Raw genomic sequence first — 57,671 nt, 5'->3', positions numbered from 1 at the left:
GCATAAGCAGTTTCGCCGTAAATGTCGTCGTCTTGATTTTCATTCTGTACTTCATGCTGATAGGCGGAAGAAAAATGGAAAACTATCTATACACCTTATTCCCCTTCAGTGATCAAAACAAGGATGAGGTACTCAACGAGATCAATATGATCGTAAAATCAAACGCCATAGGTATCCCTCTTTTGGCGGTTATACAAGGTATCGTAGCAGTGATCGGTTACTTTATCTTTCAGACTCCCGATCCGCTGTTATTTGGGTTTCTCACTTGTATCGCTACGATCATTCCCATTGTAGGGACCGCATTGGTCTGGGTTCCGTTGGCGGCTTATATGGCTTTAAACGGAGATTGGGTACATGCCTTGGGATTGGCTATTTATGCCTTGCTTGTTATTACGAACGTCGATAATCTGATTCGTTTTATCCTACAAAAGAAGTTGGCGGATATACATCCGTTAATCACCGTCTTCGGAGTCGTAATCGGGTTGTCCTTATTCGGATTTATGGGGATCATCTTCGGGCCGTTGTTATTATCCTTATTCCTTCTTTGTATAGATATCTTCAAGAAGAGCTATTTGGATAAATAAAGAGTATCTACAGGACAGGGTATCTTAAAAAGTCATACCTTTACACTACATTTTGAGCAAAACGAATTAATATGTCACGTAGAACAGTAAACAATTGGAAGCCTATCAAGGGGCAACCTCTCACCGAATTAGACAAGAAAATCCTATATATCCAAAATAAAGGACATTTAGTACCCACCCGCAAGCTTATCAAGACTCCAGAGCAGATTGAGGGCATCCGCAGAAGTAGCGTGATCAATACAGGGGTGCTGGATTTAATCCAGAAGGAGATTAAAGAAGGTATGTCTACAGCTGTTATCGATAAATTGGTGTATGATTATACGGTAGGGCATGGAGCGATTCCAGCCCCCTTAAACTATGAGGGGTTCCCTAAAAGTGTATGTACCTCTATCAACGAGGTCGTTTGTCACGGTATTCCCAGTGAGAAGGAGATCCTAAGAGACGGTGACATTATTAATGTGGATGTCTCAACTATTTTAGATGGTTATTATTCGGATGCGTCCCGCATGTTCATGATCGGGAACGTATCTCCGGAAAAGCAGAAATTGGTACAGGTCGCCAAGGAATGTCTGGAGATCGGTATGAAAGCGGCGAAACCGTTCGGATTCGTCGGTGATATAGGCAACGCTATTCAAAAGCATGCGGAGAAAAACGGATTCTCTGTCGTACGGGATTTATGCGGACATGGCGTCGGTCTGGAATTCCATGAGGAACCGGAAGTTTGTCATTTCGGACGGAAAGGAACTGGGATGCTTTTAGTTCCGGGTATGGTCTTTACGATCGAGCCTATGATTAACATGGGTACTTGGAAAGTATTTATCGACGAGGAAGACGGTTGGACGGTCATCACCGAGGATGAACTACCCTCCGCCCAATGGGAACATACCTTCTTGATGACAGAGACAGGATTGGAAATTCTTACCTATTAATATCTAATGCAATTAACGCTTCCGGGCCTTTTCCCGGGCGGCCTTTTCCTTTTCCCGCAAGGCTTCCTTGCGGGCTTTTTCTTTCTCTTTCAATTTTTGCTTGTATAAACGTTCCTTCTCCTTACGTTCTTTTTCTTTCTCTTTCAAGCGTTGCTTATAAGCACGTTCCTTTTCCTTACGAAGGTCCTCACGAGCTTTCAGTTTCGCCTTACGATCCGCTTCCGCTTGTTTCAGCTTGGCTTTACGGTCGGCTTCCAGCTGTTTCTCTCGATCAGCCTTCGCTTTCAACAGGGCACGTTCTTCCTCCGCTTGCTTCTTGAGAAGTTCTTCCTGTTCTTTCGCTTTCTGCTCACGTAATTCCTTATCCGCCTTTTGCTGGGCCTCGAAAGCCTTACGAGCCTCTTCCTTGCGGGCTTCTTCTTCGGCAGCTTCCCGTTTACGGATCTCTTGGATTTCTTTCAAGGTCATGCCTTGATCCTCAACCGCCGGCTGAACAACAGGAACCGTATCCTTACGAAGGGTATCGACAGGCTGGATTTCCGGTTTGTCAAACGCAGGGACCTCAATCGTATCCGGGACGACTGGTATAGGCTGTATCTCGGGCTGTCGGACAGGTTCTTGAACAGGCTGTTGTTCCTCTTCCGGAACTTCGGCTTCTTCTTCCGTGATCATTTCATCTTCAGTCGCCTCCTCCTCCTTAGCGGCTTCCATACGGGCTTTCCAACGACCTGCCAGATCCGGTAATTCCTCACCGAAGCTCTCATCGAAGAAGGTGATATATTCATCCAAGGTCTTGCCACGCATCAAGGTCTCATAATTATCATCAGAGATCGGTAACACGGCAACCGCTTTATTCAAGGCCGTAGCATAGCCATCCTTACCGTATATCATCTTATAATATTGGATAATCTCCTCAAAACTAATGAATCCTTTAATCGCCAGCATACTGATCGGGCCGGCCTGCTCCAAAGCCAAATCAAACTCTTTTACCATGAAGTTCGCGAAGTTATAAGCGGCGACAACGAATAGCAACTGGTTCTGATCTACGCTACCCGTAGGATATACCAAAAGCATCTGATAAGGCGTGTTCCGTTCCGGATTAAATACACGGGCCGAATCCTCGGCAGATAACATACCATCCTCGCCCAAACCGAATCGTAAGTTCCAACTCATACCTTTCACACCGCCCTGCACCAAGGCACGTCCCCGAAGAACACCTTTCAACATCTCCCCGGCCAGTTCCGTGACATCCGCATTCGGATACTTCTCGACCAGCGCTTTCAAGGCATTCTTAAAGCCTTCCGCATCCCCGGCCTGCACATATGATAACGCATCCAAGAACATGAATTTAGGCATCAATGTAGCCAATGGATATTTCTCGCTTACGTACCGGAAACTCTTACGTACATACGCTGTATCGCTCTCCAGATAGCGGTCGTAAGTAGCTTGATAGATCGAGTCTTGTACCACATCCATCATGCGGATATTATACTCGTAATTCGGATCAGCCACAGCTACCGCATAATCGCTTTCCGGGAAGGCGTTCATTAGTTTATTCTTATACTCGGTAGCCAACGCTGTATTTCCGGTTTTCAGGGCCATCAAATATACTTGATAATAGCTCTCCAAACGGTGCTCATTATCCGGGAAACGGCGTTCCAAATTCTCGAACGCCTCGACAGATAAGGGGATATCTTCCAACTTATCTTTATAGATCATCGCCATATTGTAAAGACCGTCTATAATAATAATGTTAGAAGCGTCTATATCCTCTTGCGTGAAAGGTAACTGCTGTAGGTAATACTCACGGGTATGCGGATCATCGGCGGCAACAGCCGGCAGATCACCGCCTATCGAATCGGTCGGCAACGGCTCACCGTCCGGCCCTACCATTTGGGTGGAATCTCCCTCGGCCAGCATCTCCTCATCCAGATTCTCATTAAAGGTAGAGAGTTCCTTCTTACGGCGGCGCCAGTGATCTTCCAACGGACGACGTCCCCATTTACGCTGGAACTGTGTCTTTCCTTGCGCTACAGTCTGAGGGTTATAGAAATAGAAAGACGCTCCACCGGACGCGTTCGGCAAGACAACAGCGTTGGTTTCCGTACCGGGACGGTCGATTCCAGTGCCTTTCGCTTCCTGCTCGGCCAGATAAGCCTCCTTCTCAGCCAAGGCTTTCGCCTCTTCCTCCTCTTTCTTTACCTCCTCAATCTTCTTATCGATAATCGCTAACCGCTCCGCTTCCGGTAATTTAGCCAAGGCTTGCAAACTGTCTTGAAGATGGACCGCTTCTACATGCACGACCAATTCATCCAGAATCGCCGACAATTTAGAAACCCGTTCATAATCCCTGTATTCCTTTTGAATTCCGGCTAAGGCTCCGCTAAAGCAAGGTTGCGCTTTCACGTAATCCCGCATCGTAAAATAGATATCTCCCAGCTTTATCTGGCAGATCGCCTTATCCATTCCATTCAATGTACTCTTATCGATACCGAGTTGATAGTTCTTTATGGCATTCACCGTATCTTCCCGGCTGAGGTATACATTTCCTAAAGCATAGTATACTTGATCCAGATAATCCTTATTCTTCTGGCTTTTCGCCATTTTCTCGAGCATCTTCACCACTTTCAAGTAATTCGTACCCGAGAATACTTCTGTCTGACGGATACGTGAGGCAAATTCCAACTCATACGGAGGATTCGAACGGGCTACCTCACCAAAGGTCTTATAAGCCAAGCCATCTAATTCTTGATCCGCATAGATTTGTCCCAAAAGATACTTCATCCGGGTACGTTGCTTCCGGTTTTTCTCCGCCTTGATAGCGGTCTTCAGATAAGGGATGGCATCCTCGAACTGCCCGTTCTTGATCAAATAATCGGCATACACCGCCGCATATTGCTTCAAGGCGGAAGCAGGAATACCGTTCTTGTTCATCTTATCCAAGATATCCTCGGATTCATAGAACCAACCCATCTCGGAATAACAACGGGCTTGCCACAAACGGGCCTCGGCCACGACCTCCTCGTCCTTCGCGTAATGACGGGCTATATAGGAAAAGGTAGCGGAGGCTTGCAGGAAATCGGCATTGTAAAATTGCGCCTGTCCCATGATCAGCCAACTATTCTTTAAGAAAGGATTATATTCCTCTTGTTCTTGGATAGCACGTAGTTTGGGATTATTCCGCCAGCCCGGTTTCTTGGCCGGTTTCGCTTTTATGGAGTGTAATTTAATAGCTTTATTACTTTTCTCGATCGTCCGGTCGAAAGGGCCGCCCGGCTCGGCTTTGTCTTTAGGCTGGGCGCTAATCGGATACATATAGATCCTGTCGGAATAGTTCTCTTTATATCCGTCCTGTTGGCTTTTCAGTGCCTCGTCAAACGCTTGTTTTCCATTGAAATAAATATTATAACGGGTCGTAAAGGCATGATAAAAACGGCTCGCTTTCGTGTTCTTCTTCGTGCTGCACGACCAAAGCAAGAGTACCGTTAATAACGCCACTATGTAATAAAACCCTTTTTTCATTCTTTAATTAACGCCGTAACAACGGTTTTATTGCTTTCAAGGCCAAAAAGAGGACCACCAAAAACAAGATGATAAACGCACCGGAAGGCACGTTCAGGAAATAAGAAAGAACCAGTCCGGACACGCAACCCAGAAAGCCGATCGCGATACTTCCCCACATGATCTTCTTGAAGTCGGAAGTAAACAGGTTCACCGTTATTTGAGGCAAGGTCAGCAAACTCATCAATAGCATAATCCCTACCAAACGGATCGAAAGAACAATTGTCATGGCGATAAAGCACATCATCGTATACTCGATCCATTTTACCGGCAGGCCTTGCGTGACAGCGAAGTCACGATCGAACGCCACGTAAACAATCTCACGGAGGAAAAGGGAGAATATGAGTATCAACAATACCACCAACCCTAAAATCCATAAGATATCGGCCGTAGAGATCGTTAATATATTGCCAAATAAATAAGCGGATAGATTCGGGGCGTACCCCGGGGTAAGAAAGATGAAAATCACGCCCAAAGCCATACCCAGCGACCATACGCCCGCTATAGCGGAATCCTCCCTTACGTTTTGCGTCTTGCTCGCCCACTCCACGCCAAAGGCAGAGAGGATCGAAAACAACATCGCCATCAAGATCGGGTTTGTTCCCAGATAAAAACCCAAGCCCAAACCTCCGAACGAAGCATGCGTGATCCCTCCGCTGATAAATACCAACCGGCGGGATACGATGTAAGTCCCGACAATCCCACAAGCGATGGCGGTTAGCAAGCTCCCGATCAAGGCGTTCTGAAAAAAGGCATATTGCAATAAATCCATATGATTCGTTTCCTAAATTAATGAGTACGGCGTTCGCCAATGATCAGGAATGCCTCATCCTTCAAGGCATCCGGCAAATTGATCCCTCGCAATTGCAGGCTACGGAGCCAACCGGCCACCTCCACTTCCCGGAGGGTATAAAGCACTTCACTAAACTCCTCAACGGCTTCCTCATCGTAAGCGTCCGCTTCCACTCCTTGGAACCGATCCAGTTCCTCATCGTTATAATATTCGATTTTCTTGCTGACGGCGGCTAATAAACTATCCCGCTCGCAAGTCTCATGTTGTCCGCAGCAAACCTCCGGAATCTCCTGTGCCTCGGGGATCTCCGAGATCTCCCCCCGTTCCAGCATCTTCTGAAGTTTCTTATTCCGGAAATATCCGGCGATAGCGGCTACGACACCCAGGCCTATAAGACTTATGACAATGTACCACATAATTCAATTGAAAATTGAGAATTGAAAACTGAAAATTAAAGGGCTGATTCCCTAATAGAGAAACCAGCGGCCTTAAGATCTTCCCAATAATGGGGATAACTCTTGCTGACCACTTGCGGGTGGGCGATCTCTATCCCCTCGGGACGTACCAAAGCGGCGGGAGCGAATGACAAAGCCATCCGATGATCCTCGTAAGTGGCGATTACCGGATGCGACTCCGGTTCCCTGCGTTCACCGTTCCACTCCAAGATGCTATCATTGCGATCCGTCAACACATAACCTAATTTACGAAGCTCTGTCTTCAATGCCTCGATCCGATCCGTCTCCTTTATCTTCAATGATTGAAGTCCCGTAAAGCGGAAAGGGATATTTAATAACACGCAAGTCACCACAAAGGTTTGAGCCAAATCCGGTTCATTCACGAAGTTATAAACCAACTTCTCACAGATATTTCCAGTATGCTTTAACATGACTCCACGTTTCGTATAAGTAGTGCCCACTCCCAATTGAGCGAATAACTTCGCTCCGGCGGCATCTCCCTGCAAGCTATTCTTGAATAAACCTAACAATTCGATCTCAGCATTTTTCGATAACGCCATGATCTCATACCAATAAGAAGCGGCACTCCAATCGGATTCCACCGTAAAACGAATCGGCTTATACTCTTGGGGGAGCACCTTGATCGTATTCTCCGTCCAAGAGGCTCTCACTCCATATTGCTCCATCAATTGCAAGGTGATATGGATATAGGGCCTAGAGATAATAGCGCCCTCCAAATGCAACGTAACCCCACTTTCTGTTAAGGGGGCGATCATCAAGATAGCGGATATATATTGAGAGCTAACATTTCCCGGTAGCGAGATCTCTCCGCCTTGCAAGGCGCTTCCGAAAATACGCAAAGGAGGATAACCCTCCTTCTCCATGTACTCGATCCGGGCGCCTAAAGCGTTCAGCGCATCCACCAACACCTTGATCGGACGGTTCTTCATGCGTTCGGTTCCCGTAATCGTCCATTCGCCCACCACCTTCGAGAGGAAAGCAGTAAGGAAACGCATCGTCGTACCCGCCGCACCCACATTAAAATCCCGATCGTTCGAGTTCAATGCCTTTACCATCAAATTTGTATCATCGCAATCGGATAAGTTCTCCACATCATATGCGCTATAACTTAGCGCATTCAAGATCAATGCCCTGTTACTGATACTTTTAGAAGCGGGAAGCTTTACGGTAGTCCGGATAGCGGAACCCGGAGCATCTATCTGATAATTCATCGCTTTCGTATATTCAAGATTCAAGAAGCAAAAGTACGAAAATTAGCGTACATATGGAGTATAACTGCGGGAAACTTTCTTCTTTCCTCTCACTACATGACTCCTTACATTAACAACGGACCCCTTTGCCGACATGATACAGAAACCGGCCTTCGGCTTTCTTTATGCTTCTTCTCGAACACCAATCGTGACAAGGCGTTCGTTTAAACCGATCCAACCAGTAGACGGGAGGGGCAATAAAACGCCCTTTTAAGTGAGAATATTCCCGTTTTCAGGCACGAAAGGCGATGAAAGCCTACACGTATAGTCGCGTTGGGCGACGCCAATACTGCCGTTAGGCATTATAAACAGTCACGAATAGGGTTGTCAGTAGTCGTGAATAGGCATCGTAACCCGGTTAGAACCCAGTCGTAACCCTATCGGATAGCCCGAAGAAGTCAATGGATAGGAATTAGGATGAATTATTTTCGCTAGAATGAAAGGCGGTTTTTCGGTATTGTATTATCAATGAACGAATTATTGTTTTTTTCTTGCGTATTTGGCAACGAGTCGTACATAGTCCCGGAAAAATCGGTTCTCCGGGACTTCAGTTTACAAAATGTCAGAATGTCAAATCGCCAAACGGTCTTATCACAAGGCCTTCATCTTCAAGAAATGCTTCCAGAAAAAGAGGATCTGGTAATCAATAGAATTATTCCAGTATTGTGAATCATGATTACCCGGGCGAGTGATAAAGTCGTGGTCGATGCCTTGTTTTAATAACGCCTCGTGGTAGTTTTTATTCACCTCCAAAAAGAAATCGCTGTCACCGCAATCGAAGATCAAAGCGATCTGGTCTTTCCTCAAGGTTGGAACCAAATTGATAACCGTGTACTTCTCCCAGTTTTCCGGATATTTCGCCTTCTCACCTATTTGCACGCTCATCTCCCAGTTTTTCGGGAAAGGGCGGATATCCACGCCACCGCTGGTACTTCCCGCCGCGGAGAAAACATCGCTATGACGAAGGCCATTCCACATAGCGCCATGTCCACCCATGCTCAAGCCGGTAATAGCACGTCCCTTACGATCGACCACGGTCTTATAATGGGAATCCACGTATTTCACCAACTCATCCGAGATGAAAGTCTCATACCGTACATCAGCGTTCAAAGGGCTATCCCAATACCACGTATTCTTACCATCCGGGCATACGAAAAAGATGCCCTTCTCATCAGCGATCTTAGGTAGATCCGGCTTGATACCGACCCATGTACAAGCGTTACCGCCATAGCCATGTAACAAATAAATCACCGGACACACTTTCGTCGCGGCCACATCCGGACTTACCACGACTACCTCTATACTTTTATTCATCGAAGGACTTTTCACTTGCAAAGTATCTACCTTCGCTGCCTGTAAACCGAGCGGAAGCAAACAAACCAACGCTACCGCTACCTTTTTCATCCAATTCATATCAGTGAATATTAATGATTAATTCCCCGTAGCCTTGTTTTCAAGGAACTACGGGGACAAATATACAGATTTTACAGCCAAAAACTTATTTACTTAACGAGAAAGGACGATCCTCTTTCGCGGTTCCTCTCGTCTTCTCCGGTTGATTGCCCATTTGAAGCTCCAGCACGCCCCCATTCACGATATCGCTGTAATGGATATAATTACGTGTATGTCTCTTCCCGTTCAAGGTAGCGTTTTGGATATATACGTTATCCTTACTATTCCCTTTCGCCTCGATCACGAACTTCTTGCCATCCTCCATCGTAATCGTAGCTTTCCGGAATTTCGGGCTACCCAATACATACTCATCCGTCCCCGGGCAAACACTGTAGATTCCCAACGCGCTCAATACGTACCAAGAAGACATACCGCCTTGATCCTCATCACCCGGATAACCATTTTCCGAGCTATTATATAACCGCTCCATCACCTGACGAATCCAATATTGCGTCTTCCAAGGCTGGCCTGCGTAACTATACAAGTAAATCATATGCTGGATCGGTTGATTACCTTGGGCGTACTGTCCCATCTTCGCCAATTCCATCTCCAGCATCTCATGAATTTTCGTTCCGTATGTTCCATATTTCACGATACCGGGTAAAGCGAAAACAGAGTCGATCTTCGCCACGAAACGCTCATCACCTCCTGTCAAATCGATCAACCCTTGGACATCATGGAAAACCGACCAATTGTAATGCCAAGCATTCCCCTCGCAATAAGGACCGCCCCATTCGAAAGCATCGAAATCCGCCCAACTACCATCCAATTTACGACCTCTCATAAAACCGACAGATGGATCGTACACATTCTTGTAATTATAAATCTGGCGGGCAAAGACCTCCTCATAAAACTTATTCCCAGTCATTTTCGCCAACTGATATGCACAAAAGTCATCATAGCAATATTCCAACGTCTGTGCCGTAGATCCCATGGATTCCGGATAAGGTATATATCCCAACTGATAATAATCCTTCCAACGAACCCGTCCGTTGGCACCGCCCCAAGGTCCCTTATTCATCGCCTCATGCGCATACGCTTTCAAGGCTTTCTCCGGATCGAAAGTGCGGATACCCTTCACCCAAGCATCTGTCAATAAAGAGATCGAGTGATTCCCTACCATCCCGCCGGTCTCACTCGGGAACGACCAAGAAGGTAACCATCCACATTGCTCCTGAGCGTCTAGCAAGGCTTGCATATATTGCCCCTGCATCGTAGGGTGCAAGATATTCGTCAGCGGGAACTGGGAACGGAAAGTGTCCCAAAAACCATTATCGGTAAACATATATCCATCATGAATCTTCTCATCGTACGGACTATAGTAGTAAGGAGAACCATCCTCTTTCTCCTCATAAAACTTATGGGAAAACAAATTGGCACGGAACATGCAGGAGTAGAAGGTTTTCATATCCTCCTCGGTTCCACCTTCCACCAACACACGATTCAATAGCTGGTTCCATACATCAGCAGCCGCTTGCTTCGTCACTTCTACCGATGAGTGCTTACCTAGCTCACGAGTCATCGTAACCTCCGCTTGTTCCGGACTGATATAAGAGGTAGAGACCTTGGCCTGTACCTTAGAGCCTTTTGCGAATTGTACATAGGCACCGATTCCTTCCCCTTCCCGACTCAAATTATTCTTCTGGATCGTATTCTTACGATTCTCCCATGTACCATAGCTAACGAAAGGTTTATCAAATTGAATGATAAAATAATTCTTATGTGTCTTCGGAGAGAAAGCCCCATTGTGTACATAGCCGGTGATCCGGTGGTTCGCTACATCGATTTGTACCTGACTGGTTTTCGTATAGCCATCCAGTACGAGAAAAGCGTCTCCCTTCGCGGGAAAGGAAAAACGGAAATGAGCGGAACGGGTAGTTGGCGAGAACTCCGTGGTAATACCATTCTCCAACGTAACCTTATAATAATGAGGTTTGGCAATTTCTTTATCATGAGAGAACGGAGTCGCCCGTTTGGACTCATCAACAACCAATTCCGGTACAGGCATCAAAGAGAATACCCCGTAATCTCCCACCCAAGGGCTACATTGATGCGTCGGTTGGAAACCCCGGATCGTAGTGGCCGAGTATTGGTATTTCCAACCATCACCATTCTTCCCGGTCTGTGGAGACCAACTATTCATGGGATAGGGAACCGCCGTAGTCGGGTAGGTATTTCCCCAACTCAATTCGTAAGTCGAGTTTGTTCCTTGCAAAGTATTTACGTATTGTACCAAGTCTTTCTCCGCAAAAACAGGGAAAGAGAGGGTTAAACAGAGGGCTAAAGCCGCCCCCTGTTTATAAAAAGTATTAAGTTTCATGTTATTTTATTTACTGATTAATTATTCACGCCCCAATTTGTATTCGGCTCGGGGCCCATCTCCAATTCTAGTACGCCACCTTTCATGATATCCCTATAATCAAGATAGCATCTCGTATAATCCGTCCCGTTTAATTTAGCGGATTGGATATAGGTGTTTTCCGGGGTATTTCGGTTGGCTCGTATGATAAATGTATTCCCTTCGCCAACCTGAATCTCAGTCTTCTCAAAAACCGGGCTGGATATCTCATAGCGAGTATCTCCCGGACAAACCGGATACAAACCACATGCTGCCAATACATACCAAGCGGACATCTGACCGACATCCTCGTTTCCAACCAAGCCTTCTACCTTATTCTTATACGCCTTATCGCAAATGAAACGAGACCATTTCTGGGTTTTCCACGGCTGTCCCAAATGATTGTACAAGAAAGGCACATGATGAACCGGCTCGTTCGCATGATTGTAATAAGCGTTCCACAGGAAATCCGTTGGTGTCTTGTCGAACATCGTATCCAGATCGGCGATCACCCGTTCCGTTCCTCCCATCAGTTCCACCATACCCGGAATATCATGAGGCACGAACCACCCCTGTTGCAACTCATTGCATTCCATACAACCATACCATTCCTTCAGCTTACCCTCTTCCGGCCAAGCCTCAAACCGGCCATTCGCTTCTCTCGGGCGGAAGCTATGTTTCTCCGCATCATATAAATTCCGGTAAGACTGAGCCAACTTCGCATAATAAGCCGCATCCTCCTGTTTTCCTAATGATTTCGCCAACTGAGACATACACCATTCCGTATACGCATACTCCAAGGTTTTGGAGATACTCTGCGGATTCGGGGTATAGCCCAACTCCGCATTCCCGAACATTCTCGAGGTTTTATCCGCATACCGATAAGCCTTTTCCATATCCAAGCTACAAATACCTTTCGCATAGGCATCCGCCAAGACCGATATAGCCGGATTTCCTAACATACAACCGCTATAGGCGTTCAACAACTCCCAGCGCTCATAGTACTCACGGCCACTCTCCTCTGCCATCGTTGTCAATGACTTCAACAAATCGTTCACCAATACCGGATTAATAATCGTTTGCAAAGGCATCTGACTACGGAACACGTCCCAACCGCTAAAGATCGTACGTTTCGTGAACGTATCCGACTTATGCGCTTTTCCGTCCGCGCCCATATATTGACCATCCACATCCGTGTAAATCCTCGGATCGATCATTGTATGATACAAGGAGGTATAGAAGATCACCTTCTGCTCATCCGTTCCACCGCTGACATCCATCTTAGCCAAAGCCGTATCCCATAACGAACGGGCACGAGAACGTACCGCGTCAAAATCCCAATCCTTGATCTCCGCTTTCAAGTTCTTTTCCGCACCCTCCAAGCTTACAAAGGAAATACCGGCCTTGAAAAGAACCTCCTCATTCGCCTCGGTCTCAAACTCCGTAAAGAACCCGAGGTGCTCACCCTCATATGCCTTTGGTCTCTCCGAAATCTTCGCGTTCGCTGTCAATGTCTGGAAAGCCGGACTCTCCACGAATTCCCGATGCCGATCCTGCCCTGCCGGGATATCCACGCTCCATACACCATAATCTTTCAACGGTTTGGAGAACTGCGCATAAAAATACACGGTATACCGGGAAGAACCTTCACCATTCCCCCAGCCTCCGCCTTCCGGCGTACATTCCATTCGTCCGGCGATCGTATGGTCATCTATCACTTGAACCGCCTGATACGTAGAAGTACCTCCTACACGACGAGCTAAGTCCAACTGGATGCGGGACTGCTTATTCTCGGGGAAAACGAATCGCAGCATACCGCTATGAGGAGCCGCTGTCGCTTCCGCTTGTATCTGGTAATCGCTAAGCAATACCTTATAATATCCAGCCTTAGCCTCCTCGGAAGATTTATCATACCGGGAACGATACCCGGCTACGCCCCCCTCTTTTCCCGAGTTCGTGCGCAGATCGCCCACGGTAGGCATTACCAATAAATTACCCAGATCACCGTACCAGCCGATACCACTCATCTGCGTAAAGGCGAATCCCTCGATCGTCTCATGCTCGTAGCTATATCCGGAACCATTGTCGCCCCCCGTAATCGTATTCGGACTTACCTGTACCATACCGAAAGGGGTAGTCGCACCGGGGAAGGTCTTCCCCAAGCCATGGTAAGCACCGGCCGCCTCCGTATTCGTACTCGCCCCGATAAAGGGATTTACATAATCAGAGAAATGAACCTCCTCGATAGTCCGGGTCGGACCGGAACAGGCAGTTCCCACCAACGCGAGCGATAACGCCGTAGTCGTTATCCATCTTAAATTTCTTACTAGTCGTATCATTTTTTTATAAGTTCTATTCTACGTACCTTCGGTTGGGCGATCTGATACATACGATCCACCAACATATCGATTTGTTGGTTCCAAGCCTCCCGGATCTCCGGATACATCATCTTGGAGTAGTTATCCAGATGGCCAGCTAAGAAGATATTCGTATGAAGGTTCGCCCTTAACGTATCCATAGCGGCGATATTATCCTGAAATAACATGCCCTTCCGCTTCAAGATATAAAATTCCGTCCACGCATATTCCCGGAAACGTTTCTCGATATTCCAACGTTCCTCATTCAAATGCATGACCCGAACGGCCTGCTGATATTGCGGTGTGTTCGTTAACGCCGCTAAGTTAATACCTTTTGCCAAATCCTCGGCCGAAAACGTAGAAATTGAATCCCCGTCTATCTCCAACCTATACGAACCTTTCAATCCATCCACCCGCAATACCTCTTGATTAAGATCCTCCATAATCGGAGCGTATAAGGTCGCCTCATATTGCGTATGCTTCTTCTCCCAACCCCGAGAGATCGTATCCATCGGATAAGGTAAAGACTTCGCTAAATAGGTAAAAGAGATCGTACCCTTGTCTGATACTTTCAATTCATTCACGAAACAATTCTCGTTCGCCAGCACCACACGTCGGGAAGCATCGATATCAACTTTGGCGACCGGTTTACCCGCCAATCCCTGAGACTTCAAGAAGAAATAGGCCATCAACATATTACCGTGGTTATCCGGATGAATCCGATCTCCTTGCATTAAGGTAAACTGCGGATCTTTCGCTTGCTGTACCCTGTTCACCTCCAATACCGGGTTGTGGAAATCCACGAACGCCCAGTCATTCTTCACGGCCGCCTCTCTTTGCAGACGGATGATTTTCTGGATCGTAGCGTTCTTTCCAAGAAAAGGCTTATTTTTCTCATTTTGCCAAGTCTCGTCGTACGGCGTGCCACCGATCATGATCACCCTTGTATCTTTGTGAGATTTCATGATCTTCTGCATCGCCTGAAAGGTCGTATCTACCCGATACATTTGCTGCTCCACGAAAGCCGTAGGATTATCGCCGTTATATTCGAAATAACCACTATCGTTCATACCGAAAGTAGCCGTAACCACCGTCGGATTTTTACCATATACATCCTCCTCGATCCGTTCCAACATATCCCAAGAACTGTCACCACCGGTACCGGCGCTATACATCCGCATCCGCATATCCGGGAAATGAGTGATATAGTACAACCATATATAAGAATGATAATGTCCGCCCTCTGTTATGCTATTGCCTAAAAAAACAACCCGGTCACCCCTTTGAAAAGGGGAAGGAGTTTTCTGCGCATTGCCACACACAAACACAGAAAGCATACACGCCAAACTAAAAAGCCATCGATTAGTTCTCATCTTATTTACTTTTGGACACTTAGAAGTTCAATTGTTTATCCGATACGGCCACAGCCACGAATGAATCAGCACAGCCATAATACAGATACCATTTATTCCGGTAATAGACCAGACCTTCCACGAATACGGTACCCGCAGGGTATTGACCGCTTTTTTCAAAATTATCCGTCGGTTGCAAGAAAGGCTTATCCAAACGACCGATCAATTTTGTCGGGTTATTTACATCGAACAATGCTTGTCCGGCACAATAAGAGTTCGCAGGATAAGCGGTATCCCCTTTTTCTCCCGGTTCGTTTTTACCGTTATACAACAGAACGATGCCATCCTTTGTCAAGATAGCGGGAGGTCCACATTCGGTCAACTGGCTATCGAAATAGCCGGAACGGGGAGAGAACAATTTAAGCAACTCACCATTCTCGTCCAACAGTGGGTCCCAATCTGTTAAATTATCGGAGGTAGCCGCATATACATTCTTCTCCCCCCAGTACATGAAATACTTGCCATTCACTTTCGCAATGACCTGCTTATCTCCCTTTAAAGTCGTGACTAACGATGCGGATTTGGTCGCCTCATCCTTGAATTTGCCATTATAGGCTTTCTCAAAAGCCGGACCGAACTTCGTCCAGTGTTTCAAATCCTTTGAGGTCGCCACCGCCAGACGAGGCACCTTGCGGTTCCATTGCGTATATAGCAAGACATACGTACCATCCTCGGTCATAGCGATACGAGGATCTTCCGTACCTCCGGGACATTCGTTCTCTGCTTGATTATCTTTAGCCGGATAAAAAGCAGGCTTCGTATCCCTCTCGAAATGGATACCGTCAGTAGAAGTCGCATATCCCAAACGGGAAGTCCGGGAACCGATTCCCTGAGCGGAGTTATCTTCCGCACGGTACATCACCACGATCTTCCCATCGTAAATCGTAGCCGCCGGATTAAATGTGTCACTCTCCTCCCATGCTACAGAATCTTCCCGCATCGGGCAATAAAACTTAGTTGGTAACGGCTTAATTACCGGATTCACTCCTGTCGGACGCTCAAACCCATCCAAGCACCAAGCTGTTTCCGATACAGCTTCCGCCGTCTGGTCTTTCTTTTGAGAGCCGCAAGCTACGGTAACCAATCCCAATAAGCCGAAAGTAGAGACTAATAATGTTTCTTTAATCATGTTATTCGTAGTATTAAGTTATATTTATTTTCCATATGAAGGGGGAGCTATCCGAGTTCCCCACGTCTTATCCGGCTTCCCGGATAATTTATATTCCAAGGTCGCCCCCCGATATAAATCCGACCAATCGATCCAAGTGCCCTCCATCTTCTTTCCATCAAGACTTAAGGAATGGATATACTCTTTTTTCTCATCACCCCCCTTGATAATCACGTCTCCCTCGGGCAAATGTAAAACAATCTTACGGAATACCGGACTATTCACAGAGAAACCTCCCACTCCGGGAATCTCTGGAAACAAACCGATACTGGCAAAGACATACCATGCTCCCATCGATCCTAAATCGTCGTTGCCCGGCAAACCGTTCACACGGCTACTATATTGTTCGTTCAGTATACGCCGGATCACTTGTTGCGCCTTATAAGGAGCCCCCGCCCAATTATAAATCCAAGGGATTTGGAAACTAGGCTCGTTACCGGAGGCGAACCATTCATCTCCATAACTAGCGTCCAAACGTCGGAACATCTCATCCAAACGCTTCTCCGCCGCTTCCTTTCCTCCTATACTATCGATCAACCCTTGCAAATCATAAGGTACCATCCAGAAATAATTCTTATATGTCGATTCCCGCCAATCCGCATCATAACGTTTCCACGAGCCATCCTCGTTTCGGGACTGCAACCAACCGGTCTCCTTATTAAAAAGATTCTTCCAGTTCATCGCCCGTTGCGTATACCAATTACAAACCGGCTCATCATTGCAGGCTTGCAAGGCGAAACGGCCAATCGCAAAATCAGAAGATGTATATTCCAGTAAGATCGAAGCGTCGTAATACCCTTTCTCCAAATACTGTTCCAAGCCCGGTCGAGTCAAAACACCTTGGGAATTAGCCCCCGGCACTTCTGCTCCATAACGCATAGTCCGCAGTAAAGTTCGAGGATCATAGGTGCGAGCTCCAAACGCATACGCATTGGCTACAAGAATCGGAGTCGGGTCCCCCTGCATAACACCTGTCTCTATATTCGCCAGTACCCAACGAGGGAAGCCACCACCGGATTGCTCGGCAAATAAGTAATGAGACATAACGATATCCGAGGTCTCCTCGGGAGCTAGCATAGCGATCAAAGCAGTCTGCGTACGATACGTATCCCAATTACTGAAAGAGGTATAGAATTTTCGGGCTGTCTTATGCACTTGGCTATCCGCCCCCATATATTCCCCATTCACGTCGCTACAAACATTCGGATGGATTAATGAACGATATAGATGCGTATAGAATTGCATCTGGCGATCCTCGTTATCTCCCTCTACCTCTATCTTCCCGAGGTATTCATTCCATTTATCTTGCGTCGCCTGACGGACCGCAGAGAAGTCCCAAGCGGGATTCTCAACCCTCAAATTCTCTCGGGCATTCTCCACCGAGACATAAGAAACACCGATCTTATACTGCACCGCCTGATTCCCCTCTTTCAACGGAAAAGTAAAATACACCCCCGAGTGACTGCCTTCCGCAAACGTATGATTCGCATGTAGTCGCTCCTCCTTCCATGTACCAAAACTCTCCGCATCCGCATCGAACTCAGCCACAAAGTAAACCTTATAGGGAGTTGGGATTCCACAGAAAGCACCACCCTCCGCATATCCCTCGCAACTATGAGGACCCGTAATCTTAATAGCGGCTACTTGGATAGAGGTAGCGGCTACTCCTCCTCCGATAATCACGGTACCCTGCTTTTCCTTGGAAGAAAACGTATAACGAGCCATACCCGTACGTTCCGTAACGGTTAATTCCGCACGTATAGAATGATCTACGGTGGCTGCGTAATAACCGGCCGTTCCGATCTCCTTGCCGACCGGAGTCTGCATATTCAAGATACTATCCGGAGAAACCCGTAAAGCTCCGGCAATCGGAAGCGTAGGGAAATTTCCCATATGATCGCATCCCGCACCACTCAATTGATTGATAACAAAGCCTAGTTGTTTCGTGAAATAAGTCGGGGTAAACTGTACCATACCGAAGGGATAGGTAGCCCCCGGATACAAATATCCGGAAGCCCACCCATTACCTTGAGTCCCTATCAGGGTATTGGTCTTAGAAACGAGATTTGACGCATTTACCAAACCTCCACACAACAAGAAAACATAGCTAACCACACATATTCGCCTTAAAAGCTGTTTACATTTAAACATGGTAATAGATCCTTTTTATTATTTAGCCTTTTATACTATATACCCTTCAATAGAATAAAACACTTACGGCGTAATAATTAAAAAACAGCTATTAACATAAGTCAACAAAAAGGGAATCATATGATTCCTATTCCGCAGGCAGCGATAGCATGTGTTTTCCACTTTCCAACAGGATCGAACCCGCCGATATTTCTACATTATTCCCATCTAACACACAATTCGATACGTTAAATGGAGCGATAAAGGTCGCCATACTATTCGCCGGTATCTCTAGATCGAGGGAAAGCGATTGGTTCTCCATAGTCCAAGACACACGTGCCGTACCGTAAGGGGTCTCTCTCGCCACCCTCGCCCACGTCACACCATTCGGTATCTGAGGTTTGATAAAGAAATGTTTATAGCCCGGCTCATCCTCATCCGGCAAGATCCCTCCGACCGCCTGACAGAACCAAGCGCCAATGCCATTGAAACAATTATGAACCTTACTACGTTCTCCCGACCAGTATTCCCAAGTCGTAGAAGCCCCTTGATCGATCATATATAGATATCCCGGCAGCTCTCTCTTTTTCAGCATGGAATAGAGAAAATCGGCCTCTCCGTCCTTTATCGCCCAATCGGTCAAGATCGTAACACCCACCAAGCCGGAACCGATATGCCCTTTGCAATTCTCCAATGTCTCTCGATATAAACCTTCCTTTACCTCGGGCATATGCTGTTCATCTGTCACGCCGACCAACATCGGATAAATCCGATCGATCTGGGAGCCTGTAGCGTACTGTTTCTTCTCCGGATCATAGAAAGTCTTCTGGATAAGCTCGTTCAATCGTTGGCGACGCTCTTTATACTTAGCGGCATCCTCCGCTTTCCCCAATACCTTCGCGATCTTCTCCATCGTAGTGAGGCAATCGCTTATAAAGCAGTTACTAACCAGATCTACCGATGACTGCGCCGTATAATCGACACCCGCCGGAGCCAACCAATCCCCTAAATACCATGCCCGATAATCCGTATCCGGCCAACGTTTCAGCAACCCATCGACCGTATACGCATCCACATAACGCAACCAATGTCGCATAACCGGATAATATCGCTCGATCAGACGGCTATCCCCATAATTCAAATAAGTCTGCCACGATCCCGTGATAATAAAGCCACACCAATACGGACCACCTCCCGCCGGATATGGATTCGGTACGCAATGCGGCATACCCCCATCCTCACGGATGCAATCCTGCCACATCTGCATCCAGTTCATATACACGGAAGAGCCCTCATACAATGTCTGGAAACTCTTACAAGAGGCATTTCCATCCCCACCGTATCCCATACGCTCATAATGCGGGCAATCTACGATATAACCACTGAAAGCTAGGTTCTTGAAAGTATATTTGATCATCGCATAGATAGCATTCAAGTCCGGATCCGAGCACTCGAAAGACGAGGCATCCTTATAATCCGTATGAATCAGATAGCCGGTTACCTCCTCGGGGGCTTTCGCCAAACCGGATATCCTTATATATTGAAACGCATGGTGGTTAAATTTATTTCGGAATACCTCTTTGCCTTGTCCGGAACCGATATACCAATCCTCATACTGTCCGTTCTCCTCTTGTGGCTTGAAATCTTCGTTTTCGTTTAACCAATCCGTATATTCCATACGGACCCGATGACCTTCCGGTAATTTTGGGAAACTCAGCTCAACCCAACCATTTAACGCCTTTCCCATATCTACGAGCCAAATACTGTCCCCTATTTGTTTGATTCCTTTGGGACGGATAATCTCTTGTATTCGATTAGGCTCACACATCTGGGGACTTACCTCTATCCCGGGTACCTCCACCTCCAACCCCGGCTTCCAATCCAGTTCGTCGAGCGTAGCCGTTGTCAAATCCGGCAACGCCTTCCGCCCATCCACACATTCACCCCCGAATTGATGGGGATACCAAGTGCCGGTACCGGTCTCACCATACATACTTCCCCGGCCTTCCCAAGAGCTATCCGTAACGAGTAGCGTACTTGCGGTACCATTTGCTTGGATCTCGTCCAATCGCAGTTTAACCAACGGCCCATCATGAACGGCATTAAAAGTAGCTTTTCTGTACCAGCCACGGCCCAACCAGAGCAATAAGTCGTTTATTCCCTGCTTTGCGTACGGCGTAAGATCGTACGTCACCGATAATGATCTTTTGTTTAATTGAGATACCGCAGGCGAGAGAACATCTTCCGATACCTTCCTCCCATTTAAATAGATCTCATGATACCCTAAGGAGTTTACATGAAGGAGTAATGTGGCATCACGGTCTTGAAGCTCGAACTTCTTCCTTAACATCGGATTCTTCTCATCCGGCATCCCTATATATTTCCCTTGCCATTCCGCTTTATCCAAAAGCCCGATCCCAAAGCGATTGACCAGACTCCAGTCCGAGGATTCCCCTTTATCGCCCCATACCCGGACTTTCCAATAGGCCAGCACACTAGATCGCAACTCTTTCCCTCGATAAGGGACCATCACGGAAGCGGACGATTCCACCTTACCTGAATTCCATAGATCGGCTTTGCCTTGAGCCAGCAAGGAACTATCCGTGGCTACTTGTATCTCAAAATACGCTTGCCGCATAGTTTGCCCGTCTGTCTCGATTTTCCAGCTAAAATGGGGATGTGTATTGTCGATCGCGACCGGATTTTCCAAGTTCTCACAACGAAGATCTTTTAAGAGGATCCTCCGTCCGGATTCACAGCCCGACATCAGTAACAATAGGGTCACAAAGTAGATAGATATACATTTCATGATAAATAAATTGAGATTACGCATGAATATACTTTCTAATGGCTTACGATACTTATATCCCCGGTAAATATTAAGATTTATTAAACAAGAAAGGCGAGCCACTCGCAAATGACTCGCCTTCCTATGATTCCTCAAGAATGGCTAGAAGCGGATCTTGTAGGATTGGTTGCCAATATAAATTATATAAGACCCTTGTGGAATACTCGTGATAGTCTCGCCTACAGGCAAAGATAAGTTCCTATACAAACGCCCTTCGAATGTAACGATACAAGCTGTGTCCATAACAGGAGTCTGGATATGCAATCGCCCATTCTCTCCCCATACTCGCAAGCCATTGGGATCTACCTCTGCGTTATCAGTAGGATTATCTTTCACGATGCCTGTTACGGTAACAACGATATTACTCGTTACTTTCTCAATCACATAACGGCCACTTGATACCGGACCAAGTACTGAGCCATTCGCTTTCACTGTCAGTTGAGGCGCACTGTAGCCGTCCTTCAAAGTCAGCGTGAACGCAAAACTCTTGCCGGATTCTACATTCGTAGAAGACTCCGCAATCAAGGTAGCGCCCTCTACAACCGGCAATGTCACCATGTAGGTGGTCGGGGTTGGCTCCGGTTCTGGTTCCGGATCCGGAATCCTATTACCTGCCGCCGTAATCACCAAGGTAGCCGTGATCTTCTCCAATGCGAAAGCACCCATGCCAGAATTGTATGTATAATCCGTAGACGCTAGCGTATTCTCTCCCATCTTCACAGTAATGGATGTCGGGAGCGTATAGCCGGAGGCTGCTTTCAGCATAAGTTCCACTTTGGAATCCTTAGCCAAAGGCTCGAAAGAAACCGGATCGGAAGTGAGGTTAACAAGATTCAGGATTACCTCAAAGAAGCCCTCTTGTACACCTTTAGCCTCAATGACGATCTCGCCATCCACATTCTCAATCTCGATTATTCCCGTCGTATTGTCATACGTATAGTACTCAGAACCTGCTGCCCTAAGCAAATTCTTTTGCTTCAACAAACGACCACCCATCATCACCTTTATGACATAAGGGAATTTGTATCCCGTAGCTGGTGCTAATTCACATTTGAATGGCTCTCCTTCTTTCACTGTCTCTCCGGAAGTCTTAATCTCTATGTTCTCGGTCTGTTCTTTCACTTGGAAGATCTCCGCACCAGAAGCTTTAATGGAAACCTCAGCGGTTACGTTCTTTATTTCTATCTCCCCGGTCTTCGGATCATAGGAATAACCGGAACCAGCAGCCAGCACTTTACCACCCATCATCACCTCGATCGTGGAAGGAAGCCCGTACTGTGGGGTCACTACAGACAACTTACCGGTCAGGGTCTCACCATGTTTAATCTTCTTGCCTTGCGAGATATCAGAAGTCAAGTCTTTTAACGTAAGGGCTACCGCATAGCTCTTCTGTACGCCTTGCGCCGTGATCGCTAACTCACCGGTTACTTTCTTCAAAGAGATTTTTCCCGTAGCGGCATCATAGGTATAATCAGTTACGTCTACCAAGGTCTTGCCATCCATCACGATCGTAACCTCAGATGGGAGCGTATAGCCCTCATTCGCAGAAAGCTTGCATGCGAATTCATCGCCGAATTTCACCGTGGCATTCGTTGGAATGTCGGAAGTGATATTAACCAATGAGGCCGTAACCGGATAGCTATTCTTCACGCCTTCGGCAGAAATAGAAAGCTTACCCGTAATCTTAGCCAAAGAGAAGGCTCCTGTAGAGGCATTATAAGTATAGTCAGTTCCGGCTACCAAGGTCTTACCGCCCATTGTTACCGCAACGGTAGCCGGAAGCGTATGGCCTTCGGCCGCCTTCAAGGTTAGCTCTACCTTACCGTTAACCAATACAGGATCGAACGAGGCGGGTTGGGAAGTGACACCCACAAGGTTAAGTATCACCTCGTAGTGGCGGTCATCAATGCCGGAAGCTTTCACGGTCAAGTCACCGGAAACTGCTTTGATCACGACTTTACCCGTTTTAGCGTCGTATGTGAACTCTTCCGCGGTCAGCGCATCATTGCCCTTCAAGATACTGATCGCATCCGGAAGCCTATAGTTCGTTTCCGCTTTCAAGGTGAAAATGAACGATTCACCCTCCTTCACAGTTGTAGCCGTAGTGATGGCCGGCGTAGAAATCAGGTTCTTCAAGTCTACCGTGATCTTGTAAACAGATGGTTCAGACACTCCTTCAGCGGTAATGGCTACCTCACCTCTCACATTCAATATCTCTACTTTGCCAGTCTTAGCATCATAGGTATATCCCTTTCCTACCTCCAAAGTGGAACCGGACATCTTTATCGTAATGGATGCCGGAAGCATGTAACCGTTATTCGCCGATAAGGTAAACGAGAATGTCTCTCCTTCTTTCACGGTCGTAGCGTCTACGATGGCGGGCGAAGAAGACAGATTTGTCAAGGTCGCCTTAACAGGATAGGTAACGATCTGTACGGGAACCGCGGCAGCGGTGATAACCACATCGCCGTTTACCGCATAAATCATTATCTCCCCGGTTTCCGGATTATACGTACATTCCGCATTCAGTTCGTCGGGTCGTGTAATCACGTTCAGCTCCTTTGTCCCCATTTCCACCTGAATCATATCAGGAAGCGTATAGCCCTCCTTGTTACATTCCAGTTTGTAGTACAGGTTTTTCCCGGTCTCGATAACAGTAGGCAGACCTTCCCGAGGAATCAAGTTCGTCAAGACAGTCGTAATCGCATGGGTTACGACCGGGGTATCCGTTATTTGGAGGCCCGCATAAGCGGATCCGGCAGGATGATAGATATCCTTTACCTTTGGCACAAGAGAGATAGAAGCATTGTCGATCAACACATTGACCTCAACCTTGAAGGTGTATGAAGCACCACCGCTCAACGTACCTATGGCAAAATCTTCTTCCGTATAACAATAAACATAATCATTCCCCCCCGACTTCAACGGGATCTCCTTCTCCTGCCCATCGCTTACATAATACAATTTTATTTGATCTGCCTTGAGATTAGAGATTGAGGCACTCACTCCTAATGGCTTCCCATCGAGCCACTGATTTGTCTTCTCGATCGTATAGGTGAACGGGATTCTAGAGTTCTTCGCCCCCATAATCGGATGCGGAGCGATCGAGCCGGTAAGGGCTTCCATGAATCTCATCGGCTTATCATTCTCCTCGAATATGGGGTTAGCTTGGTCGGATTCAAGATATACTTGAATATCGTAAGACAACTCGCCCTGCTTGGCTGATAAGACCTTTAGATAATTCACGTATGCTCCCTCGGATATCTGCGCCAGACTGACCGGCACGCTGAAAGACCCGTCCTCGCCAATCACAGCCTTCGTTCCTTGACTTGGTTGATAAATAGAGTTATTATCACCATAATAAACATCCAACTGCCCTTTCCAAGCAGCATAGTTTTTCAGGGTATAACGTAAGATGACATTCTCCGTTACATTGGTCAACTTATAGGAAATACCTTGTGTATTTTGCCCGTTATATTGGTTATTGTCCAATCCTGATACAGCCATGAAAACATCGTCAAACTGATTCCAGTAAATACTCACGTTCACGGGGTTAACGGCCGGCTCGTCCGGATTGTCAGCCGGAGCACCAATCAAGCCGTCATTATCCAATCCTGTAGGTGATGTCGTAAGGCAGCGCATCATTTCCCAATCATGTCCATCTGAAGAACCGACAACAGCGATTCTTTGTCCCTCGCCAAGAGAAGTGCTCAAGGTTATGTTGCGATAGGTCGAATAATTCCGCCATCCAGGAACATAAGCCTCAAAATTCATGGATTTTGGATCGGATGGCTGTTGGATGATCCTTCCCGATACGTCCACAACTGCCAAACCCACATAGTAATCCAGATTATCGAAAGCGGTATAACGTAAACCGATAGACATCCCGACATTACCAGTTAAAGGTAGCGAACCTGAATATGATATGTCCGTCACGACCGGCTTATAAACATATTTCTTGTCACCGGTTTGTGATGGACGGATGTTAAGGATCATCTCCTGGCTATCACTATAACCATCATTACCATAGTTCGAATCAAGCACAGACAAGGCAAAAAAGCCATTACTATAACCTCCCCAGCCCCAATTGATATGGAAGAAGCCCTGTGCATCATAGCCATCACATACGAAGGCATGGCCTCCACCCGAACTTTGCCCGCCATAACTCAAGGGATACCCGGCATCTAACTCTTTCCGAATCATCTCTTTCCATTCTTCCCAGCGATAAGTTTCCTTTTTTAAATAACGAATGGCCGGACTATAGCCAAATACCTCAACATAAGACTTGGCTGGAAGTTTCATGCTTGCACCACTCGCCGACAGTCCATAACTCATCTCCACGTTTGCCCCACAATGCCACATCAACTTGGCCACCGCATTGTCTCGGGCATCACCATAGCCATCCCTCGGATAAGTAAGCGGCATATTCGCCCAATCATAATCATCATAGGTAGTGGAAACACCATCGTAGGAGGACACGCCCCCAATCGCACGCACCGGATATTGGTGATAGCGCATGATGATAGCTTGCGCTGTAGCTACGCAACCGGTAAGCGCATGTTCGCCACTGATCAGAGGAGTCATCCCGTTATAAGGTTTCCCTTGATCCCACTCTGCCGTCTCCAGCACTACCTCTTGAGCGGTAGACCTAAAGTTGGTTCCGTTTAGGTAATGACTCCACTCGGCTTGTATATCCGCGGTAACCTCTATGCCAGAACGCTCCAACCAGGTAATTTGGTTCTGGTAGTAAGCTAACATGTAGCGGAGGTTGTCCGGTAGGTTGTCCGGATCAAAAGCACCCTCGTCCGAATAACCAAACACAGGGAGTGCCCGGTCCTCTCCAGAGACGATCACGAATCCCTTGTTTCCCGGTACATTAAACACGAAATAGTCCACAGCACCATCAACCGTCCCGCTTCGTAACGCAGAACTTGATTTTCCCGGAGCCGCTGCATAAACCAACGACAAGTCTCCAGCCGAGCGCAAGCCCGAACCAGTGTTAGCCACGTTCTCCGCCACCTTGCGGGCCGTGGACACATCTATCCTTTCCGCCCAGACCATAGCGGCCGACAGGCAAAGGATCAGCATTAGTAAAAGTTGTTTTCTCATGAATTATAAATTTATAATGAATAAATGATTTAACATTCGTTAGTAAGGAGTATAGGAACAACGGTGTTCCCACGGGTGGGAAAGCCCCGGTTGATAGGCATGGGAAAGCCCCGGTTCCCATGGGTGGGAACAACGGTGTTCCCTACCCTAGGTATAGAGGCTCTCCCATCCCGCTATGCACCTAGATCTCGTCCGGGCTTTCGCTGTCGCCTCCTCCTCCTACGCCAACGGTCAGGAGTATGGGAAACTTGTAGGTGCGTGGATCTTTTACGAGAGAATAGCCCGCTCCTGCCTGCGTGGTGACGCTCAGCCAGTACTGCCCCTCGGCCAGTTGTGGGATCTGGATGATGATCTCACTCGTAGTGTTACGTACGATAAGGGAGACTTTCGTTGGCGTGGCGCCCTCCTCGTCCTTGGTGAAGTAGACGCCTACAGAGGGGGCATCACCCTTGATAAGCAGCGTGCTGCCGAAGATGATAGCCGGGGCGTTCGGAGTGATATGGAGGTTCTTCTCGTTCGTGGTGGAATCCGTGAGGCTCTCGATCATCGGGCCCACGGTAGCTACGTCGGCGTTCACGTAGATGTTTTCTAGCGCCTTCAGGAGGGTGGCGCTGGGGGTGAACATTACGGTGATCTTATTCTCCGTAGAGCGGAAGTCTGATTTCTTTCCGTCGAACGAGCCGTTGATAGTGAGCAGCCATTGCCCGAACTTATTCACCACGCAACGGCCTTGGGCGAGGGCCTCGATCATCTCGTCGTAGGAGAGGTCGAGGATGTTGGTGATCGTCTCCGGGCGGTACTCGGTGCGTTTCTTCACGATGCGGTTCGAGATGTCTGACGTTCGCGTGGTTCCGGTAATGCGGATCTTTCCGGTGAAATCGCCGGTTTTCTCGGTTAACACGTTGTCGTACAGATCTACGGTCAAGATGGTCTTTTCTTCTACCATGATGTTTTTTGTCTTTAATGCCCCGTGGTAGTGGAGCGTTACCTTTTAATAATGTTTATCACCCTTATTCGCGAAATAAGGGGAGGAGATATCGCACGTCCAACATAAACTAAAAAAACGCATAACCACTATTTTTAACCGCATATCCACGATATATGCGCAATAAGCATAAATTTGGATTAGTTAGAGGATACGATGCCTGTATCCCCTTCAATTCCTATTTCTTAATAAATAGATAAAAGTGATTGTTTATCAATAATATTTTTTTACATTTGCCAAGCCTTCTGTTGAAAATAGCCTATTATAGGTAATTTTTATGCTGAGTAGGCTATTCCCCTTATTTCGCGAATAAGGGCATCACCCAGCCGCCAAAAGCAAATCCACCTCTTCCGTCACCCTAGCGTTCGCACGATTCAATTCCGACTGTTCCAAAGAGGCCAGATAAAAACGTGTTGTTTTTTCCGAGGTATGCCCCAACGCTTGGCTAATGATCGATAAAGGGACTTGTTTCCGCAAGGCGTTCGTTGCCCATGTATGGCGGAAAACATACGAGGTCAAGTGAATGGGGCGAGATAGCGCACGACCGATCTTCTTCAACGAGTTATTATACGAACGCAGTATCGCCTTGTATTCCTCATGCCCTACCTCTCTACCCGGAGATAAAATAGGGAAAAGGTACGGGGAAGAAGCGTCCGCATACTTATTAATCAACCGCCGCATCCCCGCTGTTATCCCGACACGGATTAAGGTCCCCGTCTTCTTACGCCGATATACGATTTCCTCGCCATACAGGTTCGCCGTAGTCAAGCGAGCCATATCAGCGAAAGGCATGCCGCAAGATAAATAGGCGAACGTACAATAGTCGATCACGCACGCCAAATCCGGCTCCTCAGACTTCAAGGTCACGATCTCCCGGAGCGACTCGTTTCCCAACGCCCTAGATCCGGCTCTTTCCCGCTTCAAGTTCAAGTACGCGAAAGGCGATACGACGCAAGCCGGCAACAGACCATCCCGGCAAGCTTGGTTATAAATCGAGCGAAAGTTGCTGAGGTATGTATTCACGGTATTCACTCGCAAGCCGGCGGATTGCAGATAAGTGACAAAACGGCTTATTAAGCCCGGCGTTATCTCCGGGAAAAGAAGGTTTCTCCTACCCAGAAAGGCGCAGATCCAATTACGGGTCGTCCTATATAAATCGGCGGTGTTATGTTTCCCCGCTAAACGTTTCTCCCGGATGCGTTCGGTGGCATAGGTATAAAATGTGATGCCCGCCTTGCCCAAGCGGTTATTCTTTCTTTTGCTCATATCTCCTTTTTTGATGATTAAACGTATTATTATCTACCATCAAAAATAGCATAAAAACAAGATCAAGCCAAGTCCATCTCGCAAACAGCAAGCTTCCAACCCTTAAAGACCAAGGTGACAAGGCGAAGCTCCGTATCCCCCTTGGTAGCGTGAACCTTCGGGTCAGCGGCGTAACGGCGTAACTGGATGGCGGCCTCGGCTCTCAACGCCTCAATTTCCGTTTCGGAAGCGTCCCGACGGGCGTATTTCACCTCCACGATATAGCTAAAGCCTATCTCGGGCTGGTGGATCAAGTCGGGCATCATGTAGAAATCGGCGTACCCCTTGTTGGCCTCATACTCCGGATAAATTATATAGGTACGGGTCAAGCCTAGATAAGCCAGTAGGAAACCTTTCACGTGCGCCTCCCCCTCTATGAACTCGCGGATAGCGCTCTGCCGCTCCAGCTCGGAGGAAAAATACTCGAACACAGGCTTCCAGTCTCCGTCGTAAGCCATGTCCTTTACCAGATCATGAAGCTTGTATAACTCTATTGAGAAGACATCAGCTTCCCGGTAAGCCTCGATCAGATAGGTATATAATTGCTCACGTACCGTCAGGTTGGGAACGCCCAGAAGGGTATCTCCACGCTTGGTACCCTTGATGGAGAGCAACCCGAAATAGTAAAGCAGGCTCTTGAAGTTGTCCGGCTTGGCGATATCCTCGGCAGGAAAAGCATCCTTGATTACTGCGGTGGTCTCGCCGTTGTTCACGATCTCCTGGATGATCGAAGCGTTCGTGCCGAACCGCTTGTCGAGACGGATCAAATGGCGGAGCTTGTTGTAGTCCGTGCGGATGTTGTTGTCGATCATCTTATCCGGGGCCGATCTCAAGGGCAGGTAATTGCTGATGAAATACAGTACCATATCCGAGTTGTACATAGGCTCGTCCAGACTCTTTGTAGAGAAACGGTAGTTATCGTACCACGGCTTCATCAAGTTGATCAGATCGTCCACACTATCCTCGAAACCTGTCTCGCTCTTGTAATAGGCCAGCATCTCCCGTACCTCTCCCTCGCTAAAACCTATGATTCCATTAAAGCGGTAATCTGTCGTCATGTTGGCTCCGATATTGAAACCGCTGGTCACGTCGTCCATCGTCACTGGAGATACCCCAGTGATAAACATGCGCTTGATAGGGCCATCGCCCGTAGCCCCTTCTTTCAGTTTGTTGAAGAAATAACGGAAGAAGCCCGTACCGTGTGTCAATGCCTTGTAATGCTTCTCACCCATATTGGCGAAGATAGCGTTGGTGAAGTTATCATACTCGTCAATGAAGAGATAGATAGAGAGATTCAAGCGTTTAGCCTCACTGATCGTGTAGGTCAACTTCTCGTCAGCATTTGGCAGACTCTCCATTTTCTCCCGGAAGCCCGGATTGAAGAAACGTTCGTAGTAGTAGGCAAACTCCCGGAAACGAGCGGCACAGTGATCATTAAAAGAGCGGATCAACTCGTCAGGATCTGGGTTCACGCCTGCGAAATTGAAATCCAGTACAAGATATTGTCCCTGCTCCGGGGTCGGATGGGAGCCGATATATAAGTCGCCGAAGAGTTCCTCAAAAGAATCCTTACGGTTCACGTCATAATACCATCTGAGGACATTCAAGAATAGCGACTTCCCGAAACGGCGCGGGCGGATAAGGAAAAAGAAACTTGCGTTCCGCTCCACCTCCGCAATATAGCGAGTCTTATCAACATAATAATAATTGGCGGTACGGATTCGCTCGAAATCCGTCAGGCCATATGGAATTTGCTTCGTTGCCATAATATATCTCCTCCTGTTTATTTGTCACTTACGAATAAATCACTTGTTCGTAACTTACTTACGCAAAGATAACATCTACAAAATGATTTCACGAATCTTTGACCGTAGAATCATGCCGTCAAGCCAAATCAATCGACAAACTCACCAGAAGGAGGATTCGCACCTTCTCCCACTCCCCACTTCTTATTAGGGCGGTCTCCCATAAACAATTCTAATGTTCCTCCCTTCATGACATCCTCATGAGTAAACCACGTCTTATTATACTCGGCGCCATTCAACTTAGCGGATTGAATGTATTTATTTTCCCACGAAACCCCATGAGCGATCATGGTAAACACTTTCCCGTTCGCCAACTGAATCTCCGATTTATCAAATAAAGGACTACCTATCGTATAAACAGGCACTCCCGGAGAAACCGGATAGAAACCTAAAGCGGAGAATACATAGAAAGCCGACATTCCACCACCATCCTCATCACCACAAACACCCATCAGATCATTCCTGAACCAACTTTCCATAAGCATACGAATCCGTTTTTGCGTCTTCCACGGCTGACCGGCGTAGTTATACAGATAAGGAATATGGAAACTAGGCTCATTTCCCATCACGAATTGCCCGACATTGCCCGTAGCGTCCGGATGAAGAGCGTAATATTGCCATTTTGACATTTTCATATCCTCAACAAATAACTGATCCAATCTCTCAATAAAAGGAGTGTTGCCTCCAAAAAGATCTATTAAATCCTGAATATGATGGCGTACATCCCAATTATAGGTCCAAGCATTATTCTCATCAAAATAAGCCCTAGCCCCGATACCTCCGGAAAAAATATAGTCGAACGGTTCTATAAACTTCCCATCTTTATCCTTCGGATGGAAGAAATGAGTCTCTTTATTAAAGACATTCCGGTAATTATAAGAACGATCCTGAAAGAATCGATAATCCTCATCTTTTCCCAAATGTTTAGCTAATTGGGCGATACACCAATCGTCATAGGATGCGGCTGTAGTTACGGCTGCCGCTTGTCGCTGTTCAAATGGTCCTACCTCCGTAAACTCTTCTTTTTCTCCCGGATGCAAAGCGGGGAACCAGCCATTCTCATGATAAAAATCATCCAAGGCCGTTTTAGGTCCCCGGTACCAAGGGATCATGGACTCAGTCATCACCGTATGCTTCATACCCTCGAAAGCCTTTTCTACGTCAAACCGCAAGCCTTTATTCAAGGCATCCGCAAAGACACCTGCCGCATGGTTACCGTTCATGCAATGCGCATCCCCAAATACACAAGGGAAAGTAGGTATCCACCCGGATTGCTCATACATCCGGATATAAGACGCCAGTTTTTGTTCTTGAGCCTCCGGATTCAATAACACTTGCAACGGGTGAAGGGCCAGATAGGTATCCCATACCCAATCATCCACCCAAAAATCCACCCCATTATCTTCATGTACCTTTCCGTCATACGCACTAAAATATTTACCATCTTCAGAAATATTGATCATTCTTTCGTGCGCCCGATACAAGGCGGTATAAAATGTGGTCTTTTGATCCTCCGTGCCTCCTTCAATCTTTATTTTGCCTAACACGTCGTTCCATTTATCACGAGCTTGCGAGGCCAATTTCTCCAGATTGAAATCATTGATTTCATTATATAAATTCCGCTTGGCCTGCTCTACTCCAATATAAGAAATTCCATAACGAACATTTACCACATCCTTCGATTCCGGAAATTCAGCAAATACCAAAGAATGAGAGAGGCTATCAACTTGAATGGGCTGGGCATCAAACTCCAAATAAAAATAATGTTTTATCCCGGCGAAATTATCATATCCACACAAAGCTCCATCCTTTATATCGATCTCTCCTTTTCCATTGGCTTTCAACAAAATCAACCGTCGATCCGAATCCTCAAACCGAAAACGATAGATCGCCGATTTAGCAGCAGGCGCAAAATCCACCCCTACGGAGAAATCATCCAAATACACCGAATAATTATAAGGCGTAGATTTCTCATGATCATATCGATATTTTAAATTCCCATCGAAATCCTTAACGTCCCCCCTATAAGGCAACAGCAACAATGAATGGCCTTGCCTATGGGAAGGACTATTTAGGGCTAGTCCCTCCATACGATCCGTCGTAAACTCATTATGAGTCGGAATCATTCGCAACATGCTGTTAGGCAGGTGGGTAGTGGGATAGGTAGGCACAAGTAAATGACTGATATTCCCAATCCGGTTATTCACATAATCTACTGGTGTTTTTTCTATTTTACTTATGCAACTACATAATAATAGAAACAAGGTTGTCTGAAATAATAGTTTCTTCATGAGATTGTAATTAATAATAACGATTCTCTAGCATCTTTCTCCCTACAAAGATGAAAATTAAAATTGATGAAGCAAAACTATCGTAAACTATTCAAGCTAGTATCTGAAAAGAATCACATGTCGCATTGTATAAATATGAAACAGGGTACTACCTGCTGGAAGTACCCCTATGATTCCGACATATATCTTATCCTTATTTAATTATCTAATAACAGTTTATTTCATATTCATCTTGACCGTCTTAATCTGCCAAGGAGATAAATGTAAGTCTTTCACTCCTGATTGCAATATATTTCCATCAAGATCAATTTCATTCAAAACCGTATTTTGAGTATTAAATTTAACAGATGAAGACTTTGTCAATTCTCCATATTTAAAATAACGGGCCCAAATTCCACCTTTATTGGGATATAATGCTGTTAAAATAACATCATTCTCTAAAGAAGCATTTAAAGGTTGCAGCTCACAATCCATCGTGTTAGACGTTTTTATAGTCTGTACACTTGGTGTTTGAAACGCATATTCCAATGATCGTTTTGTAAGATCAGCTTGTTTCCAGTCTCCTTGAAAAGGATATAAAGCGAACTCATAACTGTATTTACCATAAAGAGGCCGTATTCCCCACACATAATAATGAGAAAAAGCCAGTGGAATAGACAAGCATTGCTCATCCTCTTTTATACTCCCCATATTACCTTTATTAAAAATCGCTATCCCATTATCTCCGTCCGTCAAAGCCGTCCAATAGTTTCCTTCGATATACTTATCAGAAGTTTCTGATATCGCAAAAGGAAGATCTCTTACGCCTACCGAAGTCTTCTCTAGTTGATGAAAAAGTTTAAACCGAAGTTTTTCTTCATGAATAAATCCAGAATGCCAATCCCGCTTATCTTCTGTCGGATGACCGATCATCTGGCCATTGAAATCAAACGAGACCTTACAATCAATAATAGGTTTATCTTCATAAAGCATAACTTCATAAGTATATGGAATATCATCTATATACCCATGCTCCACTAACTTTATCCATGGCATATATCCTTTCGATTTGTAAATACTCCATCTTCCCTCCGAAACTTGGACACTTCCATCGATAGTCCCTTCAAAAAAAGCGCATTTTGCTTGGTTATTATTGAAAATCACTTGTCCCTTTGAGGATTTAAGATAGTCAAACCCACCTTTCTCATTTAATTTAAGATTATAAAATGGGGTTCTGATTATTAAATTCTCCTCATCATACTGTATGTTATCGACTGGATTATTCATCTCCGGTTCAGCCGCCATAATTGAAAAAGAGGTTAAACTAAGAGGTTTCAAATCAGGCTTAAATATAACAAAAGCATCCAACAAACTACCATCAGAATATTCATTTGAATTTACAACATAAGCAGGATAACTTTTATTTCCACTTCTCACGATAAAATTCTTAGCCTCACCTTTATGAAGAGAAATGTAAGCCATAACCCAAGGAGAATGCTCCCATGAAAGAGGATTAAAGACTGTAACTTGTTTAAGTCCTTCTCCTTTCATCTGATTGGCAAAGAAATTCATAGATTTTTCGATAACCTGATTAGATGTCTCATAAGATCGAGGCAGAAGTTTTCTCGCTTCAGGTATTAGCCCCACAATCTGTATGTCATGATGTTGAGCTAATAACAAATCTTTCCAAGCTTTGTCCAAATCATTCTCAAACGCTTCTCCACCATACATCTTACTAAAGGCAGCCAACCGCTCAGCGATCAAGACCTCCACTTCCGCTTTCCTAGACTCATTCCATATCTCATTTCCGCAATACCCCCATGGCATACGAACCGTAAAGTCATTGGGACGAGTCCTCATAATATCTGTCGCTTGAGGATATTTTCTTAATAACTCATCCAACAATATGAATTGAAATTTCGGTTTTTTGTCATACTCAGCAACAAGCGCCTCTCTACGTAACCCGGAATCGTCCGCTCTAGAGGCCAACAAAGGATTTATATGTTTGAATTGTTTCCTATAATCATCAAGAGACTGAGGAGCATCCTTACTCGGATATCGGGTAAGTATCCACGTATCTACCGTTGTTTTCCCAAAAGCGGCACCTTCCCCTTCATAAGTCGGAATGGTTGAGATCCTGCTACCATCAATCCCCTCCCATAATCCAATGGGATAGTTGAATGTAGGATTATAGCCATACATCATGAAATGAGTTCTCATAATCGCTCCGTCAAAACCAAATCCGTTTATGATCTGAGGAATCTGACTATGCATGGCATGTTCGCTCATCAAATACACCGGAGGACGATAATTGAATATTTTTCGTTCGGTATCAAGCGCATAAGCGATTTGCCGTATGTTTGACTCGTCACTAATAAATTGGGACAAAGGCTGCCCGTACGTACAGGAACCGATACCGATTCTTCCATCATACGCAGAAAGGATATCTTTCATCTCTTTTAGCAAATGCGGCTCATCCTCGGCAAAATGATCATAAATCTGAGCCTCATTATCCAGCCCGATCTTGAAAGAAGGATATTTATCCAACCACTCCGTAGCGTTTTTCAAACGCTCAATAAAATGTTCCCCACCCCACAATATTAATCCTCCATGATCATAGGTAAGAATATACGTAGTGTCATTTAAGCCTTTTTGCCCTAATAAAGTAATGGGAAAACATAACAAAAATAAGTACGAGATAAATCTTTTCTTATTCATAAAATTGATTATTTTACTTTGATGAAATCGGTGTTAAAGATACAGGTAAATTTTCTATATCCGTTGCCCATTTTTTATTGGGACGTGGCCCCATATTCAATAATAAAGTACCTCCTTGCATTAGTTCCTCATGGGTAAACCAAGCTCTATTGAGCTCCTTGCCATTCATAGAAGCAGACTGAATATATTTATTCTGCGTTGAAATATTCCTACATTCGATTGTGAATTTTTTCCCATCCCCTATATCAATCGTAGATTTCTCAAAAAGAGGACTTCCAATATCGTAAACAGGTCTTCCGGGGGCAACAGTGTAAAATCCCATAGCACTAAGGATATACCAAGAAGACATTTCCCCATAATCCTCATCTCCACAAAAACCCAATGGGCCATCCCCATACCAAAGGTCCAAAATCTGCCTAATCCGGCGTTGGGCCATCCAAGGTTTTCCCGCATAATTATATAGATAGGGAATATGCCAAGTTATTTCGTTCCCATGAGAATACATTCCAATCCATCCTGTCATATCTGGATATTGTTTAAGAAAATCGTATTTCTTATATAGTGGAACATTCGTCTCAAACATCTGCTGGAGTTTGGCTACAAAAGGCTCCTGTCCTCCCATTAAGTTTATTAAGCCTTGAGGATCATGTAAAACATACCATGTATAATTCCATCCATTATTTTCCGTATAAAAATCTCGTCCACCCTGTCCTCCAGACCAAATAGGGTCAAATGGCTCAATCCATTTCCCATCTGCCGTCTTAGGTCGCATAAATCCAGATTTCGTATCAAAAACATTCCGATAATTATAGGCTCTATTCAAGTAATATTGATAATCATCTTCTTTTCCAAGCTCTTTTGCCAGAATAGACATGCACCAATCATCATAACAATTCTCTAATGTCAAGGCTACAGATTGGCGTCCAAAACCAACCTCTTTGACCCACTCCGGCTGATCACTAGGTTTAGCCGGATAAAATCCCTTTTCTAAATAGACCTTATCCAATTCGTTCAATCTCCAATCTTTACCAATATGCCGTGAAAGCATCGTGGCCTCCTTCGAATTACGTTTCATCGCCTCATAAGCTTTTTCGATATCAAAATCCCTAAAGCCTTTCATATAAGTATCTGTAATTGTAGCTACCTCATGACGTCCGATCATATTTCGATATCCACCACTATTGACCAGCCAATCTCCCTCATCCTGCATACGAATATAGGAGCGCATGATATCATTCTGGATCTCAGGCTCAAGCAATAATACCAATGGAAATAAAGAATGATGAGATCCCCAATTAGAACCAACTTGATAGAATGCATGTCCTTCGGTATCGTGAACTTGTTTATCCAATCGGCTGTAATATCGTCCATATTCACTTCGATCAAGAGTTTGGCTGCCCAGCATTACACGATAAAGCGCACTATAAAAAATAGTCTTTTGTTTATCTGTCCCTCCTTCGATTTTTATTTTTCCCAATGCATTATTCCAAATTTCTCGACCATCATTTTTTACCTTATCAAAATCCCATGCAGGAATCTCCATTTCAAGATTCCGCTTAGCTTGTTCCATATCAATAAAAGAGACCCCTATTTTTACCATGATTTCCTCATCTTGTGAGGTGTCAAAAGTAACCAAAGCTCCAATATCCAATCCTTCTTGTTTTACATCTTGGCTTATCAAGGAGTCTTTCCATGTGACATAAGACCTAAAGGGCTTACTAAAAATCGCATAATAATAAGCAGTTTGAGTACTATCAACAGCCTCTACCGATTCAATGCAATTATTTCCCACAACTCGGACACATTGATTATTATTCATCAAAATGTTAGATTCTGAAGACTTTGGATATTTGAATTTATAGAAAGAAGAATGTTGTGTAACAGTCATTGCCGCTTCAATATCATAATCTTCAAGTAATATCCATGAGTAATAAGGAGTCACTTTCTCAAAATCATGATCAAAACCTGATGCATAATCATTCGGATTAATTCGTGGAGCTCCAGTTGTGGCCATAATCCAAGAAAATGGCTTAGTCGTATATTTAGGTAATGCCCGGACTGAAAATCCGGATATACGGTCTGCGAGATACCTATCAGCTAGCGGGGGATAAGGATTTTGTCCGATTTGTACCATTCCATGAGGAAGTTGTACCATAGAAGCCGTAGCGACAAGTAAATGCCCAATAGTACCAATATTAGGATTCACATAGTCTACAGGCTCTTTCGGGGGACTATATACACAAGATGATGCCAAAGCGATAAATGATACTATAAAAATTGCGAAAGTAGTTCTCATGTGTTAATGATATTATATTAATGGAAAGGCAAGCTTTCATCTCAAAGCAGCGAAAGCTTGCCTATTATAAATTATTTAACTCCATCCCTCATTCTGAGGATTTAAATTTGGATTTGTATTAATCTCAATAGAAGGTATAGGCCAATTCAAATATTGTTTTTTGAATGTCACCCCACTTTCATTTTGGAACGTAAACGCATCTACAAAACGATTATTTTTTAGATCATAGGCCTTCCATGTCCGTAAAATATCAAAATAAGCTTTATTTTCAAAAGCAAGCTCATGATATCGCTCTTTCCAGATAAATTCTCTAAAAGAATCTTTAGTAAATGTGCCTGCATCTGGAGTAGATAAACCTGCTCGATCCCTAATTTTCTTAATCTGCTCTACTGCAGCTTGAGAGGGACCGGAAACTTCATTAGAAGCTTCCGCATAGATTAATAAAATTTCCGGATAGCGTAATAAGGTATAATTCTCATCACTTTTTTGATCACCATTATTACCGGCAGCCTCTTCCAACCAATATTTATATAAACCTATCGGGCTGAAAGAAATAGGAGTTCCATCTTTTTCATATGTATTAAAAAAGAATGTATTTGTTTCACCTAATGTCAAATTCGCACGCCGATCTCCTTTTTCATAAGATTGTACAAATTCGTCGCGTACAGTTAACGCTCCATACTCATCCGGGAATTTAGAAATACCGCATTTCTCAGGAATAATAAGTTGAGCGATACCACTAGTGCCTTGATCATTCGTTCCGATTTCCACCTGAACCTGTAAAATCAGCTCTTGCTGTATCTTATGCTCCCTATCATGCAAATAAGCATAATTATCAAACAAAGTATAAGGATATTGGTTGGGTACCCCACTAATTACCTCAAAAGCTTTATCTCTAGCCAACTCATAATTAGCCGACCTATTTAAAGGATGCCCCGCAGTAGTTAAATATACGCTGGCTAATAATGATTTCACCATGCCTTTACAGACACGACCAGAAGCATCATAATCCGGAAGAGAGGTTTTTTCAGCTTCCAACAGATCCGGAACAATTATTTTGTCATAGATATCAGCTACAGATGAACGTTTTGGATAGAAATCTGGGCTATTCGTACTTATCACTTCGGTAATACAAGGGATATCCCCATATAGCCTCACTAAGTAATAATAGTAAAACGCACGTAGAAACAAAACCTCACCTAGCAATTTACTTTTTTCCGCCGAATCCATATCCACTGTTGGTAAATTCGTGATACACATATTCGCATTAGCAATTGCTTTGTAAAATCCTGACCAAACCGTGAAAAACACGCCCTCAATGGAAGCGCTTCTCTGTTGAATCATGTTATTATTATTCGCATTTTGCCCAAGTGTTTTCGCATGACCAACAGGTAACTCTATAGAAATAAATGGAGATTCCCCGTAATTTACCCGAGTAAGGAGTACGTTTAATCCTGAATAAACACCATTTACCGCTGTTTGCGCTTGATTCGCATTTTGGAAATAGTTTTCTTGGGTAATCGCAGATCGATTATCTTCATTCAAATAATCGCTACAAGCTATTGTTCCCAAAAAGAATATACCCAATAAAAAGCATTTTGATAATATTGATTTTATCTTGTTCATAATCTGTATTTTTTTGAGAAAGTTAGAAAGTGATATTAGCACCAAATGAGAATGTCCGAGGTTTCGGGTAACCGAAAGTCTCTATATTTTGAGCAAAGGCCTCGTTCTGAGTAGTTGTATTATAAACCGTTGTCTCCGGATCAAATCCAGGATATTGGCTGATTACAAATATATTTTGAGCAGACAAGGTGACACGTAACGCCTTTAAATGTAATTTTTTACAAATATCAGAAGGTAAATTATATCCTAATGAGATATTTTTACCTCTAATAAATGAACCATTATATAGGCGCGCGTCATCTTTCAAGCTATTGTAATAAGCATTACTTGGCCTGATTTGCTCCAATGTAGCACCTTGATTCTCGGGAGTCCAAGTATCTAGAACCATAGATAAACTATTAGCAATACCTTGGCGCATAGCACAAGTACCTAATCCATCCCAATAAATCTTACTTCCACAGCTATATTGTAATTCTATCACAAGATCAAAATCTTTATATTTAAATGTATTAGTGAAAGTTCCATAGAAATCGGGAATTCCTTTACCTAGTATAACACGATCAGATTCATTGATTTGTTTATCGTTATTTACATCTCTTAACTTCGCATCACCCGGTAATTTTCCATATATCGCAGCTTGCTCAGTTTCATTCTCACCCCAAACCCCATCGCGTATATATCCAAAAAATGATCCAACAGACTCTCCGACTCTCAAAATCGTTAAATTATTAGGAGCCATTATGATATCAGCATCCCCTTGGCTCAAAGCCGTAATCTTATTTTTCAAAGAAGAAAAATTTAGCATACTGGACCATGAGAAATTCTTAGTCTGTATATTTTGTGTATTAAGAGTGAATTCAAAGCCAGAGTTTCGCATATTACCAATATTTGTAGAAATAGAGCGAAAACCACTTGTCGTTGGAACAGGAGCATTTAGTAACATATCGGTAGTATGCTTAATATAATAATCAGCAGATAACGATATACGCTCATTTAAAAATCCGAGGTCAAGACCGACATTAAATTGCCCAGTTTTTTCCCAACGAAGCAACGGATTCGCCAAAGAGCCCACTCCAATACCATTTTCCCTAGTTCCTCCAAAAGGATAAGCCATACCGTTAGTCGATAGATTCGCCATAGAGCCATAAGTAGGAATTCCCGAATTTCCAGTGAAGCCATAGCTCACTCTTGGTTTTAAATTTGAGATAACTTTATTGCCTTTCAAGAAATCTTCTTCAGAGGCCCTCCACCCTAATGCGGCAGAAGGAAAGAAAGCAAATCTATTATCCTCTCCAAATTTAGAGGAGCCATCAAAACGTCCTGTCACAGTAACCAAATAACGATCCTTAAATGAATAATTAATACGAGCGAAATAAGATAACATCTTATCTCCGGTATAATTAGAAGATGGCGCCTTTAATGTTGAGCCCGCTCCCATATTATACCATTGATAGTAATCATCCGATATTCCATCAATTGTAGCAACATTCTGAAAATATTCATAACTTTGGGCTTCTTGTCCCAACATAACATTCAAAGAATGCATTTTATTGAATATCGTATTATAGTTCAAAATATTCGACCATAAAATTTGTAAAGAACGATTGTTTGTTATGGATGCTTGATTTCCCCCTACACCATTTACAATATCAGACTGCGTACTATTATAATATGGATTCATATTAATCGTCCGATTTACGCCAATAGTTGACGTAAAATCTAACCCCTTCATAAAAGTAATTTTAGCATAGGCATTTCCCATAAATATATTTGAGTTATAGGGAGTAATATTCTCATTAATCTGTGCTAATGGATTATCAGCAGATTCCATGCCCCCATAATCCTCTCTACGACCATAAGTACCATCATCATATTTATAAGGAACGATAGGGATCATTTCAATCATCATGCGAGGAACATTGTTGTAGCCTACTCTTGTATCAATGCGTCTTTCTTTCACCTCTGAATAACTAAGGGTTGTACCAAGCTTTAACCAATTCGATACGGTTTGGTCTACGGTAACACGTCCTGAGAAACGCTCTAATTTACTCTCCTTGACGATACCTTGATCATTTGTGTAACCTAGAAACACTCCATAATTAGTTTTACCTGTTGAACCCGTAAAAGATAAATTATGAATCTGACTAAAAGAGTTCCGTTCCAACATGTCTTGCCAGTCTATATCATACAAAGGGACAAGTTTTCCTCCTTCCATTTTAAATAACTCACGCTTTCCTTTCGTATTACCAACTAAATAATCTTGTCTTTTTACAGATGGATCAATATATTTTCCTGAAGCGAAACCATTCGGATCAAACTTTTTAGCATTCGCATATATCATATCTTCAACAGCTAAAAACTGTTCGGCATTCAGCACATCCAGCTTTTTCGCTACCGTATTAAGACTGAGATAAGTATTGTAGTTGACAGTAATCTCATTCTTACCTCTTTTTGTTGTCACGACGATAACTCCATTAGATCCTCTGGTTCCGTATATTGCGGTAGAAGAGGCATCTTTCAACACTTCTACACTTTCAATATCATTTGGATTCAATATATTAATATCACCGGGAACACCGTCTATAATATACAAAGGTTCATTAGTCGCATTAATAGAAGAATATCCACGGATACGAATCGTTTGATTACCTCCGGGACGTCCTGAGTTAGAAGATATATTAACACCAGCTATACGCCCGGAAATACTTTGTGAAATAGATGTTGAAGGACGTTGCATCATATCCTCACTTTTCACACTACCTACCGCCCCCGTCAAATCCTTTTTTCGTACGGTTCCATAACCGATTACGACAACCTCGTCTAGATTCTGAGTATCATCAGACATAGATATTTGATAGGAAGATTTATCAGTTATATCTATTTCTTTAGAAGAATAGCCAATGAAAGATACTAAAATTGTCTGTCCTTGGATTGCCTCTAAAGAGAAATGACCATCTATATCCGTGATAGTGCCCGTAGTTGTTCCTTTTACAGAAACATTCGCTCCAATAATTGGCTCCCCATTAGAATCCGTAACAATTCCTGTTACTTTTTTAGTTGGAGCTGTTTGCCGGTTTTGTGGACTCCTCATTTGAATAGCGATCGTATTGCCGGTTCGGGTGAATTCCATACCTTTCTTGGACAAGACTAGGTTTAAAATCTCTTCTACAGTCTTATTCGTGACAGCTAGAGATATATCTTTGTTTGTATCCGATAGTTGATTTAAATAAGTAAAGCGTATATCGGATTTTTTCTCAATCTCGACCAATAATGTTTTTAGGTCGACATTCTCCACAGATAAACTAATTTCACCTTGTGCAAAAGACACATATGGAAAAATTATTAAAATCGCAATTACACAGAAGAACTTTCTGCACAATTGCTTATCTTTACGCAATCTTTGATTTACTGGATTCATTTGAAAGAAATAAAAAGGTTAATTTTTTGCTGCCTAGGCAGCGGATAATTTACTCAATAGGGTAATACCCTATATTCAGCTGGAGAATCTCGCACATTCTTCAGCTGTTTTTTCTCTTTTAACTAGTGTTGTCCATAGGCGTGATTTTTTGATTATACAAAGGTTAACTACTCTCTATTCACTTTTTGAATTTTATTTTAATCTGATTTCCTGTTTTTGTATAGGTGAAATGGTAATGTACCTGTAAGTTCCGTAATACGTTATTTACATCCTCATGCAAGAAACTTCCAGTGAATCGTTCTTCGGGAACCTTTGTGGTCTCTTGGTCGATTTCAATTCCATAATAATGTGATATTCGCTCAATAATCTCAGGCCATGATGCCGACCGGAATATAATTTCACCCCGCTTCCAAGCTGTTGCCAACCGTTGCTCTATCGTATTTCGCTCAAATTGATGGGTAATCGTATTAAATCGAGCTGTTTGATCCGGGAATAATGTTATCCGGTTATCCGGATTGTCTATCTCATAAAATTCAACTTTACCATTTACAAGAGCAGTCTCTATCCAATCATCATCAGGAAAAGTATGTATATTAAAAGTTGTACCTAATACTTTCACATACGTTTGCTTGGCTTGGACAATAAATGGTAACTCTTCATCGTGTGCGACCTCAAAGTAGGCTTCACCTTCCAAATGCACATTTCTATCAGTCTTTCCGAAAGAGGCCGGATAGGTAAAAGAACTCTCACTATTTAAAGAGACTTTTGTGCCATCGGGTAAAACTAAAGTGGCCCGTTCACCCTTTCCTGTCTCCATCCGATATTGTGTAGAAGCATAGATTTTATACTGATATTGCTTTGTCACATAATAAATCCCTGTCGCTAATAATAATGGAATAAGCAAGATTGCCGCAATTTTGATAACATGATTGATTAAAGAATGCTGATATGTTTTCTTTATTCGATGGCTATTGAAAATTGATCTCAATTGCCCGGTTACGGCATAATAGGCTTGCCAATTACGGGGTTCAGATACCGTATGTTTTTCCCATTCTTGAAGAAGGACCCGTTCTATTTCCGGCTCAGAAGCAGTGTCAATCCATCGCTTGATCGATCGGGCATCATCTTTAGAAGGCTGTTTATATAAATATTTATGTAGTAATTCATTCAGCATAGCATGATTTCTTATTTTCTATAAGGTAATACAATGAGATTATAAATTACTACTCTAATAAAAGACATGTTCTACAACACATCGTCAAATTAATAAGAACTTAGTTCTAAGCTTACAGAACCGTAGCCTATCGTAAAATAGGAATAAATCGAGGTAAGTGCGAATATTACATTCTTAACAAAAGAAGATACAGCAACATAGATCCATAAACCCGCAATTCATCCCGAAGGATAGCGAGTGCTTTAGATAGATGGTTGTAAACAGATTGTTCATTAATCTGTAATTGTTCCGCTATTTCTTTAGCAGATAACCCCTGTTCGTTATAAAGCTCAAAAACGAGGCGTTGTCTAAAGGTGAGTTTTCGCTTTGCCATTGCCAAGTCGGCCTTGAATTGATTGAAATCATAGGAGTCATCTGGCTCTACACTCATAGACTCAGTCTCACAATAAGACAAGAAATCAACAAATAGCGGATCATTCCACTGTTTTTTCATGGCATTGATCACTTCATTTTTTCCAATCTTGAATAACCATGCTTTAAAGGATTCTTCGGGTACAATTCGAGTATGACTATTCCAAACTTTTGAAAATGCGATTTGTACAACCTCCGTTGTAAGTCCATGAGACCGGGTGAGACGAAAAATAAAACCATAAAACAAATCGAAATAAGATTCATACAGACGTTGGAAAGCTTGATGTGAACCTTCTTTTAGTTGGCGCAACAAAATTTTCTCATCTGCTATCATATTATTTCCTTCTCCTTTTAAGTAATCAGATATGGCAAAAATAGCAAAAACTATGACTGTTGGATACTTTACCTAAGAATTTATTTTGTGAGGAGGAAAATGCGCTATAAGACAATAAGGTGCAAATTAACTTAGAGGAACTATCTATCAATATGTATAGAGATCACAAAGACAGACTTCATACTAAAAGAGGATGCTTCATACATCCTCTTTTTATAGACTATCCATTACAAAACAACATCAGAAGGTATTTGCTCTAAATCATAATAGTCATGAACCACCTTATCCGGATATACCTTAATAATTCGAATGCCGATTCGATCTTTACCCAAAGGAGTACAAATAGAATTCGTTATTGTTATATTGAAATCCTCATAAGAACTCATTGCATTATAATGTAAATGTCCCGCAAACATATTACTTACTCGATATTTACTCATAAGATCTAAATATGTTTTTCGTTTTTCTAAGGGAATATTCTCATATCGGTTTGCCTCATTGGATTCTTTCACAAAGAAAGGATAATGTCCGAAAAGAATACGGTGATTACATTTCTGAGAATTCTCTAGAATCTTTTCCAACCAAATCAGTTGAGATTTTTCCTTTTCTTCTCGATTTGCAAAAATAACAGGTGTATTCAATCCTATAAAACAACTATTATTCACTTGAAAAGAAAAACAATCATAACCATATTCATCCATATAATTACTAATAGACTCGTCTGTACACTGTTGACTTAAATCATGGTTTCCTGGTAACACATAAACAGGAATACTTTTTTTTATCAATTTACAAACCCGCTTAAATTCATCAATTTGCTTTTGATCCTTACCATCATTTACCATATCGCCAGTGATAACCACAAATGCAGGATTTAAATTATTGATCGCAGCAATAACCTTTTCCATAATCATTGTCTCTTGAGAGAAACTCTTATTTTTTTCTAACATTCCAAACTGAGGGTCTGATAATTGAATAAAATAAAAAGATTCAGACTGAGCCAAAGTTTTTGTAATGCAAAAAATCGCAACAACTAAATACACAAATAATCTACTCATAATACAATATTTTAATTAATAACCTTCATTCTAAACTAATGCGGTATTCGCATTCATCTCACGTTGAGGCAAAGGAAATAATAAGAACTGGTTAGTATATCGTTTACCATATACGGTTGTATACTCTGTAAAATTCTCATATTTTCCATTAAAGTCATTACGGATTTTACGAGTTCGAACCATATCAAACCAAATTTTTCCTTCAAAACAAAGTTCAAAATAGCGCTCATCCCATACAGCTTCTTTAAATACCTCTTTATTTGAATTCATAAAATCAGGCAACTTTGCCCGTCTACGAACCAAATTCAAAGCTTCTAAAGCAGTACTATTAGCGTGTCCATCAGCCTCAACCTGAGCTTCCGCATACATTAACAAGACATCAGCATAACGATAAAGTGTCCAATTTAAATCTGATTTCGCAGTATTAACAATTGCATTCTCATCAAAAAACTTATAAATATAAAATCCGCCAAAATCAACTTTCTCTAGATTAGGAGAATCCGCCGGAAGTTTTTTAGGATTGCCTGGATACGACGAAAAAAAGAACTCCCGCTCCTGTGCTCTCTTATCATTTTCTCTAAAACTCTCATAAAATTCCTTAGTTGGGACAAGTGATCCATATTCACTTGAATAAGCTGATATATCAGACTTAGGAGGTAAGACTTTTGGAATCATATCATTATGAGACTTATCCATAGAAAATTGAACTTGAAAAATAAATTCTTTCTTATTATTGTTTGAAGGTTGTCTCAAATCAGAGTATTCAGGATATAAACTATATACCCCAGAAGATATCACTTCTAAACTCTTTTTTGCAGACTCCGCATAATATTTTTTTCCACCTTGAACTGGAAAACCAGCATAAGTCAAATAAACATCTGCTAATAAAGATTTCACAGCCCCCATAGATACTCTACCTGTTTCATCTTTAATTGGCAGGGAAGATTGCTCCGCATTCAATAAATCCGGAATAATAATTTCATCATAGATCTCTTTTATTGGAGAACGGGGTATATATAACTCTACCAATTCTGATTGTACTTCTGTTATTTTAGGCAAATCTCCAAATATTCTAACTAAATAAAAATAATACAAAGCTCTCATAAAATAGGCTTCCCCCAAAAGTCTTGAACGTATATTCTTATCTACGCCTGAAAACTCTGGTATCTTTTTTATCGCCAGATTTGCTTTAGCAATTCCCGCATAGCAATCAGCCCACCACTTTTCGATATATCGGCTTCTTGAGTTTAACGTTAGATTTCTAAAATCCAGAAATTCAGTTTGGGAAGCTTCAGAATTCACTTTTCCTGTCATGAATTCCAAAAGCCAAATCGTATTTCCTCCCCATGTGCCTTCATTAGCATCAAATACATTCGTATTAACATAGGTACTATTCGCTAATGCCGTACAAGATTCTACACTTGATAAATTAGAATCAATAGACATCGTTCCTGTTGATTCTTCATCTAAGAAATTTGTACAAGACAACAAGAATAAGGAACTTAGTATAATTAAATATGTGCTTTTCATATATTTACTAATTAAAAAGATAAATTGACACCAAAAGTAAATGTTCGAGGTTTAGGATATGTAAAGAAATCAACCCCTTGCGCAAAAGTATTTTCATAAGTTGTACTTTCCGGATCATATCCACTATATTTAGTAATACAGAATACATTTTGCCCACTAGCGTATATTCTCAAATTTTGCAATCGCAACTTAGAAACTACAGACTTAGGGAATGTATATCCAAGCATTATGTTTTGTCCTCTTACAAATGAGCCATCTTCAACTAGATAATCATCATGCATATAGTCGAAATAGGCCGTTGTCGGACGTCGCTCCGCAATCATAGATGATTGATTTTGTGGACTCCAACAGTTTAACACCGACGCTAAACTATTAGCAATTCCAGAACGGTTCTCCAAAGTCATTTTTGTCCTATTAAATACTTTATTCCCAAAAACCACTCTCAGATCTACCGTAAGATCAAGGTTCTTATAAACAAACGTATTCGAAAAATTCATAACCCATTTAGGAGAACTATAACCAATTATTGTCTCATCCTCATTATTGATCTTACCATCATTATTCAAGTCTTTATACTTTAAATCACCAGGTAACCTCTCATACTTCTTAGCCTCTTCTATTTCAGACTCGCCCCATGTTCCCATACGAACTTTGCCCCAAAAAGCTCCAATAGGCTTACCAACTCTTAATACTGTTATCTCACCTCCTTGGTAAGGTCCCGGAAAAATGTCTTCATCGTTAACACCCAATTTCAAAACTTTATTCCGATTCATAGACCAGCTAAGATTTGTATACCAATTAAAATTTTTATTTTTAACATTATGCGTATTTAAAGTCAGCTCAAGACCTTGATTTCTAATCGACCCAATATTCTTCGTGACAGTTTCTAGTCCAGAGCTATACGGAATAGGAGCATCCAGTAATAGATCTTTCGTAGTTTTATGATAATAATCCGCAATAACTTCTATGCGATTATTAAATAAGGACAAATCAAATCCCGCATCTGCCTGTATAGTTTTTTCCCACTTCAAATCAGGATTTCCAAAAGAGTTACGATATAAACCTGTTTCATAATTATTATCAAGAATAATATTAGATGTACCCATATTTTGCGCAAAAGCATAATCTCCAATTTCCTGATTTCCTGTCACACCAACACTTGCTCTTATTTTTAAATTACTAATAACATCGTTACTCTTTAAAAATGATTCTTCTGAAACTCTCCAAGCCAAAGCTGCAGATGGGAAAAAAGCATACTTATTATTCTTTCCAAATTTAGAAGATCCATCATATCGGCCCGTTACAGTTAAGAGATATTTTTCTTTATAGTTATAATTTACTCTCGCAAAATATGAATTTAGACCCCATCTATAATCATTGGAAGAAGATGGCTTTACTACCGTACCGACACCTAAGTTATGCCACTGATAAAAATCATCCATGAAATTTTCATGACGGGCCTGCACTCTCTCACTATACTTTTGTTGCCAGCTCAGTCCTAACATTGCATTTAGCCGATGATACTTTCCAAATGTCTTATTATAATTAAAATAATTCTCATTCTGCCAATAATACTGTCTTTGAGCCTCAATAGATGCTATACCCTGCTGGCTGGTAGCAATTCTTAAGCCTTTTCCGGTATAGCTATTATTCTTCATATTGATTAATTCTATACCTATATTAGAACGTAATGACAAATCTTTAATAATCTTGAAATCTAAATAAATATTACCAACTGATTGAGTAGTATAATACAATCTTGAACGTTCTTTTAAAAGCCGAACAGGATTGTCGTCCTCCGTACCCGGCCAATCCCTATTACTTCCCCATGTCCCATCCGGATACTTAACAGGGATTATAGGCAAAGTCTCTAAGACACTACGAGACGCAGCTCCAGTATCAGTCAATGTGAATACTCTATTTTCATTAACTTGATTAACTGATAACATACCACCAACAGTTAGCCAATCCTTGACTTTTGTATCCAATGTTATCTTTCCACTATACCGCTTTAGTCCAAACTCTAACATAATTCCATTTTCATCCTTATAAGACACAAACAAGCCATAAGTAGTATTATCCGTTCCTCCTCTCATACTTATTTGGTGATTATGGGAAATAGCGGTTCGATATGCCTCATCTTGCCAATCTGTATCATATAAAGGTTTCCCATTTGCATCAAACAAGTTCGGATAATTTGAAGGGAGATTACGATTTGCATATTTACCTTCTTCATATCCTTTAGGATCATATTTCTTAGCATTTTCGTATAAGCTATTATAAACTTGCATGAATTCTTCAGAATTTAAGACATCTATTTTCTTTGCAGGAGTACCAATAGCCATATACCCTTCATAAGAAACTATAGGTTTACCTTTCAGACCTCGCTTAGTAGTAACTAATACAACTCCATTAGCACCTCTAGCCCCGTAAATAGCTGTAGCTGAAGCATCCTTTAAAACTTCTATTGACTCTACATCGTTAGGATTCAGCAGTTCACTCGTAACCCCAATGATTCCATCAACTACATACAAAGGTTCATTTGATGATTTAATAGAATTATCACCCCTTATTCTCATTCTTACATGTCCACCTGGTGCTCCTGAATTCTGGAATACTTCAACACCCGCAACTTTTCCTTGCAAAGATTGAGTAATATTAGTGACTGGCCTATTTAGCAATTTATCCGATTTAACATTTGAGATTGATCCTGTTAAATCACTTTTTTTCATAGTGCCATAACCAACAACTACCACCTCGTCCAAAGCTTGCATATCCTCAGATAATATAACTTTTATAACAGATTCATCCCCTACTGCTATTTCTTTATCTACATATCCGATATAAGAAACTATCAATACGGCATTCGCTGGAACATTTTGTATAGAGAAATTTCCATCAAAATCAGAGATCGTACCATTTGTTGTACCTTTTATAACCACATTAGCTCCTATAATAGGTACTCCCTTAGAATCCAAAACAGTACCGATTACTTCAATTGCTTTTTTAGAAGTCTCCTTTATACTTGAAGTTTTCTTACGTATAATGACATTCTTGTCTCTTATCTCATAGGTCAACTCCTGACCACGCAGAATCTGTTCGATTACCGCATCGACTGATTGATTCTCAGCAGACACAGATACTTTCTTTCCTGTATCCACGTCCGCCGACGAAAATACAAATGAGTAGCCGCTCCTACTCTTCAGTTCATCCATTGCTTGCTTCACTGTTATATTACTCACTTTCAATGTTATATCCTGAGCACTAACAGTTAGATTTAAGCAAAACAAAGCTACAGCCACATAAATGGCCTTTTTTACAACTTTCATAAATAGCTTAATTTTTAGTAATTTAACTTGTGATTGATGATGACCTTTCAGAGTATTGATTACATTTGTATTCCTCATCCAGATCATTTGCATAATGTAATTTGAGGATTTATGAGTCGGAGGATCTAGCCCATTCTCCGATTCCTTTTATTATCCTGTTACTCCTTTTTAATCTCCTTCCATATTCTCCATATTAAAACAATTTTAAGGTTAAACAATTATTTATCACTTCGCATAAAGCAGAATACTATCACCTTCCACTTTATATCTTACTTGATTTGTCGCAGTTATAATATCTAACACATTATAGATAGTCTGTTCTTTTCTATTGAATAACGCATAAAAGCGATTATGGGTTAACTGTTCATCCGCAATATGAATCTTCACATTATAGCTACGATTCAGTTCTTTCACAATGTCAGATAGAGGCATCTCATCGAAGAAAAGTCCGCCATTCGTCCATTCCTTAGCATTTTTCACTTCCGCCCGACTTATAATCATTTCCCCAGTAAGTTTATTTAAGGTAACTTTCTCTGAAGGTGACAAGTAATTTACTCCCATCTTCTTTACATAATTCTCTAGCTGAACTTTTCCTTCCAATAGATTCACGGTTACCTCTTCGTCCTCGTCATAATTCCGGAAGTTGAATTTAGTACCCAATACTTTTACATTCAATTCTTTCGTCATTACATCAAAAGGTAACTTCTCATTTTTCCTCACCTCAAAATAAGCCTCTCCATTCAGTCGAAGATGGCGGTCTTTCACCCCAAAACCTTGCGAATATACGATCTTTGAGCCAGCGTTTAACCAGACCAATGTGCTATCCGGTAAAATCAGCTTGGTCTTGGCCCCTAAAGGAGCTTCCACCAAGATATCCGCAAACTGGTTCTGTAATTGCCGCTCACCCCACCAATAGGAAATCGTAGAAGCGATCAATAATAGGATAACCGCTGCCGCACCATAAACGATTTTAGGAATATTGAAAACCGTACGGCGTTTTTGCTGGGTACGAGAAACAAAACGATCGAACGCCTTATCGACATTATAGGCACAGGAATCATCGGCAACCAAAGCAGAGAACCAAAGTTCTTGTTCTTCATGATCAGGTAATGATCGCTCGTTTTTCGTATGTGATTTCTTTTCTTCCATATAGATTAAATATCCAGCTTTTATATATAAGACAGTTATTTCTCCTCAAGGGGTAGTGAGAAACATCAATTTTTTCATCCTCACAAGGAGAAAAATGATATCAACAAGATCAGATACTTCCTCAGATCTTGATGTAGGCGGGTTAAAGCCATCTTTATGTGGTATTTAACCGTATTGACAGAAATTCCTAGCTCTGTAGCGATTTCCTCATTTTTCTTATGCTCAAAACGGCTTTTCCTAAAAACTCGTTTACATTCATCGCCTAAACTATCGATTGATTTTATGATCTCCTTCTCTAACTCCCGTTCAAGTAATATACCTAGCGGCTGTTCATCCGATTGTATCATAGCGTCCCACCCCAAGGTCTCAGACTCAATCTTCGAGAAACGGACTTCCTTCTTTTCCTTTTCTGATGAGATATGGTTATAACAGCGGTTCCGCACAGCCCGCATTAGATAAGCACGAAGAGAGCTATTTATATCCAATGTCTCACGGATTTCCCACAGATGAAATATCACATCACCAACTATAGTCTCCGCTAGAAATGGATCGCCAACCAACTCATTCGCAAATTGACATAGTACCACATAATGACGATCATATAAATATCGATACGCACCTTGGTCGCCATTCCGTAATTTCTGTACTATTGACTGTTCCTTAACATCCATCTCATCGCAAAGATGAGATTTTAAAATGAAAATTAAAAATATTATTTCTAATTATACGATCTTCCATCCACAGCTTTTTCATTTACCGCTCCGTTTAAATGAAGCTTCTTGTAGATTTTTATATGCGCTCTGGTTTTCAGTGGAAGGATTCGGGACAAACACGTACGACTTTCATCCAAAACACGTACATGTTTTTTCAAAAAGTCGTACGTGTTTTAGATGAAAGATCATCGTGCTTTTTTGACTCTGATTTTTAGCATTTTATAAACTAGACTCATCAGTGGTCTTATTGTACGGAATTTGTATTGAGAACAAAGCTTTCCGGCTTAACCCAAACGGATGGGTTGCCATTTCATATACGTGCCGGTCCGCCATAACCACTCCATCGGGCCGTAGCGCAAGCCGGACAGCCAATATTGGCTAAAGGCTATCTGTATGGCCGTAAATCCAAGGCAGACCAATACACTCAAGAAAACACCCAAATGGCTCCAATCCAAGCCAAAACTGGAAAAGAATTAATTCACGGTAAGATAAGCAATTATAGTCCCAATGGCCAAAATAGCGCCGATCGCGGTCTCATAAGGAATCAGCCTCAACCGCTCACGAATGCTTATATCCGCTACCCCACCGGTAGCGTGAAAGAACGATCCATGTGGCAAATGATCAAGTACGGTAGCACCGGAATTAATCATAGCGGCTCCCCAGACACCACTGATACCGGCGGCGATAATAATATCTGCGAATGACGAAGAGGCAACTGTCGCTCCAGCTGTAGTAGAGGCTGTAGCGGCAGACATCAATACGCCGGAAACCGGAGCCAATAAAAGCTCTCCCATATTCGTATGCGATAACGCATCTAATAAAACATCCTTGATAGAGGAAGCTTTGATCACTCCCGCTATAGTGCCTGTACCGACCAACAGGATCGAGACATTCGACATCTTCTTGAGTCCATACGAGAGGCTGTCCGTAATCAATGACCACTTCCTCATCGCCAGAATCCCAACGATTCCTCCAACGGGCAAGGCTATCATCGGATCGATCGCCACATGGAATAAAGGGCGAAACGACAGCAGTAGGATCGTCACTACCGGAGCGACCATGCTAGAGGCGAAGGAGGGGAGATCCGCTTGCAGGTTATCTATCTCCTCGTTCGCATAAAATCCATTTTGTCGGGGTAAGAAACGGCCTATGACATATACCGTAAACAACAAGCCAACCAACGCCGGGATCAAGTTCGCATACATGACAGAGTACAAATCCGCATGAAAATTCTCAGCGGCGATAATCGTATTCGGATTTGGAGAAATGATATTGCCACATTTGCCTCCACCGATCATCATCAACAAAAGGCTACCCCGGGGAACCGCCAGTTTCCGGCCGATGCTCAACGCAATCGGAGCCACCGTAATAACAGCAACATCAATAAACACTCCAATAGCCGTCAACAACATCGTAGCGAAAGCGAGCGCAAAAAACACATGCCGTTCTCCCAATCTATAAATGATCGTATTGGAGATAGAAGCCGCCGCACCTGTTTTCACCAATATCCCCGACAATACTCCCGCCGTCAAGATCCGAATGACGGCCGGAGTTACGTCATTTACTCCACTGATCATTAAAGAGATCGTTTCCGGCAACGACACACCCCCTAATAATCCTCCTACTAATGCCCCTAAAATAAGGCTATAGACTGGCGATACCTTTCTTATAATCAAGAAAATCGACACTAATAATCCGATAAAAGCTCCCCATGCACTCATTATACCCATGTGTTAGTGATTCATATAGTAATGGATTACACGCAATTGTTGTTCCAAGGCACGCCCAATATTCCGGCAGGTGAAATCCTTATCCATCGCCTGCTCCAAGGAAACCGGATAAGGAAGAAGTGGCAAGACCGCCAGAAACCCGGATTTATTAAGCGCCTCTACCTCCTCTACGGAACCACCCATTACGATAACCGGGATACCCTGTCTCATGCCTGCCTGCAATACTCCGCATGGGGTCTTTCCCATGCAAGTCTGTTTATCCAGTTTACCTTCTCCCGTAATAATTAGATCCGCCCCCCGTATACATTCATCAAAACGCAAGGCATCCAGAACCATCCGGATACCGGGTTTAAGTTCAGCCTTTAGGAAAGCGACAAACCCTCCACCTAAACCACCTGCGGCTCCCGCACCCGGAATGTCGTCTATCTCTATTCGTCCCGTTCTTTTTATGACTTCCGCAAAATTTCGCAAGCCCTCATCCAGCAAACGGACCATAGCGTCGTCCGCTCCCTTTTGGCGGGCAAAGACATACGCCGCCCCTTTCTCACCATAAAAAGGGTTATTCACATCGCAGGCTATGGTAAATGAAGTTTCCCGCAATTGCGATAATGCCCTTGAGCAATCTATCTCATAAATCTGATTAAGGATCTGCCCACCCAATCCCAGCTCATTCCCTTTTCTATCAAGAAAACGAAAACCCAAGGCCTGCAACATACCGGTTCCTCCGTCATTCGTTGCGCTTCCCCCTATTCCTATCAAGAAATCCCGGCAACCACGATCCATAGCGTCTTTTATCAACTCACCGGTTCCATACGTCGTTGTCCGCAAGGGATTACGCTCCGACACAGGCACTAACGTAAGGCCACTCGCCGTCGCCATCTCGATAACCGCCGTACGATTATCTCCCAGTATCCCATAAGTGGCCTCGACCGGCCTCATCAACGGATCATGTACGACACAATATACGGCTTCTCCACCCATCGCCGTAATTAAAGTCTCCACGGTACCTTCTCCCCCATCCCCAACCGGGATTTTCACGACCTCGCAATCCGGAAAGACCTTATGGATCGCCAACTCGGCACATTCAGCCACTTCAATAGAAGATACTGAGCCTTTAAATGAATCGGAAGCAACAACAATTTTTCTCATTTAATCTCCTTTTTACACATATAATAAAATAAATCAATTCCTTCAAGATGTCCCAATATATAGATTTTAAATCAAATGAAGTACTACTTACTTGGGTAGAGAAGATATACTTCATTGGCAAAGTAAGCTATCTCCTGCGACAAAATAAGTATATCTCCTGCGACAAAAAAACTAAAAGTGACATTTTAATGCGGTTACCCTACATAGTCTTTCAAGAATTTGTCTAATAGTATTCAAATTTTTATTTTTGCACTTATTATAATACAATTATACATTATGAAACAAAAATTGAACATTACTACATTCTTACTGTTTTGGTGCATCACCGCTTTATGGTCTATCCCACGTCCCGAATATCCCCGTCCACAATTTGAACGCATGGATTGGGTAAATTTGAACGGAGAATGGACTTGCTCATTCGATTTCGGAGGTACCGGAATGGAACGGGAGTTCTATAAATCGAACGGTTTTGACCAAAAGATCACAGTGCCTTTCTGCCCGGAAAGTAAGTTATCCGGCGTAAAATACACGGATTTCATTCAACATTTCTGGTATCAGCGTCCTATCACGATCCCACAAGAATGGAATGGAAAGAATATAAGACTTAACTTTGGAGCTGTTTATTATAAATCGGAAATATACATTGATGGAGTCTTAGCCAATCGCCATTTTGGCGGAACCTCTTCTTTCGCAGTAGATATCACCTCCTTGGTAACACCAGGAAAGACACATAGCCTAGTCGTATATGTAGAAAGTGACCTACGAAGCGCAAAACAACCGGCAGGAAAACAAAACCTACAATTTGAATCCTACGCCTGTAATTATACCCGGACCACAGGTATTTGGCAAACGGTTTGGATGGAGGCTGTCCATCCGGAAGGATTGCAATCCGTGCAGTTGCTGACAGATATAGACCAACAACAATTGGTTGTGCGTCCTCGTTTCTATAAGGAACTAGGAGGTAAATTGCAAGTAACCGTAAAAGACAACGGTAAAATAGTAGCCAGCCAAACCATTACGGCAAGCTCCTTATCTTCTGCTATTCTACCCATCAAGAAAATGAAAACATGGAGTCCGGAAAACCCTTTTCTGTACGACTTGGAATACAAAGTAATAGATAAGAACGGAAAGGTAGTAGATGAGGTAAGAAGCTATACAGGTATGCGTAAGGTACATATCGAAGGCAATAAGATTTATCTGAACAACAAACCTTATTACCAACGCTTGGTACTTGATCAAGGATTCTATCCCGATGGAATTTGGACGGCTCCTAGCGACGAGGCGTTAAAGCATGACATCGAACTCTCCATGGCGGCCGGCTTTAATGGTGCCCGTCTCCATCAGAAAGTATTCGAGGAACGTTTCTATTATTGGGCGGATAAGATGGGCTATCTTACATGGGGGGAAGCTTCCAGTTGGGGAATGGATTGCAATGATACGGAAACCGCCCGGAATTTCATAACTGAATGGACCGAAATCGTAGAACGTGACCGTAACCATCCTTCCCTTCTTATCTGGACACCTACAAACGAGGAGTTCTGGCCTGATCGCATACAATATCCGCGCCTGATGCACGACCTGTATAACCTAACGAAAATGATAGACCCGACGCGTCCTTTCCACGGTACCAGCGGTGGTGTACACATCGCTACCGATATCTGGACAATCCACAATTACGAGCAAAATCCGGAAGAATTGAAAAAGCAACTGTATAATGACGGTAAACTATTTGTCACCCCAAAATGGGAAATACAATTGATGCCGAAAAATATCGGTTTCAACGGCCTGAAATATACAGACCAATACCAATTCCCGGAATATAAAAAAGATATGCCTTATTTAGTTGATGAGTTTGGCGGTATAAAATGGAACCCGTCACAACAGATGGAAAGTGCCCAAAATACATCTTGGGGATATGGAGAGCCCCCCCATTCTTTAGAAGAGTTTTACAAACGTTTGGAGGGCCAAGTTAACGCTGTCCTATCTCTTTCGAAGGATATCTGGGGATATTGCTATACACAGTTGACTGATGTGGAACAAGAGCAAAACGGTATCTATTATTATGACCGTACGCCAAAATTCGACATGAAGCGTATTCATGATATCTTCAGCCAAACCCCGAAGGTAGAATAACATCATGATCTTAGTACGAGGGACAGTCAATATGTAACAACCAAATTTTATCAGGGAGGTGTGTCAAAATGCACATCTCCTTTTTTATGCACAAAGCCCCGACTTTCACAAGCTGGGGCTTTGTTATTACC

Annotated in this window: 32 protein-coding genes and 1 pseudogene (1 of these 33 running past the window's edge); 3 read left to right on the top strand and 30 right to left on the bottom strand. The window is 43.0% G+C overall.

The genetic code is table 11. The features are described from left to right. Together D7V92_RS15940 and map are read left to right on the top strand one after the other, a co-directional pair. A protein-coding gene (locus D7V92_RS15940; protein ID WP_005863489.1) for an AI-2E family transporter crosses the window boundary here: on the top strand, positions 1-584 show its 3' portion. It extends 430 nt beyond the left edge of the window; only the last 584 of its 1,014 coding nucleotides appear in the window; its start codon lies off the left edge, out of view; it ends in the stop codon at positions 582-584. Positions 585-655: 71 nt separating this feature from the next. Continuing rightward, complete coding sequence (gene map, locus D7V92_RS15935) at positions 656-1,513, top strand: type I methionyl aminopeptidase (RefSeq protein ID WP_005860093.1); 858 nt, start codon at positions 656-658, stop codon at positions 1,511-1,513. 12 nt (positions 1,514-1,525) lie between these two features. Here the strand turns inward: map and D7V92_RS15930 are convergent, their stop codons facing one another. The 30 genes and pseudogenes from D7V92_RS15930 to D7V92_RS15780 all read right to left on the bottom strand — a co-directional run bounded on the left by D7V92_RS15930 (position 1,526) and on the right by D7V92_RS15780 (position 55,407). Beyond that, on the bottom strand, positions 1,526-5,035 hold the full coding sequence (locus tag D7V92_RS15930; RefSeq protein WP_121773290.1) for a tetratricopeptide repeat protein: 3,510 nt from the start codon (positions 5,033-5,035) through the stop codon (positions 1,526-1,528). Positions 5,036-5,042: 7 nt separating this feature from the next. Further along, positions 5,043-5,846, bottom strand: a complete 804-nt coding sequence (locus D7V92_RS15925; protein ID WP_005860097.1) for a metal ABC transporter permease — start codon at positions 5,844-5,846, stop codon at positions 5,043-5,045. Positions 5,847-5,863: 17 nt separating this feature from the next. Then, complete coding sequence (locus tag D7V92_RS15920; protein WP_005860099.1) at positions 5,864-6,283, bottom strand: hypothetical protein; 420 nt, start codon at positions 6,281-6,283, stop codon at positions 5,864-5,866. 35 nt (positions 6,284-6,318) lie between these two features. After that, positions 6,319-7,554 (bottom strand): 3-phosphoshikimate 1-carboxyvinyltransferase, encoded by a 1,236-nt coding sequence (locus D7V92_RS15915; protein WP_121773289.1) that lies wholly within the window; start codon positions 7,552-7,554, stop codon positions 6,319-6,321. Positions 7,555-8,184: 630 nt separating this feature from the next. After that, positions 8,185-9,006, bottom strand: coding sequence for an alpha/beta hydrolase family protein (locus D7V92_RS15910; protein ID WP_121773288.1), 822 nt, complete (start codon positions 9,004-9,006; stop codon positions 8,185-8,187). Positions 9,007-9,091: 85 nt separating this feature from the next. Next, positions 9,092-11,365: a GH92 family glycosyl hydrolase gene (locus D7V92_RS15905; protein WP_121773287.1), complete on the bottom strand. Its 2,274-nt coding sequence runs from the start codon at positions 11,363-11,365 to the stop codon at positions 9,092-9,094. Between the two features lie 17 nt (positions 11,366-11,382). Further along, the gene (locus tag D7V92_RS15900) at positions 11,383-13,722 is read right to left on the bottom strand and encodes a GH92 family glycosyl hydrolase (RefSeq protein ID WP_008773067.1); all 2,340 of its coding nucleotides are present in this window, start codon (positions 13,720-13,722) and stop codon (positions 11,383-11,385) included. Beyond that, a complete protein-coding gene (locus D7V92_RS15895) occupies positions 13,719-15,113 on the bottom strand; it encodes an SGNH/GDSL hydrolase family protein (RefSeq protein ID WP_121773286.1) in 1,395 nt (464 codons plus the stop codon). The genes D7V92_RS15900 and D7V92_RS15895 overlap by 4 nt, the downstream gene beginning before the upstream one ends. A 19-nt stretch (positions 15,114-15,132) precedes the next feature. Next, on the bottom strand, positions 15,133-16,281 hold the full coding sequence (locus D7V92_RS15890) for a glycoside hydrolase family 130 protein (protein WP_008773069.1): 1,149 nt from the start codon (positions 16,279-16,281) through the stop codon (positions 15,133-15,135). Between the two features lie 24 nt (positions 16,282-16,305). Then, positions 16,306-18,471 carry a GH92 family glycosyl hydrolase gene (locus tag D7V92_RS15885; protein ID WP_008773070.1) on the bottom strand — a complete coding sequence of 722 codons (2,166 nt, stop codon included), beginning with the start codon at positions 18,469-18,471 and terminating at the stop codon, positions 16,306-16,308. Positions 18,472-18,598: 127 nt separating this feature from the next. After that, positions 18,599-21,283, bottom strand: a complete 2,685-nt coding sequence (locus tag D7V92_RS15880) for an alpha-L-rhamnosidase (protein ID WP_121773285.1) — start codon at positions 21,281-21,283, stop codon at positions 18,599-18,601. 117 nt (positions 21,284-21,400) lie between these two features. After that, positions 21,401-26,407, bottom strand: a complete 5,007-nt coding sequence (locus D7V92_RS15875; RefSeq protein WP_121773284.1) for a C10 family peptidase — start codon at positions 26,405-26,407, stop codon at positions 21,401-21,403. 181 nt (positions 26,408-26,588) lie between these two features. After that, a complete protein-coding gene (locus tag D7V92_RS15870) occupies positions 26,589-27,353 on the bottom strand; it encodes a DNA-binding domain-containing protein (protein ID WP_121773283.1) in 765 nt (254 codons plus the stop codon). A 357-nt stretch (positions 27,354-27,710) separates the two neighbouring features. After that, a complete protein-coding gene (locus D7V92_RS15865) occupies positions 27,711-28,658 on the bottom strand; it encodes a site-specific integrase (RefSeq protein ID WP_121773282.1) in 948 nt (315 codons plus the stop codon). 62 nt (positions 28,659-28,720) lie between these two features. After that, entirely contained in the window at positions 28,721-30,463 is a 1,743-nt protein-coding gene (locus tag D7V92_RS15860) for an ATP-binding protein (RefSeq protein ID WP_121773281.1), read from the bottom strand. A gap of 128 nt (positions 30,464-30,591) precedes the next feature. Beyond that, positions 30,592-32,793: a GH92 family glycosyl hydrolase gene (locus tag D7V92_RS15855; RefSeq protein WP_121773280.1), complete on the bottom strand. Its 2,202-nt coding sequence runs from the start codon at positions 32,791-32,793 to the stop codon at positions 30,592-30,594. A gap of 216 nt (positions 32,794-33,009) precedes the next feature. Continuing rightward, entirely contained in the window at positions 33,010-35,490 is a 2,481-nt protein-coding gene (locus D7V92_RS15850; protein ID WP_121773279.1) for a hypothetical protein, read from the bottom strand. 13 nt (positions 35,491-35,503) lie between these two features. After that, complete coding sequence (locus D7V92_RS15845) at positions 35,504-37,786, bottom strand: GH92 family glycosyl hydrolase (RefSeq protein ID WP_121773278.1); 2,283 nt, start codon at positions 37,784-37,786, stop codon at positions 35,504-35,506. A gap of 75 nt (positions 37,787-37,861) precedes the next feature. After that, positions 37,862-39,412 carry a RagB/SusD family nutrient uptake outer membrane protein gene (locus tag D7V92_RS15840; protein WP_121773277.1) on the bottom strand — a complete coding sequence of 517 codons (1,551 nt, stop codon included), beginning with the start codon at positions 39,410-39,412 and terminating at the stop codon, positions 37,862-37,864. A gap of 22 nt (positions 39,413-39,434) precedes the next feature. Next, positions 39,435-42,830, bottom strand: coding sequence for a TonB-dependent receptor (locus D7V92_RS15835; RefSeq protein ID WP_233572864.1), 3,396 nt, complete (start codon positions 42,828-42,830; stop codon positions 39,435-39,437). A gap of 178 nt (positions 42,831-43,008) precedes the next feature. Further along, complete coding sequence (locus D7V92_RS15830; RefSeq protein ID WP_121773276.1) at positions 43,009-44,004, bottom strand: FecR family protein; 996 nt, start codon at positions 44,002-44,004, stop codon at positions 43,009-43,011. Between the two features lie 166 nt (positions 44,005-44,170). Then, the gene (locus D7V92_RS15825) at positions 44,171-44,749 is read right to left on the bottom strand and encodes an RNA polymerase sigma factor (RefSeq protein ID WP_008773081.1); all 579 of its coding nucleotides are present in this window, start codon (positions 44,747-44,749) and stop codon (positions 44,171-44,173) included. A 227-nt stretch (positions 44,750-44,976) separates the two neighbouring features. Then, positions 44,977-45,807, bottom strand: coding sequence for a metallophosphoesterase (locus D7V92_RS15820; RefSeq protein ID WP_005860151.1), 831 nt, complete (start codon positions 45,805-45,807; stop codon positions 44,977-44,979). Positions 45,808-45,837: 30 nt separating this feature from the next. Then, on the bottom strand, positions 45,838-47,337 hold the full coding sequence (locus tag D7V92_RS15815) for a RagB/SusD family nutrient uptake outer membrane protein (RefSeq protein ID WP_121773275.1): 1,500 nt from the start codon (positions 47,335-47,337) through the stop codon (positions 45,838-45,840). An 11-nt stretch (positions 47,338-47,348) separates the two neighbouring features. After that, positions 47,349-50,666: a TonB-dependent receptor gene (locus tag D7V92_RS15810; RefSeq protein WP_121773307.1), complete on the bottom strand. Its 3,318-nt coding sequence runs from the start codon at positions 50,664-50,666 to the stop codon at positions 47,349-47,351. 225 nt (positions 50,667-50,891) lie between these two features. Next, positions 50,892-51,815 (bottom strand): FecR family protein, encoded by a 924-nt coding sequence (locus D7V92_RS15805; protein ID WP_022193067.1) that lies wholly within the window; start codon positions 51,813-51,815, stop codon positions 50,892-50,894. Positions 51,816-51,895: 80 nt separating this feature from the next. Then, on the bottom strand, positions 51,896-52,486 hold the full coding sequence (locus tag D7V92_RS15800) for an RNA polymerase sigma-70 factor (RefSeq protein ID WP_057317269.1): 591 nt from the start codon (positions 52,484-52,486) through the stop codon (positions 51,896-51,898). A 326-nt stretch (positions 52,487-52,812) separates the two neighbouring features. Continuing rightward, a pseudogene (locus D7V92_RS15790) lies at positions 52,813-52,998 on the bottom strand (DUF418 domain-containing protein); the annotation flags it as partial. A gap of 3 nt (positions 52,999-53,001) precedes the next feature. After that, positions 53,002-54,249: a GntP family permease gene (locus tag D7V92_RS15785; protein ID WP_121773306.1), complete on the bottom strand. Its 1,248-nt coding sequence runs from the start codon at positions 54,247-54,249 to the stop codon at positions 53,002-53,004. A 12-nt stretch (positions 54,250-54,261) separates the two neighbouring features. Beyond that, the gene (locus tag D7V92_RS15780; RefSeq protein ID WP_121773273.1) at positions 54,262-55,407 is read right to left on the bottom strand and encodes a glycerate kinase; all 1,146 of its coding nucleotides are present in this window, start codon (positions 55,405-55,407) and stop codon (positions 54,262-54,264) included. Between the two features lie 276 nt (positions 55,408-55,683). Between D7V92_RS15780 and D7V92_RS15770 the strand changes: the two genes are divergently transcribed. Next, positions 55,684-57,540, top strand: coding sequence for a glycoside hydrolase family 2 TIM barrel-domain containing protein (locus D7V92_RS15770; RefSeq protein ID WP_008773088.1), 1,857 nt, complete (start codon positions 55,684-55,686; stop codon positions 57,538-57,540). Positions 57,541-57,671: the final 131 nt, after the last annotated feature.

It is taken from the genome of Parabacteroides sp. CH2-D42-20, from assembly GCF_003670185.1.
Lineage (GTDB): Bacteria > Bacteroidota > Bacteroidia > Bacteroidales > Tannerellaceae > Parabacteroides > Parabacteroides distasonis.
The sequence above is the reverse complement of the archived record's forward strand: the minus strand, read 5'-3'. Positions and strand labels throughout refer to the sequence as shown.

What these genes read in the sequence shown, in the direction of transcription:
- map (WP_005860093.1), top strand. Translation starts at nt 656, where the DNA reads ATGTCACGTAGAACAGTAAACAATTGGAAGCCTATCAAGGGGCAACCT.
- D7V92_RS15930 (WP_121773290.1), bottom strand. Translation starts at nt 5,035, where the DNA reads ATGAAAAAAGGGTTTTATTACATAGTGGCGTTATTAACGGTACTCTTG.
- D7V92_RS15925 (WP_005860097.1), bottom strand. Translation starts at nt 5,846, where the DNA reads ATGGATTTATTGCAATATGCCTTTTTTCAGAACGCCTTGATCGGGAGC.
- D7V92_RS15920 (WP_005860099.1), bottom strand. Translation starts at nt 6,283, where the DNA reads ATGTGGTACATTGTCATAAGTCTTATAGGCCTGGGTGTCGTAGCCGCT.
- D7V92_RS15915 (WP_121773289.1), bottom strand. Translation starts at nt 7,554, where the DNA reads ATGAATTATCAGATAGATGCTCCGGGTTCCGCTATCCGGACTACCGTA.
- D7V92_RS15910 (WP_121773288.1), bottom strand. Translation starts at nt 9,006, where the DNA reads ATGAATTGGATGAAAAAGGTAGCGGTAGCGTTGGTTTGTTTGCTTCCG.
- D7V92_RS15905 (WP_121773287.1), bottom strand. Translation starts at nt 11,365, where the DNA reads ATGAAACTTAATACTTTTTATAAACAGGGGGCGGCTTTAGCCCTCTGT.
- D7V92_RS15900 (WP_008773067.1), bottom strand. Translation starts at nt 13,722, where the DNA reads ATGATACGACTAGTAAGAAATTTAAGATGGATAACGACTACGGCGTTA.
- D7V92_RS15895 (WP_121773286.1), bottom strand. Translation starts at nt 15,113, where the DNA reads ATGAGAACTAATCGATGGCTTTTTAGTTTGGCGTGTATGCTTTCTGTG.
- D7V92_RS15890 (WP_008773069.1), bottom strand. Translation starts at nt 16,281, where the DNA reads ATGATTAAAGAAACATTATTAGTCTCTACTTTCGGCTTATTGGGATTG.
- D7V92_RS15885 (WP_008773070.1), bottom strand. Translation starts at nt 18,471, where the DNA reads ATGTTTAAATGTAAACAGCTTTTAAGGCGAATATGTGTGGTTAGCTAT.
- D7V92_RS15880 (WP_121773285.1), bottom strand. Translation starts at nt 21,283, where the DNA reads ATGCGTAATCTCAATTTATTTATCATGAAATGTATATCTATCTACTTT.
- D7V92_RS15875 (WP_121773284.1), bottom strand. Translation starts at nt 26,407, where the DNA reads ATGAGAAAACAACTTTTACTAATGCTGATCCTTTGCCTGTCGGCCGCT.
- D7V92_RS15870 (WP_121773283.1), bottom strand. Translation starts at nt 27,353, where the DNA reads ATGGTAGAAGAAAAGACCATCTTGACCGTAGATCTGTACGACAACGTG.
- D7V92_RS15865 (WP_121773282.1), bottom strand. Translation starts at nt 28,658, where the DNA reads ATGAGCAAAAGAAAGAATAACCGCTTGGGCAAGGCGGGCATCACATTT.
- D7V92_RS15860 (WP_121773281.1), bottom strand. Translation starts at nt 30,463, where the DNA reads ATGGCAACGAAGCAAATTCCATATGGCCTGACGGATTTCGAGCGAATC.
- D7V92_RS15855 (WP_121773280.1), bottom strand. Translation starts at nt 32,793, where the DNA reads ATGAAGAAACTATTATTTCAGACAACCTTGTTTCTATTATTATGTAGT.
- D7V92_RS15850 (WP_121773279.1), bottom strand. Translation starts at nt 35,490, where the DNA reads ATGAATAAGAAAAGATTTATCTCGTACTTATTTTTGTTATGTTTTCCC.
- D7V92_RS15845 (WP_121773278.1), bottom strand. Translation starts at nt 37,786, where the DNA reads ATGAGAACTACTTTCGCAATTTTTATAGTATCATTTATCGCTTTGGCA.
- D7V92_RS15840 (WP_121773277.1), bottom strand. Translation starts at nt 39,412, where the DNA reads ATGAACAAGATAAAATCAATATTATCAAAATGCTTTTTATTGGGTATA.
- D7V92_RS15835 (WP_233572864.1), bottom strand. Translation starts at nt 42,830, where the DNA reads ATGAATCCAGTAAATCAAAGATTGCGTAAAGATAAGCAATTGTGCAGA.
- D7V92_RS15830 (WP_121773276.1), bottom strand. Translation starts at nt 44,004, where the DNA reads ATGCTGAATGAATTACTACATAAATATTTATATAAACAGCCTTCTAAA.
- D7V92_RS15825 (WP_008773081.1), bottom strand. Translation starts at nt 44,749, where the DNA reads ATGATAGCAGATGAGAAAATTTTGTTGCGCCAACTAAAAGAAGGTTCA.
- D7V92_RS15820 (WP_005860151.1), bottom strand. Translation starts at nt 45,807, where the DNA reads ATGAGTAGATTATTTGTGTATTTAGTTGTTGCGATTTTTTGCATTACA.
- D7V92_RS15815 (WP_121773275.1), bottom strand. Translation starts at nt 47,337, where the DNA reads ATGAAAAGCACATATTTAATTATACTAAGTTCCTTATTCTTGTTGTCT.
- D7V92_RS15810 (WP_121773307.1), bottom strand. Translation starts at nt 50,666, where the DNA reads ATGAAAGTTGTAAAAAAGGCCATTTATGTGGCTGTAGCTTTGTTTTGC.
- D7V92_RS15805 (WP_022193067.1), bottom strand. Translation starts at nt 51,815, where the DNA reads ATGGAAGAAAAGAAATCACATACGAAAAACGAGCGATCATTACCTGAT.
- D7V92_RS15800 (WP_057317269.1), bottom strand. Translation starts at nt 52,486, where the DNA reads ATGGATGTTAAGGAACAGTCAATAGTACAGAAATTACGGAATGGCGAC.
- D7V92_RS15785 (WP_121773306.1), bottom strand. Translation starts at nt 54,249, where the DNA reads ATGAGTGCATGGGGAGCTTTTATCGGATTATTAGTGTCGATTTTCTTG.
- D7V92_RS15780 (WP_121773273.1), bottom strand. Translation starts at nt 55,407, where the DNA reads ATGAGAAAAATTGTTGTTGCTTCCGATTCATTTAAAGGCTCAGTATCT.
- D7V92_RS15770 (WP_008773088.1), top strand. Translation starts at nt 55,684, where the DNA reads ATGAAACAAAAATTGAACATTACTACATTCTTACTGTTTTGGTGCATC.